Source organism: Mesorhizobium loti R88b (assembly GCF_013170845.1).
Classification (GTDB): domain Bacteria; phylum Pseudomonadota; class Alphaproteobacteria; order Rhizobiales; family Rhizobiaceae; genus Mesorhizobium; species Mesorhizobium loti_B.
Genome location: NZ_CP033367.1, coordinates 4,350,728 through 4,406,259 on the forward strand (window position 1 = coordinate 4,350,728; position 55,532 = coordinate 4,406,259).

At 61.8% G+C, this 55,532-nt stretch carries 59 protein-coding genes, 1 tRNA gene and 1 pseudogene (2 of these 61 running past the window's edge); 47 read left to right on the forward strand and 14 right to left on the reverse strand.

All coding sequences use genetic code 11. The features are described from left to right. The 6 genes in view from EB235_RS21145 to tgt are tightly spaced (at most 30 nt apart) and all read left to right on the forward strand, a layout consistent with a single transcriptional unit that may run on beyond the window. Window positions 1–68 carry the final stretch of a peptidylprolyl isomerase gene (locus EB235_RS21145; protein ID WP_245268950.1) on the forward strand. It extends 427 nt beyond the left edge of the window, so 68 of the gene's 495 nt are visible here — the last part of the coding sequence; its start codon lies beyond the left edge, outside the window; the stop codon is at window positions 66–68. Window positions 69–98: 30 nt separating this feature from the next. Beyond that, complete coding sequence (locus tag EB235_RS21150) at window positions 99–611, forward strand: peptidylprolyl isomerase (RefSeq protein WP_027029099.1); 513 nt, start codon at window positions 99–101, stop codon at window positions 609–611. Window positions 612–623: 12 nt separating this feature from the next. Then, window positions 624–1,073, forward strand: a complete 450-nt coding sequence (locus tag EB235_RS21155) for a DMT family transporter (RefSeq protein ID WP_027029098.1) — start codon at window positions 624–626, stop codon at window positions 1,071–1,073. Beyond that, window positions 1,073–2,161 carry a tRNA preQ1(34) S-adenosylmethionine ribosyltransferase-isomerase QueA gene (gene queA / locus EB235_RS21160; RefSeq protein WP_027029097.1) on the forward strand — a complete coding sequence of 363 codons (1,089 nt, stop codon included), beginning with the start codon at window positions 1,073–1,075 and terminating at the stop codon, window positions 2,159–2,161. Before EB235_RS21155 ends, queA begins: the two co-directional genes overlap by 1 nt. Further along, entirely contained in the window at window positions 2,151–2,420 is a 270-nt protein-coding gene (locus tag EB235_RS21165; RefSeq protein WP_027029096.1) for a hypothetical protein, read from the forward strand. Before queA ends, EB235_RS21165 begins: the two co-directional genes overlap by 11 nt. Continuing rightward, a complete protein-coding gene (gene tgt / locus EB235_RS21170; protein ID WP_027029095.1) occupies window positions 2,413–3,543 on the forward strand; it encodes a tRNA guanosine(34) transglycosylase Tgt in 1,131 nt (376 codons plus the stop codon). Before EB235_RS21165 ends, tgt begins: the two co-directional genes overlap by 8 nt. A 3-nt stretch (window positions 3,544–3,546) precedes the next feature. Here tgt and EB235_RS21175 read toward each other — a convergent pair whose 3' ends face one another. After that, window positions 3,547–3,966: a DUF4864 domain-containing protein gene (locus EB235_RS21175; RefSeq protein WP_027029094.1), complete on the reverse strand. Its 420-nt coding sequence runs from the start codon at window positions 3,964–3,966 to the stop codon at window positions 3,547–3,549. Between the two features lie 193 nt (window positions 3,967–4,159). Between EB235_RS21175 and EB235_RS21180 the strand changes: the two genes are divergently transcribed. The 17 genes from EB235_RS21180 to glpK all read left to right on the forward strand — a co-directional run bounded on the left by EB235_RS21180 (window position 4,160) and on the right by glpK (window position 21,462). Further along, complete coding sequence (locus tag EB235_RS21180) at window positions 4,160–4,783, forward strand: DsbA family protein (RefSeq protein ID WP_245268747.1); 624 nt, start codon at window positions 4,160–4,162, stop codon at window positions 4,781–4,783. A gap of 81 nt (window positions 4,784–4,864) precedes the next feature. Next, window positions 4,865–5,101, forward strand: a complete 237-nt coding sequence (locus tag EB235_RS21185; RefSeq protein ID WP_010909609.1) for an Lrp/AsnC family transcriptional regulator — start codon at window positions 4,865–4,867, stop codon at window positions 5,099–5,101. Window positions 5,102–5,272: 171 nt separating this feature from the next. Then, on the forward strand, window positions 5,273–6,685 hold the full coding sequence (locus EB235_RS21190; RefSeq protein WP_027029092.1) for a circularly permuted type 2 ATP-grasp protein: 1,413 nt from the start codon (window positions 5,273–5,275) through the stop codon (window positions 6,683–6,685). Window positions 6,686–6,706: 21 nt separating this feature from the next. Next, on the forward strand, window positions 6,707–7,648 hold the full coding sequence (locus EB235_RS21195) for an alpha-E domain-containing protein (protein ID WP_027029091.1): 942 nt from the start codon (window positions 6,707–6,709) through the stop codon (window positions 7,646–7,648). 64 nt (window positions 7,649–7,712) lie between these two features. After that, entirely contained in the window at window positions 7,713–8,507 is a 795-nt protein-coding gene (locus tag EB235_RS21200; RefSeq protein WP_027029090.1) for a transglutaminase family protein, read from the forward strand. A 31-nt stretch (window positions 8,508–8,538) separates the two neighbouring features. Next, window positions 8,539–9,270: a peptidase gene (locus EB235_RS21205; RefSeq protein ID WP_027029089.1), complete on the forward strand. Its 732-nt coding sequence runs from the start codon at window positions 8,539–8,541 to the stop codon at window positions 9,268–9,270. Window positions 9,271–9,362: 92 nt separating this feature from the next. Beyond that, complete coding sequence (locus tag EB235_RS21210; protein ID WP_027029088.1) at window positions 9,363–10,778, forward strand: pyridoxal phosphate-dependent decarboxylase family protein; 1,416 nt, start codon at window positions 9,363–9,365, stop codon at window positions 10,776–10,778. 53 nt (window positions 10,779–10,831) lie between these two features. Continuing rightward, window positions 10,832–11,236, forward strand: coding sequence for a hypothetical protein (locus tag EB235_RS21215; RefSeq protein ID WP_027029087.1), 405 nt, complete (start codon window positions 10,832–10,834; stop codon window positions 11,234–11,236). A gap of 127 nt (window positions 11,237–11,363) precedes the next feature. Next, window positions 11,364–12,131 (forward strand): DeoR/GlpR family DNA-binding transcription regulator, encoded by a 768-nt coding sequence (locus tag EB235_RS21220; RefSeq protein WP_027029086.1) that lies wholly within the window; start codon window positions 11,364–11,366, stop codon window positions 12,129–12,131. Window positions 12,132–12,257: 126 nt separating this feature from the next. Next, window positions 12,258–13,784, forward strand: coding sequence for a glycerol-3-phosphate dehydrogenase (gene glpD / locus EB235_RS21225; protein WP_027029085.1), 1,527 nt, complete (start codon window positions 12,258–12,260; stop codon window positions 13,782–13,784). A 42-nt stretch (window positions 13,785–13,826) separates the two neighbouring features. Beyond that, the gene (locus tag EB235_RS21230) at window positions 13,827–14,906 is read left to right on the forward strand and encodes an ABC transporter ATP-binding protein (protein WP_027029084.1); all 1,080 of its coding nucleotides are present in this window, start codon (window positions 13,827–13,829) and stop codon (window positions 14,904–14,906) included. Between the two features lie 10 nt (window positions 14,907–14,916). Continuing rightward, window positions 14,917–15,999, forward strand: a complete 1,083-nt coding sequence (locus tag EB235_RS21235) for an ABC transporter ATP-binding protein (RefSeq protein ID WP_027029083.1) — start codon at window positions 14,917–14,919, stop codon at window positions 15,997–15,999. Further along, complete coding sequence (locus EB235_RS21240) at window positions 16,000–16,866, forward strand: carbohydrate ABC transporter permease (protein WP_027029082.1); 867 nt, start codon at window positions 16,000–16,002, stop codon at window positions 16,864–16,866. A gap of 1 nt (window position 16,867) precedes the next feature. Further along, complete coding sequence (locus EB235_RS21245) at window positions 16,868–17,785, forward strand: carbohydrate ABC transporter permease (protein ID WP_027029081.1); 918 nt, start codon at window positions 16,868–16,870, stop codon at window positions 17,783–17,785. A 2-nt stretch (window positions 17,786–17,787) separates the two neighbouring features. Further along, window positions 17,788–18,075: a DUF2160 domain-containing protein gene (locus EB235_RS21250; RefSeq protein ID WP_027029080.1), complete on the forward strand. Its 288-nt coding sequence runs from the start codon at window positions 17,788–17,790 to the stop codon at window positions 18,073–18,075. 79 nt (window positions 18,076–18,154) lie between these two features. Next, the gene (locus EB235_RS21255; RefSeq protein ID WP_027029079.1) at window positions 18,155–19,879 is read left to right on the forward strand and encodes an ABC transporter substrate-binding protein; all 1,725 of its coding nucleotides are present in this window, start codon (window positions 18,155–18,157) and stop codon (window positions 19,877–19,879) included. Between the two features lie 92 nt (window positions 19,880–19,971). Further along, window positions 19,972–21,462, forward strand: coding sequence for a glycerol kinase GlpK (glpK, locus tag EB235_RS21260; RefSeq protein ID WP_027029078.1), 1,491 nt, complete (start codon window positions 19,972–19,974; stop codon window positions 21,460–21,462). A 70-nt stretch (window positions 21,463–21,532) separates the two neighbouring features. On the opposite strand, the gene EB235_RS21265 is transcribed toward glpK, so the two are convergent. Further along, window positions 21,533–22,048 (reverse strand): BA14K family protein, encoded by a 516-nt coding sequence (locus tag EB235_RS21265; protein WP_027029077.1) that lies wholly within the window; start codon window positions 22,046–22,048, stop codon window positions 21,533–21,535. Window positions 22,049–22,351: 303 nt separating this feature from the next. On the opposite strand from EB235_RS21265, the gene EB235_RS21270 reads away from it, so the two are divergent. Next, window positions 22,352–22,427: transfer RNA gene (locus EB235_RS21270), tRNA-Lys, on the forward strand. 63 nt (window positions 22,428–22,490) lie between these two features. On the opposite strand, the gene EB235_RS21275 is transcribed toward EB235_RS21270, so the two are convergent. Continuing rightward, window positions 22,491–22,970, reverse strand: coding sequence for a hypothetical protein (locus tag EB235_RS21275; protein ID WP_027029076.1), 480 nt, complete (start codon window positions 22,968–22,970; stop codon window positions 22,491–22,493). Between the two features lie 176 nt (window positions 22,971–23,146). Here EB235_RS21275 and EB235_RS21280 point away from each other — a divergent pair, with 176 nt between their 5' ends. The 5 genes from EB235_RS21280 to EB235_RS35195 all read left to right on the forward strand — a co-directional run bounded on the left by EB235_RS21280 (window position 23,147) and on the right by EB235_RS35195 (window position 29,284). Next, window positions 23,147–24,208, forward strand: coding sequence for a glycosyltransferase family 4 protein (locus EB235_RS21280; RefSeq protein ID WP_027029075.1), 1,062 nt, complete (start codon window positions 23,147–23,149; stop codon window positions 24,206–24,208). 41 nt (window positions 24,209–24,249) lie between these two features. Beyond that, the gene (locus EB235_RS21285; protein WP_027029074.1) at window positions 24,250–26,412 is read left to right on the forward strand and encodes an amylo-alpha-1,6-glucosidase; all 2,163 of its coding nucleotides are present in this window, start codon (window positions 24,250–24,252) and stop codon (window positions 26,410–26,412) included. A 109-nt stretch (window positions 26,413–26,521) separates the two neighbouring features. Then, window positions 26,522–28,291: an alpha,alpha-trehalose-phosphate synthase (UDP-forming) gene (locus EB235_RS21290; protein WP_027029073.1), complete on the forward strand. Its 1,770-nt coding sequence runs from the start codon at window positions 26,522–26,524 to the stop codon at window positions 28,289–28,291. Continuing rightward, window positions 28,291–29,067: a trehalose-phosphatase gene (otsB, locus tag EB235_RS21295; protein ID WP_032925363.1), complete on the forward strand. Its 777-nt coding sequence runs from the start codon at window positions 28,291–28,293 to the stop codon at window positions 29,065–29,067. The genes EB235_RS21290 and otsB overlap by 1 nt, the downstream gene beginning before the upstream one ends. A gap of 16 nt (window positions 29,068–29,083) precedes the next feature. Continuing rightward, window positions 29,084–29,284, forward strand: coding sequence for a hypothetical protein (locus tag EB235_RS35195; protein WP_027029071.1), 201 nt, complete (start codon window positions 29,084–29,086; stop codon window positions 29,282–29,284). A 9-nt stretch (window positions 29,285–29,293) separates the two neighbouring features. On the opposite strand, the pseudogene dprA reads toward EB235_RS35195, so the two are convergent. From dprA to EB235_RS21320, 4 genes and pseudogenes are all read right to left on the reverse strand, one after another. Next, window positions 29,294–30,422, reverse strand: a pseudogene (gene dprA, locus EB235_RS21305) (DNA-processing protein DprA). A 17-nt stretch (window positions 30,423–30,439) separates the two neighbouring features. Further along, window positions 30,440–31,027, reverse strand: coding sequence for a glycerol-3-phosphate 1-O-acyltransferase PlsY (plsY, locus tag EB235_RS21310; protein ID WP_027029069.1), 588 nt, complete (start codon window positions 31,025–31,027; stop codon window positions 30,440–30,442). A 57-nt stretch (window positions 31,028–31,084) separates the two neighbouring features. Next, window positions 31,085–32,371, reverse strand: coding sequence for a dihydroorotase (locus EB235_RS21315; RefSeq protein WP_027029068.1), 1,287 nt, complete (start codon window positions 32,369–32,371; stop codon window positions 31,085–31,087). After that, on the reverse strand, window positions 32,368–33,333 hold the full coding sequence (locus EB235_RS21320; protein WP_027029067.1) for an aspartate carbamoyltransferase catalytic subunit: 966 nt from the start codon (window positions 33,331–33,333) through the stop codon (window positions 32,368–32,370). The genes EB235_RS21315 and EB235_RS21320 overlap by 4 nt, the downstream gene beginning before the upstream one ends. A 177-nt stretch (window positions 33,334–33,510) precedes the next feature. On the opposite strand from EB235_RS21320, the gene EB235_RS21325 reads away from it, so the two are divergent. From EB235_RS21325 to EB235_RS21335, 3 genes are all read left to right on the forward strand, one after another. Next, entirely contained in the window at window positions 33,511–35,139 is a 1,629-nt protein-coding gene (locus tag EB235_RS21325) for a DNA alkylation response protein (protein ID WP_027029066.1), read from the forward strand. 145 nt (window positions 35,140–35,284) lie between these two features. Further along, entirely contained in the window at window positions 35,285–35,863 is a 579-nt protein-coding gene (locus EB235_RS21330) for a hypothetical protein (protein WP_027029065.1), read from the forward strand. Beyond that, window positions 35,863–36,204, forward strand: a complete 342-nt coding sequence (locus tag EB235_RS21335; protein ID WP_080680717.1) for a DUF6105 family protein — start codon at window positions 35,863–35,865, stop codon at window positions 36,202–36,204. Before EB235_RS21330 ends, EB235_RS21335 begins: the two co-directional genes overlap by 1 nt. Here the strand turns inward: EB235_RS21335 and ruvX are convergent. Next, on the reverse strand, window positions 36,122–36,628 hold the full coding sequence (gene ruvX, locus EB235_RS21340; protein ID WP_027029064.1) for a Holliday junction resolvase RuvX: 507 nt from the start codon (window positions 36,626–36,628) through the stop codon (window positions 36,122–36,124). The genes EB235_RS21335 and ruvX overlap by 83 nt on opposite strands. A gap of 124 nt (window positions 36,629–36,752) precedes the next feature. On the opposite strand from ruvX, the gene EB235_RS21345 reads away from it, so the two are divergent. The 7 genes from EB235_RS21345 (at window position 36,753) to EB235_RS21375 (ending at window position 41,980) form a co-directional block, all read left to right on the forward strand. Beyond that, entirely contained in the window at window positions 36,753–37,460 is a 708-nt protein-coding gene (locus EB235_RS21345) for a metal-dependent hydrolase (RefSeq protein ID WP_027029063.1), read from the forward strand. A 24-nt stretch (window positions 37,461–37,484) separates the two neighbouring features. Beyond that, on the forward strand, window positions 37,485–37,901 hold the full coding sequence (locus EB235_RS21350; RefSeq protein WP_027029062.1) for a hypothetical protein: 417 nt from the start codon (window positions 37,485–37,487) through the stop codon (window positions 37,899–37,901). Then, on the forward strand, window positions 37,898–38,758 hold the full coding sequence (locus EB235_RS21355; protein ID WP_245268746.1) for a radical SAM protein: 861 nt from the start codon (window positions 37,898–37,900) through the stop codon (window positions 38,756–38,758). The genes EB235_RS21350 and EB235_RS21355 overlap by 4 nt, the downstream gene beginning before the upstream one ends. An 80-nt stretch (window positions 38,759–38,838) precedes the next feature. Next, window positions 38,839–39,126 (forward strand): Asp-tRNA(Asn)/Glu-tRNA(Gln) amidotransferase subunit GatC, encoded by a 288-nt coding sequence (gatC, locus tag EB235_RS21360; RefSeq protein WP_027029060.1) that lies wholly within the window; start codon window positions 38,839–38,841, stop codon window positions 39,124–39,126. Between the two features lie 7 nt (window positions 39,127–39,133). Then, window positions 39,134–39,589, forward strand: coding sequence for a GNAT family N-acetyltransferase (locus EB235_RS21365; protein ID WP_027029059.1), 456 nt, complete (start codon window positions 39,134–39,136; stop codon window positions 39,587–39,589). Beyond that, entirely contained in the window at window positions 39,589–41,154 is a 1,566-nt protein-coding gene (locus EB235_RS21370) for an amidase (RefSeq protein WP_027029058.1), read from the forward strand. Before EB235_RS21365 ends, EB235_RS21370 begins: the two co-directional genes overlap by 1 nt. 28 nt (window positions 41,155–41,182) lie before the next feature. Further along, on the forward strand, window positions 41,183–41,980 hold the full coding sequence (locus EB235_RS21375; RefSeq protein ID WP_027029057.1) for a YdcF family protein: 798 nt from the start codon (window positions 41,183–41,185) through the stop codon (window positions 41,978–41,980). Here the strand turns inward: EB235_RS21375 and EB235_RS21380 are convergent. Then, a complete protein-coding gene (locus EB235_RS21380) occupies window positions 41,953–42,672 on the reverse strand; it encodes a DUF599 domain-containing protein (protein WP_027029056.1) in 720 nt (239 codons plus the stop codon). The genes EB235_RS21375 and EB235_RS21380 overlap by 28 nt on opposite strands. A 180-nt stretch (window positions 42,673–42,852) precedes the next feature. On the opposite strand from EB235_RS21380, the gene EB235_RS21385 reads away from it, so the two are divergent. The 3 genes from EB235_RS21385 (at window position 42,853) to EB235_RS21395 (ending at window position 45,728) form a co-directional block, all read left to right on the forward strand. Continuing rightward, window positions 42,853–44,256: an L-serine ammonia-lyase gene (locus EB235_RS21385; protein ID WP_027029055.1), complete on the forward strand. Its 1,404-nt coding sequence runs from the start codon at window positions 42,853–42,855 to the stop codon at window positions 44,254–44,256. A 77-nt stretch (window positions 44,257–44,333) separates the two neighbouring features. Beyond that, entirely contained in the window at window positions 44,334–44,771 is a 438-nt protein-coding gene (locus tag EB235_RS21390; RefSeq protein ID WP_027029054.1) for a DUF1489 family protein, read from the forward strand. A 255-nt stretch (window positions 44,772–45,026) separates the two neighbouring features. After that, on the forward strand, window positions 45,027–45,728 hold the full coding sequence (locus tag EB235_RS21395; RefSeq protein WP_027029053.1) for a DnaJ domain-containing protein: 702 nt from the start codon (window positions 45,027–45,029) through the stop codon (window positions 45,726–45,728). Window positions 45,729–45,774: 46 nt separating this feature from the next. Here the strand turns inward: EB235_RS21395 and EB235_RS21400 are convergent, their stop codons facing one another. Continuing rightward, window positions 45,775–47,169, reverse strand: a complete 1,395-nt coding sequence (locus EB235_RS21400) for a D-alanyl-D-alanine carboxypeptidase (protein WP_246741415.1) — start codon at window positions 47,167–47,169, stop codon at window positions 45,775–45,777. Between EB235_RS21400 and EB235_RS34835 the strand changes: the two genes are divergently transcribed. The 5 genes from EB235_RS34835 to EB235_RS21420 all read left to right on the forward strand — a co-directional run bounded on the left by EB235_RS34835 (window position 47,096) and on the right by EB235_RS21420 (window position 51,667). After that, window positions 47,096–47,359, forward strand: coding sequence for a hypothetical protein (locus EB235_RS34835; RefSeq protein WP_246741416.1), 264 nt, complete (start codon window positions 47,096–47,098; stop codon window positions 47,357–47,359). The genes EB235_RS21400 and EB235_RS34835 overlap by 74 nt on opposite strands. 152 nt (window positions 47,360–47,511) lie before the next feature. Further along, the gene (locus EB235_RS21405; RefSeq protein ID WP_027029051.1) at window positions 47,512–47,841 is read left to right on the forward strand and encodes a phasin family protein; all 330 of its coding nucleotides are present in this window, start codon (window positions 47,512–47,514) and stop codon (window positions 47,839–47,841) included. Between the two features lie 296 nt (window positions 47,842–48,137). Beyond that, window positions 48,138–48,467, forward strand: coding sequence for an ATP-dependent Clp protease adapter ClpS (gene clpS / locus EB235_RS21410; protein WP_027029050.1), 330 nt, complete (start codon window positions 48,138–48,140; stop codon window positions 48,465–48,467). Between the two features lie 6 nt (window positions 48,468–48,473). Then, the gene (gene clpA / locus EB235_RS21415; protein WP_027029049.1) at window positions 48,474–50,945 is read left to right on the forward strand and encodes an ATP-dependent Clp protease ATP-binding subunit ClpA; all 2,472 of its coding nucleotides are present in this window, start codon (window positions 48,474–48,476) and stop codon (window positions 50,943–50,945) included. A 62-nt stretch (window positions 50,946–51,007) separates the two neighbouring features. Then, window positions 51,008–51,667, forward strand: coding sequence for a chloramphenicol phosphotransferase CPT family protein (locus tag EB235_RS21420; protein WP_032925360.1), 660 nt, complete (start codon window positions 51,008–51,010; stop codon window positions 51,665–51,667). Window positions 51,668–51,785: 118 nt separating this feature from the next. On the opposite strand, the gene EB235_RS21425 is transcribed toward EB235_RS21420, so the two are convergent. The 4 genes from EB235_RS21425 to EB235_RS21440 form a co-directional block, all read right to left on the reverse strand. Next, a complete protein-coding gene (locus EB235_RS21425; protein WP_027029047.1) occupies window positions 51,786–52,211 on the reverse strand; it encodes an HIT family protein in 426 nt (141 codons plus the stop codon). A 64-nt stretch (window positions 52,212–52,275) separates the two neighbouring features. Next, window positions 52,276–53,949, reverse strand: coding sequence for a sulfatase-like hydrolase/transferase (locus EB235_RS21430; RefSeq protein WP_027029046.1), 1,674 nt, complete (start codon window positions 53,947–53,949; stop codon window positions 52,276–52,278). Between the two features lie 97 nt (window positions 53,950–54,046). Further along, complete coding sequence (locus EB235_RS21435; RefSeq protein WP_027029045.1) at window positions 54,047–55,261, reverse strand: GNAT family N-acetyltransferase; 1,215 nt, start codon at window positions 55,259–55,261, stop codon at window positions 54,047–54,049. Window positions 55,262–55,316: 55 nt separating this feature from the next. Then, window positions 55,317–55,532: the 3' portion of a glycerophosphodiester phosphodiesterase gene (locus tag EB235_RS21440; protein ID WP_027029044.1), read on the reverse strand. 513 nt of this gene lie beyond the right edge of the window; only the last 216 of its 729 coding nucleotides appear in the window; the start codon falls outside the window, past its right edge; the stop codon is at window positions 55,317–55,319.

Here is a 55,532-nt window from a genome sequence, read left to right on the forward strand (position 1 = left end):
AGACCGACAACGGTACTGTCTCCGACCCCGACCGGATGATCAAGGTGCGCATCGCCGGCGACAAATAATTCTGTTTTTGAGAAAGAAGGATATCTGACATGGCTGAGATCAAGGACCGCGAGAACGCGCTCATCCTGGAAACGACCAAGGGCAAGGTCGTCATCGAACTGTTCCCCGATTTGGCTCCCGGCCATGTCGCCCGCATCAAGGAACTGGCCAGGGAAGGCGCTTATGACGGCGTGGTTTTCCACCGCGTCATCGACGGCTTCATGGCGCAGACCGGCGACGTGAAGTTCGGCAATTCGAGCAAGCCCACCTTTGCTCCGTCCCGCGCGGGCATGGGCGGTTCCGAGAAGCCGGACCTGAAGGCCGAGTTCTCCAACGCCAACCATGGCCGCGGCACCTGCTCGATGGCCCGTTCGCAGAACCCGAACTCGGCCAATTCGCAGTTCTTCATCTGCTTCGACGATGCCGCCTTCCTCAACCGCCAGTACACGGTCTGGGGCCAGGTGATCGAAGGCATGGACAATGTCGACAAGATCAAGCGCGGCGAGCCGGTGGTCGATCCCGACAAGATCGTGTCGCTGAAGGTCGCGGCCGACGTCAAGTAAGGTAGAACGACAATGATGGGCGTCGTCTGGTCGCTTCTCGGCATCCTGTCCGGCGCCTTCATTGCCATTCAGGCCCCGATCAACTCGCAGCTGGCGCGCGGCCTGGGTCTCCCGGTCGCGGCGGCTGCGTTTTCGTTCTTTTCGGGTGCGGTCGTGCTCGGCATTATCTCCGTCACGGTGGTGAAGCTGCAAGGCATCACGCTCGACTGGAAGGCGCCAGCGTCCTGGCTGTTCGTCGCTGGCGGCATGCTCGGCGGCTTCTATGTGACGCTCTCCACAATCCTGACGCCGCGCATCGGTGCCGCCGCGCTGATGGCGTTCCTGGTGGCCGGCCAGCTGCCGGCAGGCATGCTCATCGACCGTATCGGCTTCATCGGCGTCGCGGTGCGTGAAATCTCGCTCGGCCGCATCGCCGGCGCGGTGCTGCTCTTGGCCGGAGCGCTGCTCGTCCGGCTCTATTGATGCGCGTTGACCTCTTTGACTTCGATCTGCCGGAGGAGCGCATCGCGCTTCGCCCGGCTGAGCCGCGCGACAGCGCCAAGCTGCTGGTGGTCAAACCGGGCGAGGCACTCGATGACCGGACAGTTGGCGACCTGCCGTCCATGCTCAGAGCCGGCGATGTGCTGGTGTTCAACGACACCAAGGTCATTCCGGCGCAGCTCAAAGGCATCCGGCGGCGCGGGGAAGCCACGGCGCAGGTCGAAGCAACGCTGCATATGCGGATGGCGCCGGACCGCTGGCTGGCCTTCATGCGGCCTGGCAAGCGCATTGCCGCCGGCGATCGCATCCATTTCGGCCATGACGGCAATTCCTGTTTCCTCGGCCAGCTCGACGCCACGGTGATCGAGAAGGGCGAGGGCGGCGAGGCGCTGCTCGGCTTCGACCTGTCGGGGCCTTTCCTCGACGAAGCTCTGCACGCCGTCGGCCATATTCCGCTGCCGCCCTATATCGCGTCGAAGCGCGATGATGATGCGCGCGACCGCGCCGACTACCAGACCATTTATGCCCGGGAGGAAGGCGCCGTTGCGGCGCCCACTGCCGGCCTACATTTCACGCCGGAGCTGTTTGCAGAGCTCGATGCCAAGGGGGTCGAACGCCACTTCGTCACTCTTCACGTCGGTGCCGGTACGTTCTTGCCGGTGAAGGCGGACGACACCGCCGATCATAAGATGCATGCCGAAATCGGCTCGGTCAGCGAGGCGACCGCCGATGCGCTGAACGCCGCCAAGGCGAGGGGCGGGCGCATCATCGCTGTCGGTACGACCTCGCTGCGCCTGCTGGAGAGTGCCGCGCGTCAGGACGGCACGTTGGCTGCATGGTCCGGACCGACCGACATCTTCATCACGCCAGGCTACCGCTTTCGCACCGCAGACATGCTGATGACCAATTTCCACCTGCCGCGCTCGACCTTGTTCATGCTGGTTTCGGCCTTCAGCGGTCTCGACACGATGCGCGCCGCCTATGTGCATGCCATTGCGAACCGCTACAGGTTCTACTCCTATGGCGACGCAAGCCTGCTTTATCGCGCGGAGATTAGCGATGGACGATGACCTGCAGACCCTTGATCGCGAGGCCCTGATCGCCGAGGTGAAGAAACTGCGCGCTGGTATTCGTGCGCATCGCGACACATCGGGCCATGATCTCTGCTGGCATCACCCCGATCTGTGGGATCTGCTGCCTGAAAAGACCGAGCCGTCGATCGCCGTACCGCCCTGGCCAAAATTCATGCGCGGCTGCGTGCAATACCGCCAATCACTTGACAGCCAAGCGCCGGATGCGCCGGTCCATGATAAGGAATTCAATGGCTAAGCCTTTCAGCTTCAAGGTTCTGGCCAAAGACGGCAAGGCGAGGCGCGGTTTGATCGACATGCCGCGCGGCGAAATCCGCACACCGGCCTTCATGCCGGTCGGCACCGGCGGCACCGTCAAGGCCATGTACATGGACCAGGTGCGTGGTGTCGGCGCCGACATCATCCTGGGCAACACATATCATCTGATGCTGCGGCCGGGCGCCGAGCGCGTGGCGCGGCTTGGCGGCCTGCATGAGTTCGCCCGCTGGCCGCATCCGATCCTGACCGACAGCGGCGGCTTTCAGGTGATGTCGTTGTCGAAGCTCAGGAAATTGACCGAAAAGGGCGTCACCTTCCGCTCGCATATTGATGGCGCCGCCTATGAAATGTCGCCGGAGCGCTCGATCGAGATCCAGGGGTTGCTCGATTCCGACATCCAGATGCAACTGGACGAATGCACGGCGCTGCCAGCGGAACTGAAAGAGATCGAGCGGGCGATGGAGCTGTCGCTGCGCTGGGCCGAACGCTGCAAGGCGGCGTTCGGCGACCAACCGGGCAAGGCGATGTTCGGCATCGTGCAAGGTGGCGACAATGCAGATTTGAGGGTGCGCTCGGCGCAGGCGCTGAGCGCGATGGAACTGAAGGGCTATGCTGTCGGCGGGCTGGCCGTCGGCGAGCCGCAAGCGGTCATGCTCGAGATGCTCGAGATCACCTGTCCGGAACTGCCTGATGACAAGCCGCGCTATCTCATGGGCGTCGGCACGCCCGACGATATCCTGAAATCCGTGGCGCGCGGCATCGATATGTTCGATTGCGTGATGCCGACGCGGGCCGGCCGCCACGGCCTTGCCTACACAAGGCGCGGCAAGGTCAATCTGCGCAACGCCCGCCATGCCGACGATCCGCGCCCGCTGGACGAGGAAAGCGACTGCCCGGCGGCGCGCGATTATTCGCGCGCCTATCTGCACCATCTGGTGCGCTCGCAAGAGGCGCTTGGGGCGATGCTGCTGACCTGGAACAATCTTTCGTATTATCAAAAGCTTATGCAGGACATCCGCGCCGCGATCGAGATTGGCAGCTTCGAGGCGCGTGGGGCTGAGATCACGGAAGGCTGGGCGAGGGGCGATATCCCCGTCCTGTAAACCTCAGGTGCTCAGCGAGTTGGATGCCCGCAAGCTGCAGCCGGTGATCTGGAATGTGCCGTCGGGCTGCTGCTGCAGCGTGTAGACCGCCTCGTAATCCTTGCCGTCGGGGCCGACGATCAGCACCTGCTGGACAATCGAACCCGGGCCTGTCTGCTCGACCTTGCCGAAAGAATAGGACTGTGGTTTGCGCACTGGCGGGTAACCATTGGTCACCATGTTCATGAAAGCATCGACGGTCGGGAAGATCTGCTTCACATTCGGGGCGGCGAAGCTGTAGGCCTTGGCGCCGTCATTGGCGATGAGAGCCTTAAGCTGGCCGTCGATGACAGTCTGGCCCGCCTTGATCTCGGCGTCGCCGGCAAACGCCGATGAAGCCAGCATGAGCGAAACGAACGCGAATGCGAAAAAGGGGCGGCGCATGGCCTGTCTCCGTTGTCCCTCGAAAGTTGTCTCCGGAAAGCTGTTCCAGGCGACAACCTAACATACGCGCGACAGCGCTCCACGGTTTCAACGGCCGCCAATATTCGTCTTTCCGTGGTGGATTCCGTATGCTTAAGCCTCCTTTAAGGCGGGGCCTTCATCGTGGGGCTGGGGGAGAGAGCGTGCAAAACCCATGGGACGAATGATTTTCACGCAGTCGGTTGATCGACGCTTCTTGCTGAAAGGTGCCGGCAGCCTCGCTGCCCTGGCGCCGCTGCCGGCCTGGGCGAAGATGTCTCCGACGGTCACCGAAGTGGCCTTCGATCCGGCGATACCGGCGCTCGGCAATCCCTCAGGCGATGTCACCATCGCCGAATTCGTCGACTACCAGTGCCCGGTGTGCAAGCTCGTCTTTGTTGAACTGAAGAAGCTGATGGCTGAAGATAGTGGTATCCGGCTGGTGATGAAGGACTGGCCGATCTTCGGTGACGTCTCGCGCGACGCGGCGCGGATGGCGTTGTTGGCCGGTGAGCACTATGCAGCCGCGGTGGATGCGCTGATGGCCAATGAACGTGGGCTTTCCCAGCATCGCACCGATGATATTCTCGGCGCGATCGGTGTCGATGTCGCCGGTGCCCGCGCCGGCCTTGCCACCCGCCAGCCGGAGATCGACGCACTGCTGTCGCGTAACGATGCCCAGGCAACGGCATTCAAGCTTCAAGGCACACCGGCGCTGGTGATCGGTGGCAGGCTGTTCAAGCGCGGCATGCCGGTTGCGGAGCTGCGCGAGGCCGTGGCCAGGGCCCGCGCCGGCTAAGTGCGGATTCCAACGCTTGAAAGCCCGCCTCCAGTCTGCCAGAAGGGCCGCTTGGACTTGGACGTTTAGCGGGACGAAGCCATGAAGGCGTTTTTCGTGCAGATCAAATGCGAGCTGGGCAAATCCTATGAGGTCGCCAGCGCGCTTGCCGATGCCGAGATCGCCTCGGAAATCTATTCCACCGCGGGCAACTACGACCTGCTCGCCAAATTCTACGTCGATGATGAGGAAGATGTCGGCCACTTCGTCAACGAGAAGGTGCAGATTCTCCCCGGCATCAAGGATACGTTTACGGTCGTCACGTTTCGCGCCTTCTAGCCAGGGAACCTACCTGCCTGGGCGTCGGGCAAAGCCTGACCAAGGTCATGTTTCTCGTGCCTAAATTTTAGGCAGCCGAAACATACTGATCGCCCGCTTCCTCCAAATCACCGATTGCGCTTGATTTTCTCCGGCGACGCCATTGAAATGGTGTCACAGGGGAGTATGCGATTGGCAGCGTTTGATGAAATGCTTCCGGAAGTCTCCGGATTGAGAAGACCGTATTCGGCTTATGACCGCTGGCTGAAGGAGCAGGATCCAGCCAGGCTTACCGAGAAGATGCAGGATGCCGAACGCGTCTTCCGCAAGACCGGCATCACCTTCGCCGTCTATGGTGAGCAGGAAGCCTCCGAACGGCTGATTCCGTTCGATATCGTTCCACGCATCATTTCAGGCAATGAGTGGCGGCGCCTGACGCAAGGCATCGAACAGCGCGTGCAGGCGCTGAATGCCTTCCTCGACGATATCTACCATCGTCAGGAGATACTGCGCGCCGGCCGCGTTCCCAGGGACCTGATCGCCAAGAACGAGGCTTTCCTGCCTGAGATGATCGGGGTGCGGCCGCCGGCCGGCGTCTACACCCACATCATCGGCGTCGATATCGTGCGCATCTCAGAGGACGAGTTCTATGTCCTGGAGGACAATGCCCGCACGCCGTCCGGTGTCTCCTACATGCTTGAGAACCGCGAGACGATGATGCAGCTGTTCCCCGAGCTGTTCCAGAAGATCAAGGTTCGCCCGGTGGAGAACTACCCGCAGCTCTTGCGCCAGTCGCTGGCGGCGGTTCGTCCGCAGAGCACCAAGGGCGCGCCGACCATCGCCGTGCTGACGCCTGGCAGTTTCAACTCGGCCTATTTCGAACATGCCTTCCTGGCCGACCAGATGGGCGTGCAACTGGTCGAGGGCCAGGACCTGCGCGTCGTCGACGGCCATGTCGCGATGCGCACGACCGAAGGCTACAAGCAGATCGACGTGCTCTACCGCCGCGTCGATGATTCCTACCTCGACCCGCTGACCTTCAGGCCCGATTCGGCTCTTGGCATACCGGGCATCATGGATGTCTACCGCGCCGGCAACATCACCATCGCCAACGCGCCGGGCACCGGCATCGCCGACGACAAGGCGATCTATTCCTACATGCCCGAGATCATCGAGTTCTACACCGGCCGCAAGGCGATCCTCGGCAACATCCCGACCTGGCGCTGCTCGGAGCCGGACAGTCTGAAATATGTGATCGAGCACATCCACGAACTGGTGATCAAGGAAGTGCATGGTTCCGGCGGCTACGGCATGCTGGTCGGGCCGGCAGCGACCAAGAAGGAATGCGAGGCGTTCGCCAAGAAGCTGGCGGCAAAGCCTTCGAACTATATCGCCCAGCCGACACTGGCGCTGTCGACCTGTCCAATCTTGACGGAAAAGGGCCTGGCGCCGCGCCATGTCGATCTCAGGCCCTATGTGCTGGTCTCCGACCGCATCCAGATCGTGCCGGGCGGACTGACGCGCGTCGCGCTCAAGGAAGGCTCGCTGGTGGTGAACTCGTCGCAGGGCGGCGGCACAAAGGACACATGGGTGCTGGATGATTGATTTTCATTTGAAGGGGTTTGGATGCTTTTAGGCCGGACCGCCAACGGGCTTTACTGGATGAACCGCTATATCGAGCGGGCGGAAAACATGGCGCGGCTGGTCGACGCGGGGCTGCGCATGGCGCTGACCCGCACCCAGAGCGCTTCGGAAGAGTGGAATTCGGTGCTGCTCAGCGCCGGCTCCGATGTCACCTTCAAGCAGAAGCATTCGGAATACACGGCCGCCAACGTGTCCGATTTCCTGCTGCGCGACACATCGAACCCGTCGAGCACGATGTCGTCGATCGAGACGGCCCGCAACAACGCCCGCATGGTGCGCACCGCGCTGACGCGCGAGACATGGGAAAGCATCAACGAAGCCTGGATGTCATTGAAGCGGATGCTGGCCAGGCCGATTGACGAGCGCGACCTGCCAAGCGTGCTCGACGCGATCAAACGCGAGACGGCCCTCATCCGCGGCTCGTTCTACGGCACCATGCTGCGCAACGAGATCTTCGACTTCTCGCAGCTCGGCACCTATGTCGAGCGCGCTGACAACACCGCGCGCATCCTCGATGTGAAATATTACGTGCTGTTGCCTTCAATTTCCTGGGTTGGTTCGACGCTCGACAACTATCAATGGGAATCGATCCTGCGCTCTGTGTCGGCGCATCGCTCCTACCGCTGGGTCTACGATGCCGACTACAAGCCGACCAACATTGCCGACTATCTCATCCTCAATGTCCGTATGCCGCGTTCGCTGACCTTCTGCTACCGCTTCCTGTCGGAACATCTGAAATTCCTCAGCGACGACTACGGCGAACATCACGCCTGCCACGCTACAGTCGAAAGGACACAGGCGATGCTGAGGGCTGGGTCGATCAAGAACATATTCGACACCGGCCTGCACGAATTCCTTGCCAACTTCATTCAGGACAACACCAAGCTCGGCGACGAGATCGCGCAAGATTACCGGTTCAATTGAGCATGATCCCGAAAAGTGGGCTCCGGTTTTCGGGCGAGATCATGCTCACAAACGGAAAATAGATATGCGGCTCAAGATCACCCACCGGACCGAATACCGCTACGATGCGCCGGTGCAATATCTGCTGCAGCGGCTGCGGCTGCTTCCGGTCAGTGGATCGACGCAGACCGTCCTGTCCTGGGCGCTGACGATCGAAGGTGCACGCGAAGAGGTTCGCTTTGTCGACCATTTCGGCAACGACACAAGGCTGTTGAGTGTCGAAGGCGAACGCGATTTCATCACCGTGGAGGCGGCCGGCGAGGTGGTGACACGCGACACCGCGGGCGTTTCCGGTCCGCATCAAGGCTTCACGCCGCTCTGGCTCTACAGCCATGAAACGCCATTGACCGCGATCGGCGATGGGATTCGCGAACTCGCCGCATCGATCGGCAAGGGAACCGATATTGAACGGCTTCACCGGCTGATGGCTGTCATCGGCGAGCGTGTGATTTACACGCCCGGTACCACCAATGCGGCGACGCCGGCCGAGCAGGCCTTGGCGCTCAAGACCGGTGTCTGCCAGGACCACACCCATATTTTCGCAGCCGCGGCGCGCGCAATGGGCTTTCCGGCCCGTTACGTCAGCGGCTATTTGATGCTGGACGCGACGGTCGAACAGGCGGCAAGCCATGCCTGGGCCGAAGCACACGTCGTTGGCCTGGGCTGGGTCGCCTTCGACGCCGCCAATGGCATCTCGCCCGACGAGCGCTACGTGAAGGTGGCCACTGGCCGTGACTATCGCGACGCCACGCCGGTGTCGGGAATTCGACTGGGACAGGCGGAAGAACAGCTTGCGGTCACGGTCACGGTAGAGCAGTAATCCGGCAAGGATTGCCGCCAGAAGAGATTCCATGACTTATTGCGTCGGGCTCAAGATCGATCGCGGGCTCGTGTTCATGTCGGACACGCGCACCAATGCCGGCATGGATTCGATCTCGACCTTCAAGAAGATGCATGTCTGGGAAGAGCCCGGCGAGCGCGTCATCGTCTTGATGTCGGCCGGCAATCTGGCGACGACGCAGGCCGTGGTCAGCCTGCTCGAAGAGCGCACGAAAGCCGTGGCGGACCGCCGCGCGACACTGCTTGAAACGCCATCCATGTATCAGACGGTTCGGCTGGTCGGCGACACGGTCAAAGAGGTGATCGCGCATTCGTCGCCCGCCGGAGAGAAGGCCGATTCCTATTTCAACGCCTCCTTCATCCTGGGCGGCCAGATCAAGGGCAGCCCGCCACGGCTGTTCATGATCTATCCCGAGGGCAATTTCATCGAATCGACCGACGACACGCCGTTCTTCCAGATCGGCGAGACCAAATACGGCAAGCCGATCATCATTCGTGCCTACGAAAAGACGATGAGCCTCGCCGAGACTGTGAAGCTGCTGCTGGTATCGTTCGATTCGACGCTGAAATCGAACCTGTCGGTCGGCTTGCCGCTTGATCTGCTGTTCCTGGAGAAGGACGCTTTCAAAGTCGGCCTGAAGAAACGCATTGGCCAGGACGACCAGTACTACCGGACGATCTCCGATGGTTGGTCGAACGCGTTGAAGACGGCCTTCGCCAGCCTGCCGGATTTCCCGGGGTAGGGCGGACAATCGGGGCCGCAGTTGCCTCATTGTATTTAACATGTTAATCAAAAATTTAAACGGCTGAACCGATCGGCGCGTCGGGAGGACACATGGACAACGAGCAATTCCGCGATTGGTCAAGGCGCGCCGCCGACTGGGGCGCCGATTACCGCGCCGGCCTTCGCGATCGACCTGTAAGACCTGCCATCACGCCGGGCGACATATTCAGGAGCATCGAAGCTTCTCCGCCGGAGACGGCCGAACCGATGGAAAAGATTTTCGCCGACTTCGAGGAGAAGATCGTGCCGGGGATGACGCATTGGCAGCATCCGCGCTTCTTTGCTTACTTCCCGGCCAACGCGGCGCCCGTCTCGGTGGTGGCCGAGTACCTGGTCTCGGCAATGGCTGCGCAATGCATGCTTTGGCAGACGTCGCCGGCGGCAACAGAACTCGAAACGCGCATCATCGACTGGATGCGTCAGGCGCTCGGCCTGCCCGAAGGTTTTTCCGGGGCGATCCAGGATTCTGCGTCTTCGGCGACACTCAACGCCGTACTGACCATGCGCGAGCGTACACTCGACTGGCAAGGCAACAAAAAGGGACTGGCCGGGCAGCGGCGCTTGCGCATCTACTCCTCGGATCAGGTGCACACCTCGATCGACCGGGCGATCTGGGTTTCGGGCATCGGCGAGGACAATCTGGTGCGCATTCCGGTCTCCGGCCGTTTTCGCGCCATGGATACCGCAGCCCTGGAAGCAGCCATCATCGCCGACCGGAAAGCCGGCCTGCTGCCGGCTGGCATCATCGCTTGCGTCGGCGGCACCAGCACCGGTGGCACGGACGACATTGCGGCCGTCGCTGATGTCGCCAGGCGGCACGGCCTCTACCTCCATGTCGACGCGGCCTGGGCCGGATCGGCGATGATCTGTCCGGAATACCGACATTTCTGGACCGGTGTCGAAGGCGCTGATTCGATCGTCTTCAATCCGCATAAATGGCTCGGTGCGCAGTTCGACTGCTCGATCCAGTTCCTGCGCGATCCCGAAAGCCATGTCAGGACGCTGGCCATCAAGCCGGACTATCTCAGGACTCACGGCCATGACGGCATCATCAACTATTCCGAATGGTCGGTGCCGCTTGGCCGCCGCTTCCGCGCCTTGAAATTGTGGTTCCTGCTGCGTGCGCACGGACTGGAAAACCTGCGCACCATGATCCGCAACCATGTCGCCTGGAGCGAGGGCCTTGCCGCACGGCTGGCAAGGGAGACGGATTTCGAGATCGTCAGCGAACCGATGCTGTCGCTGTTTTCGTTCAGGCACAAGGCGGCTCCAAGCGCTGACGCCGACGAGCACAATTTGCGGCTGGTCAATGCGATCAACGACGATGGCCGTATCTACCTGACGCAGACGAGGGTCGATGGCCATGTGGCAATCCGCTTCCAGGTCGGCCAGTTCGAGGCAACGGCGCAAGATGTCGCTGCAGCCTTCGATGTGATTTGCGAGCGCGCAAGATCACTTGTCCCCTGACAACAAAACATGAGAATGGGACCAGAGTCACCGCACTGCCTTAGAGGGCCAATGTGAGCGCGAATGGCGAGAAAACAACAGAAAGCCTGACAGGGATTTGGCACGGGCGATATTTCTATCCGCGCAGCCTGGAGCCGGTCTCGTTTGTTGCGACGCTGATCGAGACCGCTACAAGGCTCACAGGTGCAGTCCACGAACCCGCGTCTTCGCTGGATGGTTCGATAGTTTACGCGACTATACTGGGAGATTGCGCGGGCGCCATCGTCGCTTTCGTCAAGACATATGACAACCTCAAACGGAACCCGCATCCGGTTGAATATAACGGTGTTCTGAATGGTGATGCCACGGAGATTGAGGGAACGTGGCGGATCAAGGGCTACTGGTCCGGCACGTTCCTGATGATACGGTCGCCAGGCAAGGCAGTCTCCGTTTCCCGAAAAGCCGTCGAACAGGTCTGACGCACTCAGTCGGCTTTGCACGGCGGTTTGCCTTTGCGATCAGGCGATTTCAATTAGCCGGCTTACACCTTCCCATCGCTTTCGTTTTCCGCTATAGACAAGAAAAACGAAAACGGGGAGGTTCTCAATGTATCTGTCGCCACGTCATGCCGAGATCATCCAGATGGCCAAGGACCATGGCCGCGTGCTGGTTGATGATCTGGCTACCCACTTCAACGTGACGCCGCAGACCATACGCAAGGACCTCAACGATCTCTGCGATCAGCGGCTGCTTTCGCGCATCCATGGTGGCGCATTGTTCCCGTCCGGTATCGAGAACATGGAGTATGAGGCCAGACGCAAGATCGCGGCGGACGAGAAGGAGGCAATCGGGCGCGCTGCGGCTAGGCTGATACCCGACAATGCCTCGCTGTTCATTAACATAGGCACCACGACGGAGTCGGTCAGCAAGGCGTTGCTCGACCATAACGGCCTGATGGTCATCACCAATAACATCAATGTTGCCAACAGGATGCGCATCTATCCCTCAATCGAGGTGGTGATCGCCGGTGGGGTGGTGCGGGGTTCGGACGGTGGCGTCGTCGGCGAGGCGGCCGTCGACTTCATCAGGCAGTTCAAGGTCGACTACGCCGTGATCGGTGCCTCGGCCATCGACCATGACGGCGCCCTGCTCGATTTCGATTTCCGTGAGGTCAAGGTGGCGCAGGCGATCATTGCCAACGCCAGGCATGTGATTCTGGTTTCCGACCAGACCAAATTCGAACGGACGGCACCGGTGCGCATCGGCCACCTCTCCCAGGTCAACACTTTCATCACCGACCGTTGCGACATCCCGTCCGTGCGCAAGATCTGCCAGGAAGCAGAGGTTCAACTGATCGAGACATCGCTCGCTTAGGCGCCGTCACAGGCCTCTCACGGGTTTGTGACATTTCGTTTGACATTCGTTCTCATTTCGAAATAATTCCGCCACGGTTTCGTAAAAAGCCAAAAATGGTGCAATGCGAAATCGTGGAGGAGTTCAGTGGACAAATCTTCAGTCCGGGACATTTTCGTCATAGGGGGCGGAATCAACGGTTGCGGCATCGCCCGTGACGCCGTTGGGCGCGGTTTTTCTGTCTTTCTGGCCGAGATGAACGATCTCGCTAGCGGAACTTCCTCAGGCTCGACCAAGCTCATTCATGGCGGCCTGCGCTATCTCGAATTCTACGAATTCCGCCTGGTGCGCGAAGCGCTGATGGAGCGCGAGGTTCTGTGGAAGAACGCGCCGCACATCATCTGGCCGATGCGCTTTGTGTTGCCCTATGCCAAGGGCCTGCGTCCCGCCTGGCTGATCCGGCTCGGTTTGTTTCTCTACGACAATATTGGCGGTCGCAAATTGCTGCCGGCGACCAAGACGCTGGACATGACCAACGACCCGGCGGGCAAGCCTCTGAAGCCGCTGTTTAAAAAAGCTTTCGAGTATTCGGACGGTTGGGTCAATGACGCGCGGCTGGTCGCGCTTAACGCACGCGATGCCGCAGATCGGGGCGCGACGATCCGAACCCGCACGAAGGTTGTTGGCGCGCGCCGCGAAGGCGGCATCTGGACGATCAAGATCGAGAATCTGCAGAGCGGCGAGACCGAAGAGGTCAAGGCCAGGCTGCTGGTCAATGCCGCCGGACCATGGGTCGATCATGTACTCTCCGGTGTCGTCGGCCTCAACGATGTGCACAATGTTCGCCTCGTGCAGGGCAGCCATATCGTCATCGCCAAGAAATTCGACGATCCGCGTGCCTATTTCTTTCAGAACAAGGATGGCCGCATCATCTTCGCCATCCCCTACGAGGATGAGTTCACGCTGATCGGTACCACCGACCGGGATTATCCCGGCGATCCGCACGACGTGAAGATCAGCGACACCGAGATCGACTATCTCTGTGCCGCGGCCAGCGAATACTTTGCGCAACCCGTCAAGCGCTCGGACATCGTCTGGACCTATTCGGCCGTGCGCCCGCTCTACGATGACGGCGCCTCCAAGGCACAGGAAGCGACGCGCGACTATGTGCTGAAGGCCGAGGGCGGCGAGGGCGCGGCCCCGATCGTCAATGCTTTCGGCGGCAAGATCACCACCTATCGCCGGCTGTCGGAATCGATGCTGGAAAAGATTGAAGGTTTCCTCGGCAAGCGCGGCAAGCCATGGACTTCCAATGCGCCGCTGCCGGGCGGCGACTTCCCGGCTACCGGTTTCGACGCGCAGGTTGCAAAGCTCAAGGCGGCCTATCCGTTTCTCGACGCCCGGCTCGCCCGCCGACTGACGCGGCTCTATGGGACGCGTGCCCAGGTTCTGCTCGGTCTCGCCAAGTCCAATGCCGATCTTGGCCGGGACTTCGGCTGCCACCTCTATGAGGCAGAGGTGCGCTATCTCATTGAAAACGAATGGGCTGTGACATCTGAAGATGTGCTGTGGCGCCGGACCAAGCGCGGCTTGCATCTCAGCCGTGAGCAGGTCGCGGCGCTTGATGAATTTATGCGCGGCATAAGCCGGCAGCATGTGGCGGCGGCCGAATGAAGAGGCTCTTGAGGTGATGCAGCAAGCCTGGGAGGAGGCGTCATGCTTGAACTGAGGAACGTCACCAAGACAGTTGGTGCGGTCGAGCACATCAGCGACGTGTCGCTGACGCTTCAGCACGGCTCGCTCAACGTTCTGCTTGGACCTACACTGTCCGGCAAGACCAGCTTGATGCGGCTCATGGCCGGTCTCGATGTGCCGACCTCCGGCTCGATCTGGTTCGACGGCCAGGATGTCACCGGCACGCCGGTGCAGAAGCGCAAGATCGCGATGGTCTACCAGCAGTTCATCAATTATCCGGCGATGACCGTTTATGAAAACATAGCCTCGCCGCTCAGGGTAGCCGGCGTCGAGCAGGCCAGGATCGACAGCCAGGTGCGCGAGGCCGCGGGACTGCTCAAGCTGACGCCCTATCTTGACCGCACGCCGCTCAGCCTGTCGGGCGGCCAGCAGCAGCGCACCGCGCTTGCCCGCGCCATCGTAAAGAATGCCAGCCTGGTGCTGCTCGACGAACCGCTGGCCAATCTCGACTACAAATTGCGCGAGGAGTTGCGGGCCGAACTGCCGAGGATCTTTGCCGCCGCCGGCACCATTTTCGTCTACGCCACCACCGAACCGCACGAGGCGCTGCTGCTCGGCGGCAACACGGCAACGCTGTCGGAAGGCCGCATCACCCAGTTCGGGCCGACCATTGACGTGTTCCGCAAGCCGATCGATCTGGTGACGGCGAGAACCTTCGCCGATCCGCCGCTCAACACTATCGTGCTGGCCAAGAAGGGCGCCGACTTCCTGCTTGAAGGCGGGGTCAAGCTGCCGGTGCCCGCGGAACTCGTCGGCATAGCCGACGGCAACTATACGGTCGGCTTCCAGCCGCACCATCTCTCGCTCGAACGGCCCAATGCCTCCGCCGTGCCGGTGCGGGCCAAGGTCACGATCACCGAGATAACGGGGTCGGAAAGTTTCATCCATCTCGACTTTGCCGACGTCCGCTGGGTCATGCTGACCCATGGCATCCGCGATTTCGAGACCGACGAGGTGATCGAGGTGTTCATCGACCCGCGTCACATCATGGTCTTCGACGGGCAAGGCCGCGCCGTCAGCGAGCCGAAGCTAGCGGCATAGGGAGCAAGCCATGGCGCGCATCGACGTCAATCATGTCAGGCATTCCTATCTGCCGAACCCGCAGAAGGATGCGGATTTCGCGCTCAGGGAAGTGCATCACACTTTTGAGGATGGCGGCGCCTATGCGCTGCTCGGGCCGTCTGGCTGCGGCAAGACCACGCTGCTCAACATCATTTCCGGCCTGCTTCACCCCTCGCACGGACAGCTGCTGTTCAACGGCAGGGACGTGACCAATCTGTCGACGCAGGAACGCAACATCGCGCAGGTGTTCCAGTTCCCGGTCATCTACGACACCATGACCGTCTACGACAATCTGGCCTTCCCGCTGCGCAATCGTGGCGTGCCGGAGGCAGACGTCGATCGCAAGGTGCGCGAGACGTTGGAGATGATCGACCTGGCGTCCTGGGCCAGGAAGAAGGCGAGGGGCCTGACCGCCGACCAGAAGCAGAAGATCTCGCTCGGTCGCGGCCTGGTGCGCTCCGACGTCAACGCCATCCTCTTCGACGAGCCGCTGACCGTCATCGACCCGCATATGAAGTGGGTGCTGCGTTCGCAATTGAAGCAGCTCCACCGCCGCTTCGGCTACACCATGGTCTATGTCACGCACGACCAGACCGAAGCGCTGACCTTCGCCGACCAGGTTGTCGTGATGTATGATGGCGGCATCGTCCAGATCGGCACGCCGGCGGAACTGTTCGAGCGGCCGCGCCACACCTTTGTCGGTTATTTCATCGGTTCGCCAGGGATGAACGTCATGCCGGTGGCGATCGAGGGCAAGACGGCAACGCTCGGCTCGCAGCGGATCGAGTTGCCGGGCGCTCCGAAGACGGCCAACGGCGCTGTCGAGCTCGGCATCCGCCCCGAATATATCAGGCTCGGCCGCGAGGGCATGGCCGTATCAATAAGCAAGGTCGAGGATGTCGGCCGCCACAAGGTGGTGCGCGCCAAATTGGAAGGCCGCGACATCGCGGCCGTCATCGGCGAGGACGAGACCGTTCCGGCTGAGCCGAAGGTACGCTTCGATCCGGCGGGCATCAACATCTATGCCGATTCCTGGCTAGTTGAGATGGGGCGTGTCGAGGTGGGGGCATAGATGGACAAGACCTGGAACAACAAGGCTTGGTTCCTCGTGCTGCCGGTGCTGGTGCTGGTGGCCTTCACCGCGGTCATCCCGCTGATGACGGTCGTCAACTATTCGGTGCAGGACACGTTCGGCAACAATGTCTTCACCTGGGCCGGCACCGAATGGTTCGAGGAGTTGCTGTCGTCCAGCCGCTTCTGGGAAGCGATGGTCCGCAACCTGACCTTCTCCTTCATCATCCTGGCGATCGAAGTGCCACTTGGCATCTTCATCGCGCTCAACATGCCGAAAAAAGGCTGGGGCGTGCCGGTTTGCCTCGTCCTGATGTCGCTGCCGCTGCTGATCCCGTGGAACGTCGTCGGCACGATCTGGCAGGTGTTCGGCCGCAACGACATCGGGCTCATGGGCTATTACCTCAACGCGATCGGTATCGACTACAACTATGTGCAGGATCCCTTCGACGCCTGGGTGACGATCATCATCATGGATGTCTGGCACTGGACCAGCCTCGTCGTGCTGCTCTGCTATGCCGGCCTGGTTTCGATCCCGGATGCCTTTTACCAGGCAGCCAAGATCGACGGTGCCTCGCGCTGGGCGGTGTTCCGCTACATCCAGCTGCCGAAGATGCAGCGCGTGCTTCTGATCGCCGTGCTGCTGCGCTTCATGGACTCATTCATGATCTACACCGAACCCTTCGTCGTCACCGGTGGTGGCCCTGGTAACTCGACGACGTTCCTGTCCATCGACCTGGTCAAGACCGCCCTCGGCCAGTTTGACCTCGGTCCGGCGGCGGCGATGTCGCTGGTCTACTTCCTCATCATCCTGTTGTTGTCATGGGTGTTCTACACCGTGATGACCAATTACGACGCGGAGCGCTGAAATGGCCGGCGCCAATGAACGAACCGAGCGCAATGCGATGAACGGGACCGCCTCGGAAGGTCTCGCCAGTACGCTGTCGCAAAGCGATCTCGACAGACGGATGCGCCGGCGGGGCGAGGAATCGCGCTGGTGGTGGATCGTGCCCACGCTCTACATCATCGTGCTTTTGCTGCCGATCTACTGGCTCATCAACATGAGCTTCAAGACCAATGCGGAGATCGTCAACTCGCTGACGCTCTACCCGCATCAGCCTACGATCGCCAACTATGTCACCATCTTCACCGAGAAGGTCTGGTATTCCGGCTACATCAATTCGATCACCTATGTGGTCATGAACATGGTGATTTCGGTGTCCGTGGCGCTGCCGGCGGCTTACGCCTTCTCGCGCTACCGCTTCCTTGGTGACAAGCATCTGTTCTTCTGGCTTTTGACCAACCGCATGGCGCCGCCAGCGGTGTTCGCGCTGCCGTTCTTCCAGCTCTACTCGGCCTTCGGCCTGATCGACACGCACATTGCGGTAGCGCTCGCCCACTGCCTGTTCAACGTGCCGCTGGCAGTGTGGATCCTCGAAGGCTTCATGTCGGGCGTGCCGAAGGAGATCGACGAGACCGCCTATATCGACGGCTATTCGTTCCCGCGCTTCTTCCTGAAAATCTTCATGCCGCTGATCGCCAGCGGCATCGGCGTCGCCTGCTTCTTCTGCTTCATGTTTTCATGGGTGGAACTGCTGATCGCCCGTACGCTGACCACGACCGATGCCAAGCCGATCGCCGCAACCATGACCCGCACTGTCTCGGCTTCCGGTATGGATTGGGGTCTGCTCGCTGCTGCCGGCGTGCTGACGCTGATTCCTGGCGCCCTCGTGATCTGGTTCGTGCGCAACTACATCGCCAAGGGCTTCGCCCTAGGGAGGGTGTGATCATGAACTTCGACTTCTCCTGGATGGCATGGACCTGGCCGACGGCCGCTTTTTTTGCCGTCATCGCCCTGCTGCTGGTCGGCATGGGTGCTTGGGAATACGCCTCGCCAGGCGGCAATCCGCGCGTTGGCGTGCTGCGCTTCGAGACGACGCGCGGCGACCGCCTGTTCCTATCGCTGCTCGGCAGCGCCTTTATCCATCTCGCTTGGCTGGGTCTTGTCGGACCGAGCCTCTGGTGGGCTCTCGCTCTCTCCGTGGTCTACGCCATCGGCGTGTTCCGCTACGTATAGAGGGGGAAACTGTTGGAGCGGCAGCGTGCCGGCCGCCGCTCCAGATCGCACTTGAAACCTGAAACAGTGGAGGAAACACATGCGACGGCAATTTTTAACATCAACAACGGCCCTTGTCCTGTTGCTCGGCGTAGGCAATGCCTATGCAGGGATGGATGAGGCAAAAGCCTTTCTGGACAAGGAGATAGGCGGCGTGTCGACGCTTTCTCGCGCCGACCAGGAAAAGCAAATGCAGTGGTTTATCGACGCTGCCAAGCCCTTCGCCGGCATGGATATCAAGGTGGTCTCGGAAACCCTGACGACCCACAAGTATGAATCAGAGGTGCTGGCACCGGCCTTTACCGCCATCACCGGCATCAAGGTCACGCATGACGTCATCCAGGAAGGCGACGTCGTCGAAAAGATCCAGACCCAGATGCAGACCGGCCAGAACATCTATGACGGCTGGGTCAACGATTCCGATCTGATCGGCACGCACTGGCGCTATCAGCAGGTGCGCAACCTGACCGACTGGATGGCGGGCGAAGGCAAGGACGTTACCGATCCGATGCTCGATGTCGACGACTTCATCGGCACCAAGTTCACCACCGCTCCGGACAAGAAGCTCTATCAGCTGCCCGACCAGCAATTCGCGAACCTCTACTGGTTCCGTTACGACTGGTTCAACGACGAGAAGAACAAGGCCGACTTCAAGGCCAAGTACGGCTACGATCTCGGTGTGCCGGTCAACTGGTCGGCCTATGAGGACATTGCCGAATTCTTCACGGGCCGCGACGTCAACGGCAAGAAGGTCTATGGCCACATGGACTACGGCAAGAAGGATCCGTCGCTCGGCTGGCGGTTTACCGACGCCTGGCTGTCGATGGCCGGCAACGGCGACAAGGGCCTGCCGAACGGCCTGCCGGTCGACGAATGGGGCATCAAGGTCGATGCGAATTCGCGGCCTGTCGGCTCGTGCACCGCGCGTGGCGGCGACACCAATGGACCAGCATCGGTCTATGCCATCCAGAAGTATCTTGATTGGCTGAAAGCCTATGCGCCGCCGGAAGCCCAGGGCATGACCTTCTCTGAATCCGGCCCCGTACCGTCGCAAGGCAATGTTGCCCAGCAGATCTTCTGGTACACCGCGTTCACCGCCGACATGGTCAAGCCTGGCCTGCCGGTCATGAACGACGACGGTACGCCGAAATGGCGCATGGCGCCGTCTCCGCACGGCTCCTACTGGAAGGACGGCATGAAACTCGGCTATCAGGACGTTGGTTCCTGGACGCTGATGAAGTCGACGCCGACCGACCGCGCCAAGGCCGCCTGGCTTTATGCGCAGTTCGTCACCTCGAAGACCGTCGACGTGAAGAAGAGCCAGGTTGGCCTGACCTTCATTCGCGACTCCACCATCCATGACAAGAGCTTCACCGAACGTGCGCCGAAGCTCGGCGGTCTGATCGAGTTCTACCGCTCGCCGGCCCGTGTGCAGTGGACGCCGACCGGTACCAACGTGCCGGATTATCCGAAGCTGGCGCAGCTCTGGTGGCAGAACATCGGTGACGCATCCTCGGGTGCCAAGACACCGCAGGAAGCCATGGATTCGCTCTGCGCCGATCAGGAAAAAGTCATGGCCCGTATCGAGAAATCCGGTGTCCAGGGCGACATCGGACCGAAGATGGCCGAAGAGCATGACCTTGCCTACTGGAACGCCGACGCGGTCAAGGGCGGCAATCTGGCGCCTCAGCTGAAGCTCGAGAAGGAGAAGGACAAGCCGATCACCATCAACTACGACGAACTGGTGAAGAGCTGGCAGAAATAGGACTTTCTATGCGGGCGTTCGCGTCCGTGTGAAATTGGGGGAGGCGGCGCGTTGCCGTCTCCCTTCTTTGTATCGAAGCGGAGGACGTTGGGATGAGCGGTTTTGTGCTGGCAATCGACCAGGGAACGACATCGACCCGGGCGATCTTGTTCGATGGCCAGTTGAAAGTCGTGGGCAGCGGGCAGCAGGAATTCACGCAGCACTATCCTGCTTCCGGCTGGGTGGAGCATGATCCCGAAGAAATCTGGGCAAGCGTCGTCACGACCGCGAAGGCTGCCTTGAAGAAAGCCGGACGCGACGCTTCCGAAGTTGCAGCGCTCGGCATCACCAACCAGCGCGAGACCGTCGTCATCTGGGACAGAGCGACGGGCAAGCCAATCCACAACGCCATTGTCTGGCAAGATCGGCGCACCGCTCCGCTGTGCCAGAAACTGAAGAAGCAGGGACTGGAGAAGAAATTCACCCGCAAGACAGGGTTGCTGCTCGATCCCTATTTCTCCGGCACCAAGATCGCCTGGATGCTCGACAAGGTGAAGGGCGCAAGGAAGCGCGCCGAGAAGGGCGAATTGCTGGCCGGCACCATCGACAGTTTTCTGATCTGGCGGCTGACCGGCGGCAAGGTTCACGCCACCGACGCCACCAACGCGTCGCGCACGCTGGTCTACAACATCGAGAAAAATGCCTGGGACGACGAGCTTCTGGGCGTTCTCAACATCCCGGCGAGAATGCTTCCCGAGGTAAAGGATTGCGCCGATGATTATGGAATCACGGAGAAAAGTCTGTTTGGCGCCGAGATAAGGATTCTCGGCGTCGCCGGTGACCAGCACGCCGCGACCATCGGCCAGGCGTGTTTCGAACCGGGCATGATGAAATCCACCTATGGCACTGGCTGCTTCGCGCTGCTCAACACCGGCACGGATCTGGTTCGCTCGAAGAACCGGCTGCTGACCACCATTGCCTACAGGCTGAATGGCAAGACCACCTATGCGCTGGAGGGCTCGATCTTTATCGCGGGGGCTGCCGTGCAATGGCTCCGCGACGGCATCAAGGTGATCGGCAAGGCCGAGCAGAGCGGCAAACTGGCTGCCGAGGCTGATCCGACGCAAAATGTATATCTGGTGCCGGCCTTTGTCGGGCTTGGCGCGCCGCATTGGGATGCGGAGGCGCGTGGTGCGATCTTCGGGCTGACCCGCAATTCCGGACCGGCGGAGTTCGCGCGTGCCGCCCTGGAGGCTGTCGCCTACCAGACCCGCGACCTGCTCGACGCCATGCGCAGGGATTGGAAAGGGGCTTCGGCCAGGACAGTGCTCAGGGTCGATGGCGGCATGGTGGCGTCCGACTGGACCATGCAACGGCTGGCCGACATTCTCGACGCGCCGGTCGACCGCCCGACCATTCTGGAGACGACGGCGCTGGGTGCGGCCTGGCTTGCTGGTTCAAAGGCGGGTGTGTGGCCGAAGGCACGAGAGTTCGCGAAAAGCTGGGCATTGGAGCGGCGGTTCCAGCCGGAGATGGAAGGCGCCGACCGTGCAGCGAAACTCGCAGGCTGGCGCGACGCCGTGCGCAGGACCTTGAGCGCCTAAGAAAGACCCGCGCCGTTTCCGACGCGGGTCCCTTACTCACACTTGTCGGCTACTGATACTCAGCCTTGGATCAGTATGGCGAACGGCATTCTTGGCGCGGACCGTAATTCGGCTGGAAGGTGTTGTCCGAGGAACGGTAGCTGCGATAGTGGTCATAGCACCACTGCACATGCGAATTGCCTTCGTAGCGGTTGTTCTCGCTGTTGACGATCGCACCCGTGATCAGGGCGCCAGTGGCGAAGGCCGCGAGCGGGAACCAATAGTCGCCATGACGGCGATAACCCTCATGGTAGTCGCGATAGCCACGATGGCCATTCCAATAGCCGCCGCCATCATTGTTGCGGGCAAAGTTACGACCGCCGAAATTGCGATTTCCGAAATTGCGGTTGCCGAAATTGCGGTTGCCGAAATTGCGATTGCCGTGGTGGTTCTTCATCCAGGGCTTGTAGTCGACGCTCTGCACGTCGCTCGAAGTCGATGCCGCCTGCGGCACGAACATTTGCGCCGCATTGGCCGGCATGGCTGCGGCTGCTCCAAACGAAACTGACAAAGTGGTCGCCAGTATACCCGTTACGATCTTGTTCATTGTCTTCTCCTTCGAAAGGGTGATTGACGTCCCTTGTGGCGAGACAACGAGCAATACACGGGATGGTTCCTCCCAAAACACCAAGTTACTGATCTGTAATGTTTCTCTTGCCCGACATCCAAACTATAATATGCTCAGCCAATGGCCCTTCGGAGCTTGTACCTCCCTCGATCGAAGTGGTCGTTTGGGCAAGGCGACGACGCTGGAAAAGCTTGGCTCCCGGATCCGTTTTTTCCGGTTGACCGGTCGAGGCACTCTCCCTATGTTCCGCGCAATTTCGAGGGCCGCCTTTCGCGCCCGCGGGAGCGCGTAGCTCAGCCGGTAGAGCAACTGACTTTTAATCAGTAGGTCATGGGTTCGAATCCCATCGCGCTCACCATTGTCAAAGGACTTACTGGCGCCATTGATTGGCCTGTGAACCTTCGCAACGCGCTTCGACCGTTCAGACACTCCGCGACAGATGCACGTCCAGAACGGCGGCCTTCTTGGCAATCAGGCCTTCCAGATCCGCGTCCGAGCGCTTGGTGCCGGTCCGTTCGCGCAGCAGCGAGACTATCGCGCTCATCGAAAGCGCGGCGATCTGGCCGCGCAGGATAGCATCCACGGCGCCGACAACATCCAAGATCTCGGTTGGTGCCCGCATCGTCGGTTCCTTCCTGTTGAGGTCGGCCTCGATGGCCGATCCTCTTGCGCCACGATCGAAGATGACCGCCAAGCCGTTCTTCACGGCCAGTGCAGCGACCATATCATCGAGCTGGCGGTCGGTGAGGGCTGGGTCAGCAAGGGTGGGTTTGAGGATCTTGCGGATGACCATGGCAGCCTGGTCCGTGGACACGAAGCCATAGTGCCGTTTTCTGGCCTCGACATATTGTTCGATGATCATGCTCAGGCGTCGGGCTGCGACATCCCTGGGTTCCTGCACCTCGGCCTCCTTGGGCTGCCGCAAGTGTCGGCAGCACCAAGACGAAGTAGGGCGGCTTGATCGAACATCAAACGGGGAACGGATCAATCATCCGATGCATCTTCCACTGATGGAGGAACGATCCCGCTGCTGAAGCATTGGGTTCCATGACCAGCTCATTGAGGGAAGGCCGGGCCATGAAGATTGCCCATGTCGCACCACTATACGAATCGGTGCCGCCAAGGCTCTATGGTGGCACCGAGCGCATCATCTCCTACCTGACCGAGGCTCTCGTGGACCTTGGCCATGACGTAACGTTGTTCGCCAGCGGCGATACGAAGACCTCTGCCAAACTGGTGCCATGCCGTGAACGGGCGCTTCGTCTCGATACCCGTCCTTTGAAATCCGAGATTGCGGCGCATCTGTCGATGCTCGACGAGGTGAGGAAACGGGCCGACGATTTCGACGTTATCCATTTCCACCTCAGCCATTTCCTGCATTTTCCGTTTTTCCGCGATATGCCACAACGCACAGTGACGACGCCGCATGGCAGGCTGGATTACGCGGATTTGGCACAAGCCTATGATCGGTTCCCGCGGTTCCCGATGATTTCCATATCCCGCAGCCAGCGGGCGCGGTTTGCATCGGCGAACTGGCTGGCGACAATCCACCACGGGCTGCCCGTCGATCTCTACAAACCCAATTTCGAGACAGCCCCTGACGGCGGCTATCTTGCGTTTCTCGGCAGAATGTCGCGCGACAAGCGTCCGGACCGGGCGATCGAGATCGCCCGCCGTACCGGGCTGAAACTCAAGCTCGCGGCCAAGGTCGGTGCTGACGATCGCGCCTATTTCGAGGAGGTCGTCCAACCGATGATCGATGGCGATCAGATCGAATATGTCGGCGAGATCAATGAGGAGCAGAAGACGGCGTTTCTCGGAAACGCCGCCGCCCTGCTTTTCCCGATCGATTGGCCGGAGCCGTTCGGCCTTGCCGTGATCGAAGCGATGGCTTGCGGGACACCTGTCATGGCCTGGAATTGCGGTGCCATGCCCGAGATCCTCGATGATGGCGTCACCGGTTTCGTCGTCGAGACCATAGAAGATGCCGTTGCCTCGATGCCGGCTCTCCTGCAGCTCGACAGGCGGCGCGTCAGGGCCGTGTTCGAACGACGCTTTTCAGCCCGCAGGATGGGTCAGGATTACGCCGCTGCTTACGCGGAGCTGGTCGATGCCGGCGGCCGCGCCAAGGCCTCGTAGCGGCGTTGTCTTCAAAATGAACAGGGACAGGCCACTTGACCATCAGCCAACTTGACGAACGCACGCTCGATCCAGCGATAGCACTGGCGTCTCTCGATGAGACGGCGCCCCGCGAGCCGCACAGGCTGTTCGCCCTCAAGCATGGCGACTGCTTCGTGGTCGCCGACGGCTATGGCGACATACGCGGCGTTGGTGACGGGTTCTTCCGCGACGACACGCGCGTGCTTTCGGAATTTCGCCTCACCGTCGGTGGGCGGTCGACGTCGTTGCTTGGCGCGTCACTTAGCCAGGACAACGTCCTGTTCACCACCAATTTGACTAATCTGCCGATCGAGAGCGCCGCGGGCCGCCAAATCCCGCAAGGCGCTATCCATATCGAGCGCGTCCGGCTGCTGTGGCAGGAAAGGCTGTATGAGCGCATCACGCTCTCCAACTACAGCCGGGAGCATTCGACGATCCTGCTGTCGCTGCGCTTTGGTGCCGATTTCCGCGACATGTTCGAGGTCCGCGGCTCGATCCGCGCGAAGCGTGGGACTGCGCATACGGCCGAGATTGCCCGGGCCGCGGTCGTGCTTCGCTATGAAGGCCTGGACAAGGTGGTGCGGACATCGGCGATATCATTTTCGCAGACGCCCGATGAGCTGACCTCCGAGCGGGCGGATTTCGTCATCGCCGTCACCAAGCGCAGCAGCCAGACGCTTTACCTGGAAGTGGGCGACGAAACAGACGAACGCCCTGAAAGCCGCCGGTTTCGCGCTGCGGCCGCCCGGGCTCGTTTCGGCATGCGCGCCAAACGCCGGCATGGCGCGACGCTGCACAGTTCGGGCCGCGTTTTCAACGACTGGATGGCGCGGGCTCGCGCCGATGTCGCGCTGCTCACCACGGAACTGGCGACCGGGCCTTACCCCTATGCCGGCATTCCGTGGTTCTCCACTGCCTTCGGCCGGGACGGCGTGATTTCAGCCCTGCAGATGCTTTGGCTCAATCCCGGGCTGGCGCGAGGCGTTTTGGCCTTTCTTGCCCAGCACCAGGCGACCGAGACCTCTCCCTTCAGCGATTCCGAACCCGGCAAGATCATGCACGAGACCCGCAAGGGCGAGATGGTGGCGCTCAGCGAGCTGCCGTTCGGCCGCTATTATGGCGGCGTCGACACGACGCCACTCTACATCCATCTTGCCTGCGCCTATGCGGACCGCACGGGGGACACGGCCTTCATCGATACGCTGTGGCCATCCCTGTGCGCCGCTGCCGAATGGATCGAGACGGCGAGCCGCTCGACAGGATTCCTCACCTACCAGCGCGCCGCGGAATCCGGTCTCGCCAACCAGGGATGGAAAGACAGTTTCGATTCCGTCTTTCACGCCGATGGCCGCATTCCGAAGGGACCGATCGCGCTGGTCGAAGTCCAGGGCTATGTCTTTGCGGCGTTCCAGGGGCTGGCGAAACTGGCACGGCTGCGCGGAGAAAGGGAGCGGGCGGAGGGGTGGGAAATACGCGCCGACACACTTCGCCAGCAAGTCGAACGCGATTTCTGGATCGAGGAGCTTGGCTACTATGCGCTGGCGCTCGATGGCGAGGGCCAGGCCTGCAAGGTGCGCACATCCAATGCCGGCCACCTGCTTTACGTCGGCCTTCCCAACCCGGAGCGCGCGCGCATGGTCGCCGACCAGCTGCTGTCGGCCTCGTTTCATTCCGGCTGGGGCCTGAGAACGCTGGCGGACGAAGCGATCTTCTTCAATCCGATGTCCTATCACAACGGGTCGATCTGGCCGCACGACACCGCGATCTGTGCCGCTGGGCTGGCGCGATATGGCAACCGCGACGGCGTGGTGCGGCTGATGAGCGGAACCTTCGAATCCGCCGTTCATTTCAACATGAGGCTGCCCGAACTCTTCTGCGGTTTTACACGTGCGGCGGGTGAGGCGCCGATTGCCTATCCGGTGGCATGCCTGCCGCAAGCCTGGTCCGCCGGTTCCGCCTTCATGCTCATGCAATCGTGCCTCGGCCTTCAGGTCGATGGCTGGACAGGCGAGATCCATGTGACCCGGCCGCGCCTGCCGATCGGCATAGACAGCCTGATCATTCGTCATCTTTCGGTCGGGCACGCGGCAGTGGATCTGACATTCCAGCGCGTCGGAGATCGTGTCGGCGCTTTCCTTGCCGCGCCGCATGAGGGGCTGGTGCCTCTCGTGGTCACGAGCTGAAAAACCGGAACCATCATGCGGGGTGGGGCGTTGGACAACCAGACTATGGGCGCCGGAGTTCCAGTCGATGGAGTTTCTTCGGTATCCCATTGAAAGGTAATCTATTTCAATGCCCGACAACAGTTCGTACCTGGTCGTTCCCCTCTTCGCATTGTGGCTCTTCATTCTTGCAGCTGTCGGCGTCCTGTTCATTGTGCTGGTGACGATGATGTTGCGGTCGCGCAAAGGCCGCAGACTTGCTGCCGTGAAGGCCGATCCAGCTCGCGGCCCACTGCCGGAATTAGAGAAGAATGGGCAGTCCACCGTCGCCGCTCTGGCGCAGTGGTCGCCCGAGACTTTGCGTCATATCCTGGCAACGGAGCTTCCCGATGCCCAGGTGATCGTCGTCTCGAATCGCGAACCTTATATCCACAACCGCAAGGGTGACGACATCGAACTGGTCGTACCTGCCAGCGGGCTCGTCTCCGCCCTGGAGCCGATCACGCGCGCTTGTGCCGGCACGTGGATCGCCTATGGCGGCGGTTCGGCCGACGCCCTTGTGGTCGACAAGAACGACCGGATCGAGGTGCCGCCTGACAATCCTTCCTACACACTGCGCCGCGTCTGGCTAAGCGAGGAAGAACAGCAAGGCTATTATCTCGGCTTTGCCAATGAAGGCCTTTGGCCGCTGTGTCATATCGCCTTCACCCGGCCAATGTTCCGCACATCCGATTGGGAGGCCTACGAGGCGGTCAACCGCAAATTCGCCGACACTGTCGTGGCGGAGGCCCGCAACGAGCGGCCGATCGTGCTGGTCCAGGATTACCATTTCGCGCTGTTGCCGCGAATGATCCGAGAGCGCCTGCCCGAGGCGATCATCATCACCTTCTGGCACATCCCTTGGCCGAATTCGGAAGTGTTCAGCATATGCCCGTGGCGCGAGAAGATTCTCGAAGGTCTGCTCGGCAGTTCAATCGTCGGTTTCCACACCCAGTTCCATTGCAACAACTTCATCGACAGCGTGGATCGTTTCCTGGAAAGCAGGATCGAGCGCGAGGATTCGGCCATCTCTTATGGCGGCCAGATCAGTCTGGTTCACGCCTATCCGATTTCTATCGAATGGTCGCCGCCGCAACTGGACAAGCTGCCGGACGTGGCAACCTGCCGTCGGCAGGTTCGCGAGAAATTCGGCCTGGCCGACCATGTCAGACTGTGCGTGGGCGTTGAGCGTCTCGACTACACCAAAGGCATCCTCGATCGCTTCAATGCACTTGATGAACTGCTGACGCTTCATCCGGAATGGATCGGCAAGGTGGCGTTCCTGCAGATCGCGGCGCCCAGCCGCGGCACCTTGCCCGCCTACCAGCAATTGTATGAAGAGTGCATGCGCCATGCCGAGGATCTCAACCAGCGCTATGGCCGCGAAGGCTACACGCCGGTCCTGATGGTGACGGAACATCACTCGCAGCAGCAGGTCTACGAAATCTACCGGGCCGCCGACGTTTGCATGGTGACCAGCCTGCATGACGGCATGAACCTGGTTGCCAAGGAGTTTGTCGCGGCGCGCGAGGATGAACAAGGTGTGCTGCTGCTGAGCATGTTCGCCGGCGCCTCCAAGGAGCTGCTGGAGGCGCTGATCGTCAATCCCTATGACGCGGCAATGATGGGTGACGTCCTGCTGCAGGCCTTGACCATGTCGCAGGAGGAGCAAACGCAGCGCATGCGACGCATGCGCGAGATCGTGCGCGAGAACAACGTTTATAAATGGGCGGGAAGCATGCTTTTGGATGCCGCGCATTTGCGCAAACGCAATGCAGTCGACCGAGCCGTCGGCGCTGCTCCCACGGTACCTGCCAACGTGATATCGCTGCTCGAACGCAAATGTGTGGCGGCGCTGTGATGTCGATATCGTCAAACCTGCCGGAACCCGTCGTCCCGCAAGGGCCATGGAGCCTGTTCCTCGATATCGATGGCACGCTTCTCGAACATGCCGCGCATCCCGATGCGGTGGCTGTCAGTGAGGAGCTGCGCATGCTGTTGGCACGGCTTGAAACGCAATTGGACGGAGCCTTGGCGTTCATCACGGGACGCTCGATCGCCGCTGTCGACCATCTCTTCCAGCCCCTCAGATTGCGCGCCGCCGGGCTTTATGGGCTCGAGCACAGGCTGGTGCGTGATGGACCGGTCGAGGCGGCCGGCGAACCGGCAGACATTGCCGCACTTGCCGAGGAGATCGAAGCGGAACTGGCCAGTGCCGACGTCTATATCGAGCGCAAGGGGCCGATCCTGGCCATTCATACGCGCGCGGCGCCGCATTTGCTGCAGCGCGCCATACAGCTGGTCGAACAGGCACTGGACAGGCTGCCTGTGGGATATCGGGTGCTGGCCGGCAATGCAGGGGTTGAACTGATGCCGCTGGAGGCGGCGAAAGGAGCAGCCATCCGACGGTTCATGGAACAACCGGCTTTTGCAGGCCGCAGCCCCGTCTTCCTTGGAGATGACACTTCCGACGAACACGGCTTTGATGTCATCAACGAGATGGATGGCGTCTCGGTGCGCATCAAACCGCGCGGACCGACCGCTGCGCGCCACGCGCTTGCCGGTGTCGAGGAGGCGCTGGCCTGGCTTGATGGTGTGAGCCACAGCGCTGCGGAGAGATCGACCGTCACCACATGAATCGAAGGAGCCGGCAATGACCCAGTTTACCAGCCTCATCCGCGAGATCATGCCTGCCTGGTTGCGCCGGCGCTCGACCGTGCAAGAGACCGAGACGAGCTTCGATTCATCGCGTCCGCAGGATGCGGACATGGTGTGGCACAAGGTCGTCGAAAAGGATCTCTTTGGCGCAAACACGCAGGACTATGCCCAGGACGAAAAGACCAATCGCCACTGACGATCAGCTTTAGTTTCCGAAAACCAGCGAAACATTGCCGCCGGCATGGCGTTCGAGCCGGCCGGCGAGGTCGAGTTCCAGCAACACCATGAAGACCTGGGCCGGGTGCAGGCCGGTGTGGCGGATGATTTCGTCGACCGACACGCGTCGGGCCGAGCGCCTCGATTACCTTGGCGCGGTCGCTCTCGCCGGGTGGCGGCGTGGCCGAAAAGTCGGGCGGGTCTTCAAATGGGGGCACATCCGGCGCGCGCATGCCTGTCAGCGGCGCGATCGCCCTGGAAATGTCGGATGCCTCGGTGACCAGCGTGGCGCCGTCCTTGAGCAGGCCGTTGGTGCCGGCGGCGCGTGGATCGAGCGGTGAACCCGGTACGGCGAACACCAACCGCCCCATTTCGCCGGCAAGCCTGGCGCTGATCAGCGATCCCGAGCGTTGCGCTGCCTCGACCACCACCAGCCCAAGGGCGGCGCCCGCGACAAGGCGATTGCGGCGCGGAAAATCCTGGGCGCGCGGCTGCCATCCGAACGGCATTTCGGAGATTATGGCGCCACGCTCGGCGATTTCCTCGCACAGGCCGGCATTCTCGGGCGGGTAGGGCAGGTCGAGACCTCCGGCCAGGACGCCGATCGTGCCGGTCGCCAGGCTGCCCTGGTGTGCCGCCGTGTCGATGCCGCGTGCCAGGCCGGATACGATGCCATAGCCGTCGCCGCCAAGACTGGCAGCCAGCATACGCGCCATCTTGATGCCGGCCAGCGATGCGTTGCGGGCACCGACAATGGCGACCCCCGGCAGCCGGAAGACGGCGGCATTGCCTTTCACCGCCAGTAGGGGCGGTGGATTGTCCATGCTCCTCAGCAATGGTGGATAGTCGGGCTCGCCGATACCGACAAAGCGCGCGCCAGCCTTGCGGGCTGCTTCCAGTTCTGCCTCGGCTTCGGCGATCGAGGGAATGCGGGCGATCCGGCTGGCGCCACCCGAAATCATCAGCTCCGGCAGGATTTCCAGTGCCACCTCGGCGGACCCGAAGCGGTTGATCAGGTCGCGAAAGGAGGCGGGGCCGACATTCTGGGTGCGGATCAACCGCAGCCAGCTCAGCCGCTGCCGGTCGCTGAGGCGCGGCCCGGCGGCCGGCTCGCTCACCACGATGGCGCGCTTGCTCACCCCTTGGCTCCGATCTTGCCCTCGGTGCCGGCAAGCAGCCGCGAAATGTTCGCCCTGTGCTTGATGAAGACGATGATGCTCATCACCACGAACAGAATGGCAATCTGCGGTGTGCTCATGAAATACAGGGCAACGGGGACGACGACGGCCGCTGTCAGCGCCGCCAGCGATGAGAACCGGAACAGGAACGCCATCACCAGCCAGACGACGGCGAAGATCAGCGCCACCTGCCAGGCAAGGCCGATCAGCACGCCGAGATATGTCGCGACGCCCTTGCCACCCTTGAAGCCGAGCCAGGCCGGAAAGAGGTGACCAAGAAAGGCGCCGAGGCCGGCCCAGACCGCCGTTTCCGGCGCGAAGTGACCAGCAATCAGCACGGCGGCCGTGCCTTTCAGGGCATCGAGCAGCAAGGTCGCGGCGGCCAGGCCCTTGTTGCCGGTGCGCAGCACATTGGTGGCGCCGATATTGCCGGAGCCGATCTTGCGCACGTCACCAAGGCCGGCGGCTCGCGTCAGCAGCAGGCCGAAAGGAATCGAGCCTAAGAGATAGCCGAATACCAACGCTGGGATGAGGCCGTAAGTCATTGTTTCCCCCGCAGTTCTCCCAAACGGTCAGGTCAGGCTCAGTGCGCGATTGCCGGATCAGACCGAGAACACTGTGCGGCCCGCCACCAGCGTTTGCAAGACCTTGCCTTGCAGGCGGGCGCCTTCGAAGCAGGTGTTCTTCGAGCGCGAGCGAATGCCGCTTTCGCTGACGATCCAGGGCTCATCGAGATCGACAAGTGCAAGGTCGGCAAGAGCACCCGGCTTCAGTGTGCCGCCGGGCAATCCGAACAGTCTTGCCGGCGCGGTGGACAAGGTCTCGATCAGCCGCAGCAGCGGCACATCGCCATTGTGGTAGAGCCGCAAGGCCGCGCCAAGCAGCGTCTCCAATCCGATGGCACCGGCGGCCGCGTCGGCGAAGGGCAGGCGCTTGGTGTCGACATCCTGTGGATCGTGCGAGGATACGATGATGTCGACGGTGCCGTCCCTGACCGCCTCAATCATCGCCAACCGGTCTTCCTCGGCGCGCAGCGGCGGCGTCAGCCGGAAGAAGGTGCGGTATTCGCCGACATCGTTTTCGTTGAGCGACAGATTGTGGATCGACACGCCTGAGGTGACGGCAGCACCATCGGCTTTGGCGCGCGTCACGGCGTTTGCCGCCATCGCCGTCGAGATTTTTGCCGCGTGATAGGACCCGCGCGTCAGTCGGGCCAGAGCCAGATCGCGCTCCAGCGGGATCGATTCGGCTTCACGCGGAATGCCGGAAAGGCCGAGCCAGCTGGCGTACAGGCCCTCATTCATGACGCCTGATGAACCGAGGTCGGCATCCTGGGTTTCATGCACGATGGTGGCGCCGAAATCGCGGGCGTAGGTCAGTGCGCGGCGCATCACCAGCGCGCTTGCTATGGTGTGGCGGCCATCGGTGAAGGCGACGGCGCCAGCCTCACGCAGCAGGCCGAATTCGGTCATCTCGCGGCCGGCGAGGCCCTTGGTGATCGCCGCCGCCGGAAAGACGTTGACGATAGCCGTGTCCTTGGCGGTGCGCAGCACGAACTCGACCAATGCCACATTGTCGATCACCGGGTCGGTATCGGGCATCATGACGACAGAGGTGACGCCGCCGGCGGCCGCCGCGACACTTGCCGAAGCGATGGTTTCGCGATGCTCGCCGCCGGGCTCGCCGATGAAGACGCGGCCATCGATCAGGCCGGGAATGATCGCCTTGCCGGCGCAATCAATTGTTATGGCGCCCTCGGGGGCGCCCTGGTTCAACGCCGCTTTGCCCGCGGCAACGATCTTGCGGCCCTCGACAATGACGGAGCCGACTTCGTCGATACCGCGCGAGGGGTCGACAATGCGGGCGCGTTCAAAGACCGTCGTGCTCATTCGCCGCGGCCCTCTTGATTACGGCGGGGGTCGAGCAGCGCTTCCATCACCGCCATCCGCACGGCGACGCCCATTTCCACCTGCTCCTGAATGACGCTTTGCGGGCCGTCGGCGATTTCCGAGGCAATCTCGACGCCGCGGTTCATTGGGCCGGGATGCATCACCATCGCGTCGTCCTTGGCGGCCTTCAGCTTTTCGGCGTCGAGGCCGAAATAGCGGAAATATTCGCGAACCGAAGGCACGAAGGCGCCTTCCATCCGCTCGCGCTGTAGGCGCAGCATCATCACCACGTCGGCGTCTTTCAGGCCTTCGGCCATCGAGCGCGTGACAATCACACCCATTCGTTCGATGCCGGAGGGCAGCAGCGTTGAAGGGGCGACGACCCGAACCTGTGCGCCGAGCGCGTTGAGCAGCATGATGTTGGAGCGCGCCACGCGCGAATGCAGGATGTCGCCGCAAATCGCCACGATCAGCTTCGACAGCGGCCCCTTGGCGCGACGGATGGTCAGCGCATCGAGCAGCGCCTGTGTCGGGTGTTCATGCGCGCCATCGCCGGCATTGACGACGGAGCAGCCGACTTTTTGGGCCAGAAGGGCGGCGGCACCCGCCGACTGGTGGCGGATGATCAATATATCCGGCCGCATGGCGTTCAGCGTCATTGCCGTGTCGATGAGGGTCTCGCCCTTTTTCACCGAGGAGCTCGCCACCGACATGTTCATGACATCGGCGCCGAGCCGCTTTCCGGCCAGCTCGAACGAGGACTGCGTACGGGTCGATGCCTCGTAGAACAGGTTGATCTGGGTGCGGCCGCGCAGCGTCGAGGTTTTCTTCTCGGACTGCCGCGAAATCGCGACAGCCAGATCCGCCCGGTCGAGCAACAGCTCGATGTCGGCGGGCGAAAGATCGCTGATGCCCAGAAGATGGCGGTGAGGGTAGAGTGGCAGGGACGAAGCGTCGGTCATCTCAAGGGGGTGCTATAGGGTGCGGATTTTGCGCCTGCAAGCACCAGCTTTACATTGGCGCCGTTCTCCCCGGTATTTTCGTCGCGCGCGCGGCAACGCTTGGCTATATCTAGCCGATGGCCTCGGATTCGTGGCTTTCGCACGACAGGGACCTTTCTACGGATTGAAGGATTGGGCGTGACCGACGACGTAACGAACCAGCCGCCGCCGCTGACGGGCGGCAACGCCTGGCGAGGCGATCCGTTGCTGATCCAGCTTGCCGAGCGCTTTTCCGATCCGGTGCGCAGGGAACTCGACGGGCTTGGCCGTTTCGTGCTGACCCAGGAAGCGCAGGAACTGGCCCGCCTCGCCAATGTCGAGACGCCGAAACTGAGGACACATGACCGCCAGGGGCGGCGCCTCGACCTGGTCGAGTTCCATCCCGCTTACCACGCCCTCATGCGTCGTTCGGTGGCGAACGGGTTGCACTCCTCGGTCTGGGAGAATGGTGACGCCGAGATCGGCCGCCGCCATCAGGTGCGTGCCGCGCGTTTCTATCTGACCGCCGAACTCGAAACCGGACACCTCTGTCCCATCACCATGACCAGCGCCTCGCTGGCGGCATTGATGGCCAGCCCAAAGCTGTTTCGCGAATGGGCGCCGCGCGTGACGACGCGCAAATACGACCAGAGCCAGAAGCCGCCGGTGGAGAAGACCGGGCTGACGCTCGGCATGGGCATGACCGAGAAGCAGGGCGGCACCGATGTGCGCGCTAATGTGACGAGGGCCGAGCGTGCCGGCAGCGGTTTTTATCGCCTGACCGGGCACAAATGGTTCATGTCGGCGCCAATGTCGGACGCCTTCCTGGTGCTGGCGCAGGCGCCGGAAGGGCTATCCTGCTTCCTCGTGCCGCGTGTTCTCGGCGACGGATCGGGCAATGGCTTCCGCTTCCAGCGGCTGAAGGACAAGCTCGGCAACCGCTCCAACGCGTCTTCCGAGGTCGAATTCGTCAACGCCATCGGCGAAATGGTCGGCGAACCCGGCGCCGGCGTGAAGACGATCATGGACATGGTGACCTTGACCCGGCTCGACTGCGCGGTGGCGTCCTCGGCCATCATGCGGGCAGGGCTGGCGGAAGCGGTTCATCATGCCCGCCATCGCCAGGTTTTCGGCTCGGCCTTGATCGAGCAGCCGCTGATGCAGCGCGTGCTGGCCGATATGGCGCTGGATGTCGCCGCGGCAACCGCGCTGTCGTTTAGGCTGGCGCGCTCCTTCGACGAGGCGGCGGGCGATCGCGGCGAGGCGGCCTTTGCGCGCGCCATGACGGCGGTCGTCAAATACTGGGTCTGCAAGATCGCGCCAGCACTGCTTTACGAAGCGATGGAGTGCCTTGGCGGTAACGGCTATGTCGAGGAGGCGCCGCTCGCCCGCTACTATCGCGAGGCCCCGGTCAACGCGATCTGGGAAGGGTCGGGCAATGTCATGGCGCTCGACGTGCTGCGTGTGCTTGGCCGCGCGCCCGGCCTGTTCGAAGAGGTACTGGGGGGGATAGACCGTGATCTCGGTGCCGGCGGACGTGGCACGGTAGGCGTCCTGAAGGCGGCGATGCAGGTTGCTTCAACCGACGAGGGCTCAGCCCGGTTGCTGACGGAACAGCTGGCGCTGTCAGCCGCGGCGGCCGAGCTGCGCCGGCTTGGGGCAGGGCGGATTGCCGATGCCTTCGTCGAGACGCGCCTGGCTGGCCAATGGCGCAACACCTACGGCATGCTCGATTCGCGCCACGACGCGCGCATGATCATCGATACGCTCTATCCGCCGGTGAACTGAGCAGCGAGCGGCTCGTCGCTGGATTTGGACATGCCTGAGGGCATCGTCGTGCGCCCTGTGGATGGCCGTTAACCTTAACAAATGGTTTACGTTGCGGCGACGAGGCGTAAAGCCCACTGTTATTCCTGTCGAAGCAGGAATCACGATGCGACACGTATTGACCTCATTCTTGTCGGTGCACTGGGCGATCGTTTTCGCCCTGCTGGCGCTGATCTGCATCGATGGAAACCGCGGTGTTGCGGCAGCGCTTGGCGTGCTGGGCGTGACCGTCGAGAGCGCCCGCTTCGTCAATCTGGAAAACATCGTGGTGGTCGCGCCGCTGGCGGTTGCACTGCTGGTCGTGTCGGTGCTGTTCTTCTGGGCCTTTATCGATACGCTGATCAACGATGCGGCGGGCCCCGGCGCCGACAGCGTGGTGCGCATCGCCTTCATTTCCGCTTCCGGCGTGATGTCGATGATCCTGATCGGCGGCGCGGCCCAAGGCATCAACGGGCTCTTTATGGTTGTCGCGGTGCAACTCGCCGCGCTTCTGGCCTCCTATGTCGCGATGCTTGCCGAGCGGCGCTCGGCAGCGCTGTCTGATGACGCCGCTTTCCACGCCACGGCGCACAACATGGCGAAGGCGGCGGCTCACAACTCGCTTCTCTCCCTGATATCGGGCCGCGCCGGCCCCAACGGGATCGGCCCCGGGCGGACTGGCCCTAAAGCGAAGGGAGGCCGCTGATGCGCTACATCTTCGCATTTTGGGCGGCTCCGATGGGGCTGTTCTGGGGCTGGTTCTACCTGTCGGCCAATGACATGAATTTCGGTTATGTGATGCTCAGCCGGCAGATGCATGACTTTTTCTTCCAGCTCTATGGCCAGATGCTAGGCGTCGATCCCACGATCATCCCCGGCATGGTGGCGAAGACCTGCATCTTCGACGGATTTCTGCTAATGGCGCTGTGGGCGTTCCGCCGCCGCCGCGAAATCGCCGGCTGGGTCAGACGGCGCTGGGCGGGTCCTGTCCCGTTCGATCGGCTGCATCGAGTGACTGAAGCCGGTCCAAAACTCCCTGCAGAATAAAGGCCGCGGCCGCCGAATCGATCTTGCCGGCGCGTTTGGCGCGCGAGAAATCCATTTCGATCAGCGTCCGTTCGGCGGCGACCGTCGACAGCCGCTCATCCCAGAACACGAAGGGCAGGTCGCTTAGCTGCGCCATGTTGCGCACGAAGGCGCGTGACTTCTGCGCACGCGGACCTTCCGAACCATCCATGTTGATCGGCAGCCCGATCGCCACCGCGCCAACGTTCTCCTTCTGCATCAAGGCCAGCAGGACCGCGGCATCGAGCGAGAACTTCCTTCGCATGATGACCGGGCGCGGATGAGCGAAGGAGAATCCCCGGTCGGAAACCGCAACGCCGATCGTCTTGTCGCCAAGATCGAGCCCCGCCAGAGTTTTTCCGCCGGCAAGCCGGGCCGGCAATTCTTCGATCGTGACAATGCCCAACGGTGGTCCTTCGCCTTTTCACCACCACGTGTCTTGTGAAGCGCGCGGTGGACACAGTAACCCTTTGATCTCAGGGCCATCGGCGTTCTATCCTTTGGCAAGGCAAAAATCGAGGAAAGCATTCATGAAACTGACCTGGTACGGCCACTCGGCCTTCCGCATCGAAGCTGGCGACGCCAAGATCCTCATCGACCCCTACCTGATCGGCAATCCGTCCTGGACGGGCGGCTGGGAAGGACCGGCGGAGGGAGTAACGCATGTTCTGCTGACGCACGGGCACAGCGACCACATCAGCGGCGCACTGGAAGTCCTCGGCAAGAGCGGCGCCCAGCTGGTCGCCAATTTCGAGATCTGCATGTATCTGGTCGGCAAGGGTGCCGACGGCAACAAGATCAATCCCGGCAATATCGGCGGCACCGTCGATTGCGGCGGCTTCACCACGACATTCGTCCAGGCGCTGCACTCCTCTTCGTTTGGCGAAGACGGCGGCAAGAACACCTATCTCGGCAATCCGGGCGGCCTCGTCCTGCATTTCCCGGAAGACCGGACGCTCTACCACATGGGCGATACCGATATCTTCTCCGACATGGCGTTGATCAACGAGTTGCATGAGCCCAAGATCGGCATCGTGCCGATCGGCGACCGTTTCACCATGGGCGGTGCTGTGGCGGCACTCGCCTGCCGCCGCTTCTTCAAGTTCGAGACGGTGGTCCCTTGCCACTTCGGCACGTTTCCAATGATCGATCCGACGGCCGAGAAATTCCAGGCCGGCCTGGAAGGGTCCGGCGTCGATATAGCGTTGCCGAAGATTGGTGAGACGATTACGATCTAGAGACAGCTAAAGCGGAACAAATCCATGGCGTTGCGGCAAACTCTTTTCGTTTCGATGTTTGCCGCGGCGTCGCCGGCGATTGCCGCGGATGATTTCATCGAAGGCATCTACCTTCAGTCCGAGGAGCTTTGTGCGCAGGCCAAAAAGGATACGCTGCAGACGCTGATCGACGCCGGCAATGTCGTTTTGTCGGCGCATGGCCTGCAAGGCGTTGAATACAATTGCGAATTCGTTCAGATCAGCAAGGCGACACGCTCGCCAAGCTGGGCGGTGACAGCCATCTGCCAAGAACCGGGCTATATCTTTCCGGACGTGCTTTCGGTGACGCAAATGAACCCGACGCAGGTTGATCTCGTCTCGGTCCGGCCCATCGATGACGAAAGCGAGGCGAGCGGCAACAGTGGCAGCTACTATCTGTGCGAGGGCGTTGCCCTGCCATGACGATGCTGAAACGTGTCAGGGCGCTTTTTCGCCGCGAGCGGCCGGTGTTCCCAAAACTGGAACTCCACGTCGCGCATGGCTGCAATCTGTCTTGCGAAAGTTGCGCGCACTACTCCAACCATGGTCATTCCGGCACCGTTTCGCTCGAGGAGGCGGACCGCTGGATGGGATTTTGGAGTCGGCGCGTGTCGGTCACCTGGTTCAATATCCTGGGTGGAGAGCCCACCATACACCCGCAGTTGCCCGCTTTCGTTGGACTGGTGCGGCGGCACTGGCCAGAGGCCATAATAGAAATCGTCAGCAACGGCTTTTTCCTGCACCGTCATCCGACATTGCCGGCAATTCTTGCCGCTGATCGGGACGCTCGGCTGACCGTCTCGGTTCATCATGGTTCGCAGGAGTACCAGGAGAGATTGAAACCGGTGTTCGATCTCGTGGAGGCTTGGCGTCGGGAACACGGGCTGCATATCGAGATCCGCCCGTCCGACAAGAACTGGACCCGTCGCTACGAAGGCTTCGGCAACACCATGTTGCCGTTCGAGGATGGCGATCCTCGCGCCAGTTGGGAAATCTGCCCGGCTCGCCATTGCAAGCAACTCCACGCCGGACAGATCTGGAAGTGTGCGCCTCTCGCCTATCTGCCGATGCAGAAGGCAAAATACCGCCTTTCCGACAAGTGGGATCCCTATCTGGCGTATCGACCGCTTGAGCCGGGCTGTTCCAATGCGGAATTGCAGGCCTTCGCCGCGCTGGAAGACGAGGACGCATGCAGCATGTGTTCGGCAAAGAAGCGATTGTTCGAATTGCCCAATCCGCTGCGGCGCCCCAAGGACCGGGTCAGCCCTGCTGTGGTCTAGCGCTGCGTCCGACACGATGGATGTTGCGTGCCGCGCGCGGCGCCGCTATAGCCCGGACTGGTTTTTCCCGAGGCAAAAACATGTCCGTTGATGTCAAGACAGTGAAGCGTGTCGCGCGTCTCGCCCGCATCGCGGTGAGCGAAGAAGATGCAGAACGCATGACCGGCGAGTTGAATGCGATACTGGGCTTCGTCGAGCAACTGAACGAGGTCGATGTTTCCGGCGTCGAGCCGATGACCTCGGTGACGCCGATGGAGATGAAGAAACGCCGGGATGTCGTCACCGACGGCAACAAGGCGGCTGATATCGTCGCCAATGCACCGGCGACCGAAGAGAATTTCTTCCTCGTGCCAAAGGTCGTGGAGTAAGGCTGCGATGGCAATCGAGATCGCCATCGAGACGCCGCTGCAGGACGACGTGCGCGGCCTGGTCAACGAACTCAACGAGACGTTGCTCGAACTGACGCCGCCGGAGCACTGCTACCACCTGACCGTCGAGCAGATGGCAGGCCAGGACACCACCGTTTTCATCGCCCGCGACAATGGCATTGCCATTGGTTGTGGCGCGCTGAAGCGTCATGGCGACGCCATCGGCGAGGTCAAGCGCATGTACACCAGGCCTTCGCATCGCGGCCGCAAGATCGGCGCCAGGATCGTCGAGCGTGTCGAGGCGCTGGCCCGCGATGAAGGGCTGAAGCGGCTGGTGCTGGAGACGGGCGACCGTCATCCCGCCGCCTGGACCGTCTATGAACGTGCCGGATTTTCGCGCTGCGGCCCCGTACTGGATTATCCCGACTCCGAGTGGTCGGTTTTTTACGAAAAGAGCCTTTGATGAGCGACCTGACCCGACTGACGATTTCGCAGGCCCGTGCCAAGCTGCGCGGCAAGGAAATCACGGCGACCGAGATTACCGAAGCCTATCTCGCGGCCATCGATCGCGCCAATCCGGCGCTCAATGCCTATGTCGCGGTCACCGGAGACAGAGCGCGCGATATGGCCAAGGCGTCCGACACCAGGCTGGTCAAGGGCGAGGGTGGTGCGCTGGAAGGCATTCCGTTGGGGATCAAGGACCTGTTCGGCACGGAAGGTGTCCATACCCAGGCCTGCAGCCACGTGCTCGATGGCTTCAAGCCGCGTTACGAATCGACCGTCACGACCAATCTGTGGGCCGATGGCGCCGTGATGCTCGGCAAGCTCAACATGGACGAGTTCGCCATGGGCTCTTCCAACGAGACGTCCTTTTATGGCCCGGTCATCAACCCTTGGCGGCGTTCGCGCCTCGACACGGTGGTGATGCCGACGACGCATCAGGGCGACGGCGGCTTCGTATCGGCCGGTGGCACAAAAACCCGGCGCAGCCTGGACAATGCGCAGTTGGTGCCGGGTGGCTCTTCGGGTGGTTCGGCAACCGCGGTCTCCGCCTTCCTGTGTGCCGGCGCAACCGCGACGGATACGGGCGGCTCGATCCGCCAGCCCGCCGCCTTCACTGGCACGGTCGGCATCAAGCCGACTTATGGCCGCTGCTCGCGCTGGGGCATTGTCGCCTTTGCCTCGTCGCTCGACCAGGCTGGCCCAATCGCGCGCGACGTGCGCGATGCCGCGATCCTTTTGAAATCAATGGCTTCGGTCGATCCGAAGGACACCACCTCAGTCGACCGGCCGGTGCCGGACTATGAGGCGGCGATCGGCAAGCCGATCAAGGGTATGAAGGTCGGCATTCCCAAGGAATACCGCGTCGACGGCATGCCCGAAGAGATCGAGGCGCTGTGGCAGAAGGGCATTGCCTGGCTCAGGGATGCCGGCGCCGAGATCGTCGACATTTCCCTGCCGCACACCAAATACGCGCTGCCGGCCTATTACATCGTGGCGCCCGCCGAGGCGTCTTCCAACCTGGCGCGCTATGACGGCGTCCGTTACGGGCTGCGCGTGCCGGGCAAGGACATCATAGAGATGTACGAGAAGACCCGCGCCGCCGGCTTTGGCCGCGAGGTCAAGCGCCGCATCATGATCGGCACCTATGTGCTGTCGGCCGGCTATTACGACGCCTACTATCTGCAGGCACAGAAGGTGCGCAACCTGATCAAGCGCGACTTCGAGAATGTCTTTGCCGCCGGCGTCGATGTCATCCTGACCCCGGCAACACCGTCCGCCGCCTTCGGCATCGCCGATGAGGACATGGCCGCCGATCCGGTCAAGATGTACCTCAACGACATTTTCACCGTCACCGTGAACATGGCCGGCCTGCCGGGTATCGCCGTGCCCGCCGGTCTCGACCCCAAGGGGCTGCCGCTCGGCCTGCAGCTGATCGGCCGGCCGTTCGAGGAAGAGACGCTGTTCCAGACGGCGGCCGTCATCGAGCAGGCGGCCGGCACATTTCAGCCGGAGAAGTGGTGGTAGGGATATCGCTCGTCTGAAGGGGTGAGCGATGTTCTACTATCTTTCCAAGATCCTCTGGTTCTTCATCCAGCCGCTTAACCTGACGATTTTCCTGCTTCTGGCGGGGCTGATTGCCGGGATGATCGGCCGGCGGCGGCTGGCCGTCACCGGCAGCGTTCTGGCGTTTCTGATTCTGGCGCTATCGGCCTGGACGTCGCTTGGCGCCATGATGCTCAACCCGCTCGAAGGACGCTTTCCACGGCCGCCGCTGCCGGAAAAGGTCGACGGCATCGTCGTGCTCGGTGGCGGGTTCGAGGGCGGGATCAATCTGGTTCGCGGCGGCTACGAATTGAGCAGCGGCGGCGATCGCATGGTCGAGACCGCTATCCTCGCCCGGCGCTTCCCGCAGGCCAAGGTGGTTGTATCAGGCGGAAACGGCTCGCTTTTCCTTGATGGCGAGGGCGACGCTGACACCGCGCCCCGCCTCCTTGGCCCGCTGGGTGTATCGGCCGATCGTCTGATCCTCGAGGACAAGTCCCGCAACACCTATGAAAATGCGGTCTTCAGCCGCCAACTTGTCGAACCGAAGCCGGGCGAGACGTGGCTGCTGGTGACCTCCGCCTTCCACATGCCACGGGCCAAGGCACTGTTCGACAAGGCTGGTTTTCCAACCGTCCCATGGCCGGTCGACTATCGCACCTCGGGCAAAGAAGGTGTCGGCTTGTTCCGCGACAATGCGTCGGATTCAGTAGAGAATACGACCACTGCGATCCGCGAATGGATCGGGCTTTTCGCCTATTGGCTTTCCAGCCGCATCGATCAGCCTTTTCCAGCACCTGGCGGCTGACCGATGACAGCGCGCCGTGCCGCCGAAAAGAACTGGCGCCGCACCAGCACGGCCAGCAGCAGAAGCGTCGACAGCACGAACACCACCGGGTCGACGAACCAGCCGAGGTAGCCGATCGAGAAGAACACGCCGCGCAAGCCCGAGTTGAAATGCTTGCCGGCAAGCATGTTCATCTGCGCCGCGCGCCACACCGCCGTCTCGGTGACCGGATTGCGCGAGGCTTCGCCATGCGGGATCGGCACGGCGCCGATCAGGATCGAGCAATAGTTGAACAGCCGGTAGGCCCAGCCGAATTTGAAGAAGGAAAAGGCCAGAATTAACACCAGCCCCAGCACCTTGATCTGGAAGGCCGGGCGCGACGGCGCGCCGCCGAGCGGCAGGTTGCTTAGCACCTCAAGCACCCGGTCGGATGCACCGAGCAAGGCAAAACAGCCGCCGAGCGCGATCAGCGAGCTGGAGGCGAAGAAGGCGGTTCCCTGTTGCAGGCCGCTCATGATGGCGGTGTCGACGATACGGATCTCGCGCTCGGCCATGGTACGCATCCAGGCCTCGCGCTGCGCATTCATTGCCGTCGTCAGAGAAATGCGGCTGACCAGCTTGCCGTCAGAGGCGAGCGTGTGCAGCAGCCAGGCGATGAGGAAGAGGGCCAACGCCCCGAAATCAGCCGTCGAAAGATAGAAGGAATCGCCCATGGCCTGAATTTACCACATCTCGCGCGGTCGCTTCGATGGCTGGCTCCAGCGATCGACAGCAATGTCGCTGCCGGAGCAAACAAGGTCGGCAGGTGCAGCGCCGCGATTGTCAAAAGAGCGGAAACATCCTTGGAATTCCTATATGCAGTCCTCGACGTGACCTGCGGAGACAACGCCCTCGTGTTCCTTTCGGTTTTCGACCTGTTCAAGATCGGCATCGGTCCATCGAGCTCGCACACGATGGGGCCGATGACGGCGGCTGCCCGTTTCCTCGACGAAATCCTCAATGGCGACTGGCCGCGCCCGGCCGGCGTGAAGGTCGACCGGCTGGGCGCCAGCCTGCACGGCTCGCTTGCCTATACCGGCATCGGCCACGGCAGCGATCGCGCCGTCGTGCTCGGCCTTGCCGGCCTGACACCGCAGACTGTCGATCCTGATCAGGCTGATGGGATTGCCAGCCTCATCGCTGATGAAAGGCGCATTTCGCCTCCCGGCCATCCATCCTATCGCTTCGACCCAGCCACCGATCTGGTGCTCGATCGCAAGACACAGCTCACGGGTCATGCCAACGGCATGGCGTTCTATGCCTACGATGCCGGCGACCGTCTGCTGCTCAAGCGCATCTACTATTCGATCGGTGGCGGCTTCGTGGTTTCGGAAGAAGAACTGCAGCGCATGAAGGCCAAGGGCTCGGTGACGACCGAAGGCAGACGAGTGCCTTATCCTTTCAAGAATGCGGTCGAGATGCTGAAGATGGCGGCCAAAAGCGGCCTTTCCATCGCCGAGATGAAGCGCGTCAACGAGGAAACGCAGATGACGCGCGAAGAGCTCGACTCCGGCCTCGACGCCATCTGGGGTGCGATGAAGAGCTGCATCGACCGCGGCCTGTCGCAGGACGGCATCATGCCGGGCGGGCTGAAGGTCCGGCGCCGTGCGCGTATGCTGCACGACAAGCTGCAGGAACAGTGGCAGCAGAACAAACCCAATCCGTTGCTCGCCAATGACTGGCTGTCGATCTACGCCATGGCGGTCAACGAGGAGAACGCGGCCGGGGGCCGCGTCGTCACCGCGCCGACCAACGGGGCCGCCGGTACACTGCCGGCGGTGCTGCGCTACTGGCTGCATTTCCATCCCGAGGCCGACCAGCCAAGCATCCGCGACTTCCTGCTGACGGCGGCGGCCGTTGGCGGCATCATCAAGACCAACGCCTCGATCTCCGGTGCCGAGGTCGGCTGCCAGGGCGAAGTGGGGTCTGCCTCGGCAATGGCCGCGGCCGGCCTGTGCGCCGTCATGGGCGGCACGCCGATGCAGGTCGAGAACGCCGCCGAAATCGCGCTCGAACACCATCTCGGCATGACCTGCGACCCGGTCGGCGGCCTGGTCCAGGTGCCGTGCATCGAGCGCAATGCGCTGGGCGCGGTCAAGGCGGTGACCGCTGCGTCACTGGCGATCAAGGGTGACGGCGTCCATTTCGTGCCGCTCGACGCCGCGATCGAGACCATGCGCCAGACCGGCCTCGACATGAACGAGAAGTACAAGGAGACCAGCCTTGGCGGTCTTGCGGTCAATGTCGTGGAATGCTGAGGGGCTGGCCTAAACCGGCACTGTGGAGAAGTCCCTCAGGTCGTTGACGTCGCGGCGCTCCGGACTAACCTTAGCGAATGGCTCTCAATCTCCTAAAACTGTGCGTCGGCTGCGACAGCGTCGAGGATCTCGAGGAATGGATCGAGTTTCGCCTCGACGAGCGTCGCCGGGCCGGTGAACCGGCCGAACACTGGCACACCACGCGCATGGTGCCGACGCGGGGCGCCGAAATCATCGATGGCGGTTCGCTCTACTGGGTGGTCAAGGGCAACGTGCAATGCCGCCAGTTGATCACCGAGATCCGGCCGTTCACGGACGACGACGGCATCGGTCGCTGCCATCTGATGCTCGACCCACAAGTCGTGCGCACCGATTGGCAGCCGCGTCGGGCTTTTCAGGGCTGGCGCTACCTGAAACCGTCGGATGCGCCGGTCGATCTCGGCAAGGGCAAGGCGGGGCTGATCGAAATGCCGCCGAAACTCAGGCGCGAACTTGCCGATCTCGGCCTGCTGTAGGTTATCGCGCAGCAGCGTCGCCTGTTCGTGCGCGGGCTATCTCTGGCCCTCAATCTTGCTTCGCTCTGGACTTGCAAGCGGCGAGACCTCGCCACATCTTGAAATTCACGCCCGATGAAAAGCTGTCGAAATCGGCAAAGGGATCGCAAGGCGGTCCGCTTCCGGTCCCCGAGGCCATGATTCCGGCGCAGAAAAAGTGTTTGATGAAATGGCGCGGTTGTCCAAACGTTCAGGGGATCCGCGAGGCGGTGGGAAATGCTAGGCGCAATTATCGTTCTGGTCGCATTGCTGTTGGTGCTGCTGAGCGTAGCCACCGCGTTTCTGCGTGCCGATCCGGCAAGGCTCGCAAATGGAACGAGGACGGCTGGGCCGATCCTGTTGGCTCTGGTTGGCGGCGCGGTGCTTCTGGTTGGCCGAAGCGGAATCGGCGGCGTCATGCTGTTCGTGGCAATCGGCTGGTATGCCGCCACGCGCACAAACCGGCCTGATGTCAGGCTGGCGCCGGGAAAACGCTCAACGGTGCGGACGGCAGCGCTCGAAATGGAGCTGGATCACGATACGGGCGGCCTCGAAGGGCTGGTTCTGGCCGGCCGCCACGACGGCAAGATGCTTGGCGCGATGGGGCTTGCGGAGTTGCAGCATCTCTACCGCGAGCTCTCCGGCGACGCGGAGAGCCGCCAGTTGCTAGAGACGTATCTTGACGGCAGATTTCCCGTCTGGCGCAAAAACACTGAGACGAACGGTGGCGAAGGGCTGGGTGTTGCGCCAGGTCCGGGCGCCATGACTAAGGAGGAGGCCTACAAGGTCCTTGGTCTTGAAGCGGGGGCCGCCGCGGCGGATGTCCGCAAGGCGCACCGCCGCCTGATGCAGCGCCTGCACCCCGATATCGGCGGCACGTCTTTCCTGGCGGCGCGAATCAACGAAGCCAAGGACGTCTTGCTCTCCAACCACAACTAGTCTCCTTCGACGCAAAAAATTTCCGGGAGATCGTTTCCACGCCGTCCTATTGCTGGACGGCGTAGCACGAGATTTTCTTCTTCTTCAAAGCGGTACAAGCCTTCCAGGCGGCGTCCTTCGAACCAAAGCCGCCGAAGCGGGCGCGGTAGTAGGTGACCCCGTCCTTGTCGAAGGCGACGGTGAAACCGGCAGCATCGGCCAGTACCTTGGGCGCCTGCTTGCTGGTCTTGTCGAGGAAGGCCTGGGCTTCGGACTGCTTCGGCGAAGAGGCGACCTGAATGGCCCAGCCCGACGGGACCGACGCGGTGTTGACCGGATCGACAGCCGGTGTCGGCTCGGCATAGGCGGATACGACCTGGGCTGTGGCGACCTTGGGGGCGGAGACGATGACCGTCTTCACCTTCTTTGCCGGCACAACCAGCTTGGGTGCTTCGGCCTCGGCGCTCTCTTCGTCGTCACTGTCGCCCTGCGCAACGGGGGTGTCTTCGGCAACGGCTGCGTCTTCGGCAACGGCCGTGTCATCGGCGCTGGCCACGGCCACCGGCTTGTCATCCGGGGTCGGCGCGTCGTGCTTGGGCAGGAGAACCTTGGCAAGCGCCTTGATCGGATTTCCGCGATCGGCATCAGCATCAGCGACCAGGGCGCCACCGCCACGGGTCGAGGCCCTTGGCATGTAAGTGTTTATCAGGCCTGCCATCTGATTGTCGCGGCTACCGCCCGACGTGCCGCCCATGACAACGGCGACGAGACGGCGGTTGCCGTCATTGACCGACGAGACGAGGTTGAAGCCGGACGCGCGGGTGTAACCGGTCTTGATGCCGTCGACGCCCTTGATGCGTCCCAGCAGACGGTTGTGACCGTTGATGCGCTGACGGCCGTAGAGAAAGGAGCGCTGTGAGAAATAGCCGTAATATTGCGGAAAATGCTCGCGCAGAGCGATGCCGAGCGTCGCCATGTCGCGCGCGGTCGTGAACTGGCCGGGATCGGGCAAACCGTTGGCGTTGCGGAAGACGGTGCCGTTCATGCCCAGTGCCCGCGCCTTGGCGGTCATCATGCGGGCAAAAGTGGTTTCGTTGCCGCCGAGCATTTCACCAAGCGCGGTGGCCGAGTCGTTCGCCGACTTGGTGACGATCGACAGGATTGCGGTGTCGACAGTGACCGAACCGCCCGGCTTCACACCGAGTTTCGTCGGCGCCTCGGCAGAGGCATGGGCCGAAAACACGACCGGTGAGTTCCGGCTGATCTTGCCCTTCGCCAGAGCCTCGAACGTCAGGTAAAGCGTCATCATCTTGGTCAGCGACGCCGGATAGCGCCTGCCGTTGGCATCCGCCGAGTACAGCACCTTGCCAGTCTTGGCGTCCACGACGATGGCCGCCGGCCGGGCTGCCAATGACGAGGCAACGTCGGCGCAAACGAATGTCAACGCCAAGGCGAAGACCATGACCGCTTTGAGGGGGGAGGTGGATTTGGAAACGATGCCCAACAACGCCTTACGCACTGATACTACCCTTGAATTCTTCGTTGCGTTGGAGGCGGCAAAGGGTCCTGCCTCACTTGCAGCCAAGCTAGCCGGGCAGCGTTACCAATCCGTTTATGGTAACCGCCGCGTTCACCATTTTCTTCGGGCTTGAAACTCACTTTATTTGATTTTTAGCCATTGCCTGCGCAGGCGGGCCCCGCACGCCGGCGAAATATTGACTTTTGTGCGGCGCACAATATATTAAGGTGCATTGCACAAGGGCGCCCCGAAGAAGGACGCCACAACCGTCAAGGGAATCGTGAAATGACCCAGACCTATGAGGACTTCAGCAAATACGGCAAGGAATTTGCCGACACCGGATTGAAGAGCTTCGCTTCGCTCTCCAAGGGCGCGCAGGCGATCGCGACCGAGGCCGGTGAATACACCAAGAAGAGCTTCGAAGCCGGCAGCGCCACTGTCGAGAAGCTGTTCTCGGCCAAGTCGCTGGACAAGGCTATCGAGATTCACACAGACTATGCCAAGCAGTCCTACGAGGCGTTCGTCGCCGAGGCCACCAAGATCGGCGACCTCTATGCCGAACTCGCCAAGGAAGCCTACAAGCCGTTCGAATCGATCGTTGCCAAGGCGAAGTAATTTCGCCCAGGCGAGGTGATCTTCGTCTGGCATCTCAAAATCCGGCCCTTTGGGTCCGGACAAAACCCGGTCGCGGAAGCGCGGCCGGGTTTTGTCATGTGAATTTCCCCCTGGGAACCGCGTACCGCTTCACGATTGCGAAAATCCGCCAAGTTTGGTCACCTAGCCATATTGTCAGCTAACCAGAAGGGCTTAAAATCGTCCATCGAACACCTACATGTCGAACTCGCATGAGGATTCGAAAGAGGCAGGATTACGTGACGATCGCTTTGACTGCCACGAGACAAGTGGCGCGGATGGCAAACGGCGGCGGCGACGGCAATGAAGCCGGCCGCGGGACCGCCGTCATTACGCGCACCAAAACCAAGACCAAGAAGCCCAGCCTTTACCGGGTCCTCATCCTCAACGACGACTACACTCCGATGGAGTTCGTGGTTCACGTGCTGGAGCGTTTTTTTCAGAAGGACCGCGAAGCCGCCACACGCATCATGCTTCATGTTCACAATCATGGGGTGGGCGAGTGCGGGGTCTATACATTCGAGGTGGCCGAGACCAAAGTGTCTCAGGTCATGGATTTCGCCCGACAGAATCAGCATCCGCTGCAATGCGTGATGGAGAAGAAGTGAGGTAACATGCCGGCTTTCTCCCAAGGCCTGGAAAAGGCGCTTCACCAGGCGCTGACGCTCGCCAATGAGCGGCACCACGAATACGCAACCCTTGAACATCTGCTGCTTGCGCTGATCGACGACACCGAGGCCGCCGCCGTCATGCGCGCCTGTAACGTCGATCTCGACGAACTGAAGCACACTGTTCTCACCTATATCGACACCGAGCTGGACAACCTCGTCACCGGTTACGACGAGGATTCCAAGCCGACCGCCGGCTTCCAGCGCGTCATCCAGCGCGCGGTGATCCATGTGCAGTCTTCCGGCCGCGAGGAAGTGTCGGGCGCCAACGTGCTCGTCGCCATCTTCGCCGAACGCGAAAGCCATGCCGCCTATTTCCTGCAGGAACAGCAGATGACCCGCTACGACGCGGTCAACTACATCTCGCACGGCATCGCCAAGCGCCCCGGTGCTTCGGAAACGCGCTCGCCGCGCGGCGCCGATGATGAGCAGGGCAATGGCCAGAACGGCTCCGAGCCACAAGAAGAGGGCGGCAAGAAGAAGCAGCAGCAGGATGCGCTGACCGCTTACTGCGTCAACCTCAACAACAAGGCCAAAGCCGGCAAGATCGATCCGCTGATCGGCCGCGAGACCGAGATCAACCGCACCATCCAGGTGCTGTGCCGCCGCTCCAAGAACAACCCGCTCTATGTCGGTGATCCCGGCGTCGGCAAGACGGCGATCGCCGAGGGCCTCGCCAAGCGTATCGTCGAGGGTGACGTCCCCGAAGTGCTGCACAACGCCACCATCTTCGCGCTCGACATGGGTACGCTGCTGGCCGGCACGCGCTATCGCGGCGATTTCGAGGAACGGCTGAAGCAGGTCGTCAAGGAGCTCGAGGATTATCCGGGTGCCGTGCTGTTCATCGACGAGATCCACACGGTGATCGGGGCCGGGGCCACGTCAGGCGGCGCCATGGACGCATCGAACCTGTTGAAGCCGGCCCTGTCTTCGGGTGCGATCCGCTGCATCGGCTCGACCACCTACAAGGAATTCCGCCAGTTCTTCGAGAAGGACCGCGCTCTGGTGCGGCGTTTCCAGAAGATCGACGTGAACGAGCCGACCATCGAGGACGCCATCGAGATCATGAAGGGCCTCAAGCCCTATTATGAGGAGTTCCACAAGGTGAAGTTCACCAACGAGGCGATCAAGGCGTCGGTGGAACTGTCGGCGCGCTACATCAATGACCGCAAGCTGCCGGACAAGGCGATCGACGTGATCGACGAGACCGGCGCCTCGCAGATGCTGGTGCCGGAAGCCAAGCGTAAGAAGACGATCGGCATCAAGGAGATCGAAGCGACGATCGCTACCATGGCGCGTATTCCGCCGAAGACGGTTTCGGCCGACGACGAGAAGGTGCTGCAAGGACTCGATATCGAGCTGAAGCGCGTCGTCTATGGCCAGGACACCGCCATCAGCGCGCTGACCTCGGCGATCAAGCTGGCCCGTGCCGGCCTGCGCGAACCGGAGAAGCCGATCGGCTCCTACCTGTTCTCGGGTCCGACGGGCGTCGGCAAGACGGAAGTCGCCAAGCAACTCGCCGCCTCGCTCGGCGTCGAACTGATCCGCTTCGACATGTCGGAATATATGGAACGCCACACCGTTTCCCGGTTGATCGGCGCGCCTCCCGGCTATGTCGGCTTCGACCAGGGCGGCCTTTTGACCGACGGCGTCGACCAGCATCCGCACTGCGTGCTGTTGCTGGACGAAGTCGAGAAGGCGCATCCGGACCTGTTCAACATCCTGTTGCAGGTGATGGACCACGGCAAGCTGACCGACCACAATGGCAAGCAGATCGACTTCCGCAATGTCATCCTGATCATGACCACCAATGCGGGCGCATCCGATGCCCAGCGCGCGGCGATCGGATTCGGTTCGACCAAGCGCGAGGGCGACGATGTCGAGGCGATCAACCGGCTGTTCACGCCGGAGTTCCGCAACCGTCTCGATGCGATCATCCCGTTCGGCTCGCTGCCGGTGCCGGTCATCCATCAGGTCGTGCAGAAGTTCGTCATGCAGCTCGAGGCGCAGCTCTCGGAACGCGGCGTCACCTTCGACCTGTCGCCGGACGCCATCGCCTGGCTCGCCGACAAGGGCTATGATGAGCGCATGGGTGCCCGGCCGCTCGGCCGTGTGATCCAGGAGCACATCAAGAAGCCGCTGGCCGATGAGGTGCTTTTCGGCAAGCTCAAGAAGGGCGGAACGGTGCGTGTCACCGTCGAGAAAAAGGAAACCGGCGAAACCGGCCTGAAGCTCGAATCGCTGGCCGACGAGGCGCCCGTGACGCCGAAGAAGGAAGAGCCGGAAGACGCGCCGAAGCCACCCAAGGCCGTGGCCAAGAAGCCTGCCGCAAAGAAGCTGGTGGCGCAGAAGCCAGAGCCCAAGGGCAAGGATGGCGGCAAGCGCAGCCTGGTACCGCAACTGCCTCGCAAGGGCTGATCGGCACTCACTCGAAAAAGCCCCGGCAACGGGGCTTTTTCCATTTGGACAATGGGGTGGCTATGCCAGGCCAGATCATCATCCTCAACGGCGCGCCCCGATCGGGGAAGTCGAGCATCGCCCGAGCCATTCAGGAAAGCTTTGACGGCCCATGGATGAATCTGGGCGTCGACAGCTATGAGCAGATCACGCCTCCTCAACTTCGTCCGGGAATAGGGTTGCGCCCTGGCGGCGAACGCCCCGATCTCGAAGGGTTCGTGCCGCGTTTGTACGCCGCTCTCTACGGATCGATCGCGGCCCACAGCCGGCTCGGCCTGAATGTCGTGACGGATGTCGGCCATCACGATGCGTATTCGAAGCCACTCGACTGCCTGATCGATGGCGCGCGCCGGCTCGCCGGCCTGCCGGTGCTGTTTGTCGGTGTCCGTTGCCCGGTTGACATCATCATGGAGCGGCGAGCTGCCAGCGAGCCGGGCAGGGGCTATGTCACCGGCTCTTCAGACGATCCTGTGCCACTGCCGGTGCGTCTGTGGCAGGAGGAGGTGCACCGGCCGGGCATATATGATCTTGAGGTCGACACCTCGGTCCTCAGCCCTGAACAGTGCGCGCATGCGATCCGCCAACGGCTGATGCGAAGTGACGCCCGGCCAAACGCGATCGAGCGGCTGGCTCAAGTCGCGACTAAGCAGTTCACCGTTTCACGGAAACGCAAACCGCTCTAACTCTTTGTTTTGACGCAATTCCCACGGGAAAGCGCTATGCGCTTTTCCCGGGAAAACCGTTTCACACTTTTCCTGGAATTGCTCCAGACTTTCTCCTGCCCGTGAAACAAGGTGCGGGTCAGTTTCCCAGAGCCGCGCGAATCTTTTCGGCGTTCTCAGCAAGCACCTCAGGCTTTTCCATGCTGCCCGTGTGCGGCTTCAACGGGACTCCGTCAAAGCGCGGGATGACATGGACATGCAGGTGATAGACGGTCTGCCCGGAGGCCGGCTCGTTGAACTGCAGGATGGTGACGCCGTCGGCATCAAGCGCCTTCTTCACTGCCAGCGCCACTTTCTGAACGACAGTGAAAAGTGGGCCGAAGGTCGACGGGTAGGCGTCGAGCAGGTTGCGCGACGGGGCTTTTGGCACCACCAGCGTATGGCCCGGTCCTTGCGGCATCACATCCATGAAGGCGATGACGGCGTCATCTTCGTAGACGCGGTGTGATGGAATCTCGCCGCGCAGGATCTTTGCGAAGATATTGCCGGGATCATAGTCGGCCATGGCGGGCGCTCCGGGTTGCAGCTCGCCATCGGTGTAGCGAAGCCGCTCTTGAGCGGCAAGACGTTCAAGAGAGATCGACCATGCCGGCGTCGACAAGCGCGCGATGGAAGCGTCTTTTACGCGGCGATGCGGCATCGAAATAAGCTGCGGCGCAGTCATTCAGCAAGGCGGCCCGCGTGGCGAACACCGGATCGAGCGGAAGTCCGGCCGCGAGCAAGGTCAGTGTCGACAGAAAAGCGCAATCGAGGACTGGCGGAGCCACAACATCGTCCGGCAGCCTGCAGTTTACGGCCTCGATGGCGTAAAATGTTTGACACAAGGCCATATGGGAAGGCGGCAACCCGGTAAGGGCCGTGGTGAATGACGGCTGGTGATCGCCGTAGCGCACGATAATGGCCGGCTCGCCGCTCAACATGATGTCGAGCCGCCTGCGAAAGGCGGCATAGGCTTTGACGCTTTCGGCCAGCCGCACTGTATATTCGCCATAGTAGGGAACGCCGGTTGCCGCGACGGCCTCGCGGCGAAGCTCCGCATGACGCTCGATCGGAAAGATCCGGCGGCGGTGGTCGCCATGGTTCATCAGGGTCGTGATCGAAAGGAAGCATGGCTTGCTGGCCGCGACGCGGTTCGAAAGTTGATCAAGCGCGTGATCGTAGAGTTGTTCGTCGTGATTTTCCCGTTTCCAGCGCTCGACATCGAATGGCTGCGGCAAGGTTTCGGCATAGCTGACCTGGTCAAACCCGACCGATTGGTAGAACCGGCCACAATTGACGAAGGAAGGCCGGTCGCAGCTGATATGGGACACGTTGTAGCCGATACCGCTCAGCACGGATGGAAGGGAATGCCGGACGCGTCCGCTCAGAAGGTGAAAGACGTAGCGGCTGTCGTTGCCGAAGGAGAGCGAAGAAAGGCCCGTCAGCACCGAAAACTCGGTCTGCAACGTGCTGCCGCCGAAGACGTCGACATGCAGCGCGCCGGAGAGAGCGTCCGGCGGCGTGAAGAACCGTTCGAATGCTTCATTGGCCGCCATGCCGAGCCGCTTCGGGTCGAATGTCGATTCGTGCAGGATCATCACGATGTGCGGCGCTCGCTCACCGGCTGGTCTCCTAGCCGGCACTGGCGGCAGCAGCGGCATCGGCTCCGGATCGATGTCGACAAAGCCGGGTCGCCGTGATGGCCCCGCGCCAAACCATGAGGCGACAAAGGCGGAAAGGTGAAACCGGTCGCCGGTCAAATGGTGAAAGCGAAATCGCTTCGGGCCGCCACTTGCCCAGAAGACACATAGATACACAAAGGCCGCCGCGCTGAACAAGGCAAGACGCTGCGGGAGCGGCATCGCCGGCTCGGCGAGCATCAGCGCCAGGACAATTATTCCCAGGACGATCGCGATCACGGCCGCGAGGGCAGGGACCGCCATACGCGCATGGTCGGCCAGCACGCTTCGAAAACTGCTTGCCGCGAGATGATAGATGTCCCCGGCGAGGAAATTGAAGCCGAGATAGCGATGCTTCAGTTTGGAGATGATGCCGATTATGGCCGTCAGAACCAGCGCCGCCCACAAGGCGACGATATCACCCGCAAACAGGAGATGCGCGAGGCCGAAAAGGAGAAAAAAGGTCGCGAAGCCGAGAGGCCAGGCCGAGCGCTTGCCTTCGAGCCAGGCAACCAGAGGCGGCGTGACCACCAGCCCCGCCGCACCGAGCCATTGCCCGACACCCAGAGATGCCAAACCCTGCATGTTTCCCCCAGGGTGCTTTCGCACCCATGTCCCGGGCCATGGCTTAGCGGATTCCGGCCGGGCGGTAAACACGGCAGGCGGCAAGCCGGAGGGCCTGTTATTCCTCCAGATCCTTGCGAAACGGGGTATGTTCTTCCAGGTATTCGCCCATCCGCTCCACCTCGCGCCGCTCGCGCCTGAGATAATCGGCCACGGCGTTGCGCAAGCCAGGGTGGGAAATGTAGTGGGCGGAATGCATGGTCACCGGCCGGTAGCCGCGCGCCAGCTTGTGTTCGCCCTGCGCGCCCGCCTCGACCACTTTCAGCTTGCGTTCGATGGCGAAGTCGATGGCCTGGTGATAGCAGACCTCGAAATGCAGGAAGGGATGATCCTCGATGCAGCCCCAGTTGCGGCCGTAGAGCGCGTCGGAGCCGATGAAATTGATGGCTCCGGCAACATAACGTCCGTTGCGCCTGGCCATCACCAGCAGGATGTCGTCCGCCATGCGCTCGCCGATCAGCGAGAAGAACTTGCGGTTCAGATAGGGACGGCCCCATTTGCGGCTGCCGGTGTCCATGTAGAAGGCGAAGAAATCATCCCAGGCCTTTTCGGTCAGGTCCTTGCCGGTCAGCCAGTCGATCGTGATGCCTGGCGCAAGCGCCTCGCGCCGCTCCTTCTTCATCGCCTTGCGCTTGCGCGAGGCCAGCGTGGCGAGGAAGTCGTCGTAAGTCGAAAAGCCTTCGTTGAAGAAGTGGAATTGCTGATCGGTGCGATGCAGGAAGCCCGCGGCCTCGAGGGTCGCGACGTCGCTCTCCTGCGCAAAGGTTACATGCGCCGAGGACACGCCGAGCTTGTCGGTCACCATTTTGAGACCGGCTGCAAGCCCGGCCTTCACCGCATCCGGATCCTCGCCCTTGCCGACCAGCAGGCGAGGGCCGGTGACAGGCGTGAAAGGCACGGCGCATTGCAGCTTTGGGTAATAGTTGCCACCGGCGCGCTCGAAGGCATCCGACCAGCCGTGATCGAACACATATTCGCCTTGGCTGTGCGATTTGAGATAACAAGGGACCGCACCCAGCAGCCTGCCTTGCGCAGTCTCCAGCCGCAGGTGATGTCCTTGCCAGCCGGTGCGCCGCACGGCGCAACCGGAATCTTCCAGGGCGCTCAAAAAAGCGAATGAAACGAGCGGGTTATAGGCATTTTCCGCGTCGCCGCGCGTGGTGCCGGCAAAGCCGTTCCATTCATCGCAGGTGAAAGCACCGATGCCGGCGGCGATGCGGATCGAATAGTCCGCATTTGCTGTTTGCCCGTCGCCATCGTCGCCCTGATCCATGAGGCTTATTTAAGCTCCATCCGGGCCGCTACAAGTCACGTTTGAGACACCCCACTCAAGCGACCTTCTCCAGATCGGGTTCGAACCCTTCGAATGTCATCTGATCGGCATATTTGAAGGTCAGGTCGATCGCGGGCTGATCATGCACCGTCCAGGTGATGACGGGCATTTTGAGCTTTTCCCGCACGAAGCTGACGAACGGATTGGGCAGGTCGCCGGCGGCGTAGGAGGTGAAGGAGAGCTCATGCGCCAGCATGGCGAAATGCCCTTC

Bases quoted from the DNA above. Each gene is read 5' to 3' on its own strand.
- EB235_RS21425 (WP_027029047.1), bottom strand. From the start codon at position 52,211: ATGGCCGACTATGATCCCGGCAATATCTTCGCAAAGATCCTGCGCGGC.
- EB235_RS21330 (WP_027029065.1), top strand. From the start codon at position 35,285: ATGCGACACGTATTGACCTCATTCTTGTCGGTGCACTGGGCGATCGTT.
- EB235_RS21155 (WP_027029098.1), top strand. From the start codon at position 624: ATGATGGGCGTCGTCTGGTCGCTTCTCGGCATCCTGTCCGGCGCCTTC.
- plsY (WP_027029069.1), bottom strand. From the start codon at position 31,027: ATGACTTACGGCCTCATCCCAGCGTTGGTATTCGGCTATCTCTTAGGC.
- EB235_RS34835 (WP_246741416.1), top strand. From the start codon at position 47,096: ATGGCCGCCGGCCGGGCTGCCAATGACGAGGCAACGTCGGCGCAAACG.
- EB235_RS21335 (WP_080680717.1), top strand. From the start codon at position 35,863: ATGCGCTACATCTTCGCATTTTGGGCGGCTCCGATGGGGCTGTTCTGG.
- EB235_RS21210 (WP_027029088.1), top strand. From the start codon at position 9,363: ATGGACAACGAGCAATTCCGCGATTGGTCAAGGCGCGCCGCCGACTGG.
- glpK (WP_027029078.1), top strand. From the start codon at position 19,972: ATGAGCGGTTTTGTGCTGGCAATCGACCAGGGAACGACATCGACCCGG.
- EB235_RS21315 (WP_027029068.1), bottom strand. From the start codon at position 32,371: ATGAGCACGACGGTCTTTGAACGCGCCCGCATTGTCGACCCCTCGCGC.
- EB235_RS21435 (WP_027029045.1), bottom strand. From the start codon at position 55,261: ATGGATCAGGGCGACGATGGCGACGGGCAAACAGCAAATGCGGACTAT.
- EB235_RS21420 (WP_032925360.1), top strand. From the start codon at position 51,008: ATGCCAGGCCAGATCATCATCCTCAACGGCGCGCCCCGATCGGGGAAG.
- clpS (WP_027029050.1), top strand. From the start codon at position 48,138: ATGGCAAACGGCGGCGGCGACGGCAATGAAGCCGGCCGCGGGACCGCC.
- EB235_RS21370 (WP_027029058.1), top strand. From the start codon at position 39,589: ATGAGCGACCTGACCCGACTGACGATTTCGCAGGCCCGTGCCAAGCTG.
- tgt (WP_027029095.1), top strand. From the start codon at position 2,413: ATGGCTAAGCCTTTCAGCTTCAAGGTTCTGGCCAAAGACGGCAAGGCG.
- EB235_RS21365 (WP_027029059.1), top strand. From the start codon at position 39,134: ATGGCAATCGAGATCGCCATCGAGACGCCGCTGCAGGACGACGTGCGC.
- EB235_RS21165 (WP_027029096.1), top strand. From the start codon at position 2,151: ATGGACGATGACCTGCAGACCCTTGATCGCGAGGCCCTGATCGCCGAG.
- EB235_RS21405 (WP_027029051.1), top strand. From the start codon at position 47,512: ATGACCCAGACCTATGAGGACTTCAGCAAATACGGCAAGGAATTTGCC.
- EB235_RS21250 (WP_027029080.1), top strand. From the start codon at position 17,788: ATGAACTTCGACTTCTCCTGGATGGCATGGACCTGGCCGACGGCCGCT.
- EB235_RS21240 (WP_027029082.1), top strand. From the start codon at position 16,000: ATGGACAAGACCTGGAACAACAAGGCTTGGTTCCTCGTGCTGCCGGTG.
- gatC (WP_027029060.1), top strand. From the start codon at position 38,839: ATGTCCGTTGATGTCAAGACAGTGAAGCGTGTCGCGCGTCTCGCCCGC.
- EB235_RS21265 (WP_027029077.1), bottom strand. From the start codon at position 22,048: ATGAACAAGATCGTAACGGGTATACTGGCGACCACTTTGTCAGTTTCG.
- EB235_RS21350 (WP_027029062.1), top strand. From the start codon at position 37,485: ATGGCGTTGCGGCAAACTCTTTTCGTTTCGATGTTTGCCGCGGCGTCG.
- EB235_RS21280 (WP_027029075.1), top strand. From the start codon at position 23,147: ATGAAGATTGCCCATGTCGCACCACTATACGAATCGGTGCCGCCAAGG.
- queA (WP_027029097.1), top strand. From the start codon at position 1,073: ATGCGCGTTGACCTCTTTGACTTCGATCTGCCGGAGGAGCGCATCGCG.
- EB235_RS21175 (WP_027029094.1), bottom strand. From the start codon at position 3,966: ATGCGCCGCCCCTTTTTCGCATTCGCGTTCGTTTCGCTCATGCTGGCT.
- EB235_RS21400 (WP_246741415.1), bottom strand. From the start codon at position 47,169: ATGGTCTTCGCCTTGGCGTTGACATTCGTTTGCGCCGACGTTGCCTCG.
- EB235_RS21235 (WP_027029083.1), top strand. From the start codon at position 14,917: ATGGCGCGCATCGACGTCAATCATGTCAGGCATTCCTATCTGCCGAAC.
- EB235_RS21200 (WP_027029090.1), top strand. From the start codon at position 7,713: ATGCGGCTCAAGATCACCCACCGGACCGAATACCGCTACGATGCGCCG.
- EB235_RS21180 (WP_245268747.1), top strand. From the start codon at position 4,160: ATGGGACGAATGATTTTCACGCAGTCGGTTGATCGACGCTTCTTGCTG.
- EB235_RS21185 (WP_010909609.1), top strand. From the start codon at position 4,865: ATGAAGGCGTTTTTCGTGCAGATCAAATGCGAGCTGGGCAAATCCTAT.
- EB235_RS21255 (WP_027029079.1), top strand. From the start codon at position 18,155: ATGCGACGGCAATTTTTAACATCAACAACGGCCCTTGTCCTGTTGCTC.
- clpA (WP_027029049.1), top strand. From the start codon at position 48,474: ATGCCGGCTTTCTCCCAAGGCCTGGAAAAGGCGCTTCACCAGGCGCTG.
- EB235_RS21390 (WP_027029054.1), top strand. From the start codon at position 44,334: ATGGCTCTCAATCTCCTAAAACTGTGCGTCGGCTGCGACAGCGTCGAG.
- EB235_RS21150 (WP_027029099.1), top strand. From the start codon at position 99: ATGGCTGAGATCAAGGACCGCGAGAACGCGCTCATCCTGGAAACGACC.
- EB235_RS21220 (WP_027029086.1), top strand. From the start codon at position 11,364: ATGTATCTGTCGCCACGTCATGCCGAGATCATCCAGATGGCCAAGGAC.
- EB235_RS21375 (WP_027029057.1), top strand. From the start codon at position 41,183: ATGTTCTACTATCTTTCCAAGATCCTCTGGTTCTTCATCCAGCCGCTT.
- EB235_RS21230 (WP_027029084.1), top strand. From the start codon at position 13,827: ATGCTTGAACTGAGGAACGTCACCAAGACAGTTGGTGCGGTCGAGCAC.
- EB235_RS21195 (WP_027029091.1), top strand. From the start codon at position 6,707: ATGCTTTTAGGCCGGACCGCCAACGGGCTTTACTGGATGAACCGCTAT.
- EB235_RS21345 (WP_027029063.1), top strand. From the start codon at position 36,753: ATGAAACTGACCTGGTACGGCCACTCGGCCTTCCGCATCGAAGCTGGC.
- otsB (WP_032925363.1), top strand. From the start codon at position 28,291: ATGTCGATATCGTCAAACCTGCCGGAACCCGTCGTCCCGCAAGGGCCA.
- EB235_RS21320 (WP_027029067.1), bottom strand. From the start codon at position 33,333: ATGACCGACGCTTCGTCCCTGCCACTCTACCCTCACCGCCATCTTCTG.
- EB235_RS21395 (WP_027029053.1), top strand. From the start codon at position 45,027: ATGCTAGGCGCAATTATCGTTCTGGTCGCATTGCTGTTGGTGCTGCTG.
- EB235_RS35195 (WP_027029071.1), top strand. From the start codon at position 29,084: ATGACCCAGTTTACCAGCCTCATCCGCGAGATCATGCCTGCCTGGTTG.
- EB235_RS21380 (WP_027029056.1), bottom strand. From the start codon at position 42,672: ATGGGCGATTCCTTCTATCTTTCGACGGCTGATTTCGGGGCGTTGGCC.
- EB235_RS21290 (WP_027029073.1), top strand. From the start codon at position 26,522: ATGCCCGACAACAGTTCGTACCTGGTCGTTCCCCTCTTCGCATTGTGG.
- EB235_RS21205 (WP_027029089.1), top strand. From the start codon at position 8,539: ATGACTTATTGCGTCGGGCTCAAGATCGATCGCGGGCTCGTGTTCATG.
- EB235_RS21355 (WP_245268746.1), top strand. From the start codon at position 37,898: ATGACGATGCTGAAACGTGTCAGGGCGCTTTTTCGCCGCGAGCGGCCG.
- EB235_RS21430 (WP_027029046.1), bottom strand. From the start codon at position 53,949: ATGCAGGGTTTGGCATCTCTGGGTGTCGGGCAATGGCTCGGTGCGGCG.
- EB235_RS21245 (WP_027029081.1), top strand. From the start codon at position 16,868: ATGGCCGGCGCCAATGAACGAACCGAGCGCAATGCGATGAACGGGACC.